Source organism: Alkaliphilus sp. B6464, assembly GCF_018141165.1.
Lineage (GTDB): Bacteria > Bacillota > Clostridia > Peptostreptococcales > Natronincolaceae > Alkaliphilus_B.
Map to the genome: position 1 here is coordinate 1,268,770 of NZ_CP058557.1, position 57,671 is coordinate 1,326,440.

At 30.6% G+C, this 57,671-nt stretch carries 52 protein-coding genes, 2 pseudogenes and 1 riboswitch (2 of these 55 only partly in view); of the genes and pseudogenes, 30 read left to right on the forward strand and 24 right to left on the reverse strand.

Annotated features, from left to right (window positions below; all coding sequences use genetic code 11):
• The 5 genes from tet to HYG84_RS06160 all read left to right on the forward strand — a co-directional run.
• A protein-coding gene (gene tet / locus HYG84_RS06140; protein WP_212381304.1) for a tetracycline resistance ribosomal protection protein crosses the window boundary here: on the forward strand, positions 1-576 show its 3' end. Its footprint begins 1,380 nt before the window's first position; only the last 576 of its 1,956 coding nucleotides appear in the window; the start codon falls outside the window, past its left edge; the stop codon is at positions 574-576.
• A 34-nt stretch (positions 577-610) separates the two neighbouring features.
• Positions 611-2,272: a ribosomal protection-like ABC-F family protein gene (gene abc-f, locus HYG84_RS06145; RefSeq protein ID WP_212381306.1), complete on the forward strand. Its 1,662-nt coding sequence runs from the start codon at positions 611-613 to the stop codon at positions 2,270-2,272.
• A 192-nt stretch (positions 2,273-2,464) separates the two neighbouring features.
• Positions 2,465-3,253, forward strand: coding sequence for an ABC transporter ATP-binding protein (locus HYG84_RS06150; RefSeq protein ID WP_330655593.1), 789 nt, complete (start codon positions 2,465-2,467; stop codon positions 3,251-3,253).
• A gap of 2 nt (positions 3,254-3,255) precedes the next feature.
• A complete protein-coding gene (locus HYG84_RS06155; RefSeq protein ID WP_212381308.1) occupies positions 3,256-4,902 on the forward strand; it encodes a hypothetical protein in 1,647 nt (548 codons plus the stop codon).
• 87 nt (positions 4,903-4,989) lie between these two features.
• On the forward strand, positions 4,990-7,275 hold the full coding sequence (locus HYG84_RS06160; RefSeq protein WP_212381310.1) for an ATP-dependent Clp protease ATP-binding subunit: 2,286 nt from the start codon (positions 4,990-4,992) through the stop codon (positions 7,273-7,275).
• Between the two features lie 139 nt (positions 7,276-7,414).
• Here HYG84_RS06160 and HYG84_RS06165 read toward each other — a convergent pair whose 3' ends face one another.
• A complete protein-coding gene (locus HYG84_RS06165; protein ID WP_212381312.1) occupies positions 7,415-7,951 on the reverse strand; it encodes an HXXEE domain-containing protein in 537 nt (178 codons plus the stop codon).
• 458 nt (positions 7,952-8,409) lie between these two features.
• On the opposite strand from HYG84_RS06165, the gene HYG84_RS06170 reads away from it, so the two are divergent.
• Positions 8,410-9,150: an MBL fold metallo-hydrolase gene (locus tag HYG84_RS06170; protein WP_212381314.1), complete on the forward strand. Its 741-nt coding sequence runs from the start codon at positions 8,410-8,412 to the stop codon at positions 9,148-9,150.
• A 695-nt stretch (positions 9,151-9,845) separates the two neighbouring features.
• Here the strand turns inward: HYG84_RS06170 and HYG84_RS20505 are convergent.
• The 3 genes from HYG84_RS20505 to HYG84_RS06180 form a co-directional block, all read right to left on the reverse strand.
• Entirely contained in the window at positions 9,846-9,968 is a 123-nt protein-coding gene (locus HYG84_RS20505; RefSeq protein ID WP_256442581.1) for a hypothetical protein, read from the reverse strand.
• Between the two features lie 559 nt (positions 9,969-10,527).
• Positions 10,528-11,043, reverse strand: a complete 516-nt coding sequence (locus HYG84_RS06175; protein ID WP_212381316.1) for a hypothetical protein — start codon at positions 11,041-11,043, stop codon at positions 10,528-10,530.
• A gap of 199 nt (positions 11,044-11,242) precedes the next feature.
• Positions 11,243-11,821 (reverse strand): N-acetylmuramoyl-L-alanine amidase, encoded by a 579-nt coding sequence (locus tag HYG84_RS06180; protein WP_212381318.1) that lies wholly within the window; start codon positions 11,819-11,821, stop codon positions 11,243-11,245.
• Between the two features lie 749 nt (positions 11,822-12,570).
• Here HYG84_RS06180 and HYG84_RS06185 point away from each other — a divergent pair.
• The gene (locus HYG84_RS06185; RefSeq protein ID WP_212381320.1) at positions 12,571-13,791 is read left to right on the forward strand and encodes an FprA family A-type flavoprotein; all 1,221 of its coding nucleotides are present in this window, start codon (positions 12,571-12,573) and stop codon (positions 13,789-13,791) included.
• Positions 13,792-14,322: 531 nt separating this feature from the next.
• Positions 14,323-15,264, forward strand: a complete 942-nt coding sequence (locus tag HYG84_RS06190) for a hypothetical protein (RefSeq protein WP_212381322.1) — start codon at positions 14,323-14,325, stop codon at positions 15,262-15,264.
• A gap of 52 nt (positions 15,265-15,316) precedes the next feature.
• Here the strand turns inward: HYG84_RS06190 and HYG84_RS06195 are convergent, their stop codons facing one another.
• Entirely contained in the window at positions 15,317-15,868 is a 552-nt protein-coding gene (locus HYG84_RS06195) for a peptidoglycan recognition protein family protein (protein ID WP_212381323.1), read from the reverse strand.
• 201 nt (positions 15,869-16,069) lie between these two features.
• Here HYG84_RS06195 and HYG84_RS06200 point away from each other — a divergent pair, with 201 nt between their 5' ends.
• Both HYG84_RS06200 and HYG84_RS20740 read left to right on the forward strand, forming a co-directional pair.
• Complete coding sequence (locus HYG84_RS06200; RefSeq protein WP_212381325.1) at positions 16,070-16,252, forward strand: hypothetical protein; 183 nt, start codon at positions 16,070-16,072, stop codon at positions 16,250-16,252.
• A 376-nt stretch (positions 16,253-16,628) separates the two neighbouring features.
• A pseudogene (locus HYG84_RS20740) lies at positions 16,629-17,681 on the forward strand (ABC transporter transmembrane domain-containing protein).
• A gap of 730 nt (positions 17,682-18,411) precedes the next feature.
• Here the strand turns inward: HYG84_RS20740 and HYG84_RS06210 are convergent.
• Positions 18,412-18,708, reverse strand: coding sequence for a hypothetical protein (locus tag HYG84_RS06210; protein ID WP_212381327.1), 297 nt, complete (start codon positions 18,706-18,708; stop codon positions 18,412-18,414).
• A gap of 346 nt (positions 18,709-19,054) precedes the next feature.
• On the opposite strand from HYG84_RS06210, the gene HYG84_RS06215 reads away from it, so the two are divergent.
• The 3 genes from HYG84_RS06215 to HYG84_RS06225 all read left to right on the forward strand — a co-directional run bounded on the left by HYG84_RS06215 (position 19,055) and on the right by HYG84_RS06225 (position 20,948).
• Entirely contained in the window at positions 19,055-19,651 is a 597-nt protein-coding gene (locus tag HYG84_RS06215) for a hypothetical protein (RefSeq protein WP_212381329.1), read from the forward strand.
• Positions 19,652-19,680: 29 nt separating this feature from the next.
• Positions 19,681-20,073, forward strand: coding sequence for a sensor histidine kinase (locus HYG84_RS06220; RefSeq protein ID WP_212381331.1), 393 nt, complete (start codon positions 19,681-19,683; stop codon positions 20,071-20,073).
• A gap of 311 nt (positions 20,074-20,384) precedes the next feature.
• The gene (locus HYG84_RS06225; protein WP_212381333.1) at positions 20,385-20,948 is read left to right on the forward strand and encodes a GNAT family N-acetyltransferase; all 564 of its coding nucleotides are present in this window, start codon (positions 20,385-20,387) and stop codon (positions 20,946-20,948) included.
• Positions 20,949-21,488: 540 nt separating this feature from the next.
• On the opposite strand, the gene HYG84_RS06230 is transcribed toward HYG84_RS06225, so the two are convergent.
• Positions 21,489-21,728: a BhlA/UviB family holin-like peptide gene (locus HYG84_RS06230; protein ID WP_212381335.1), complete on the reverse strand. Its 240-nt coding sequence runs from the start codon at positions 21,726-21,728 to the stop codon at positions 21,489-21,491.
• 615 nt (positions 21,729-22,343) lie between these two features.
• Between HYG84_RS06230 and HYG84_RS06235 the strand changes: the two genes are divergently transcribed.
• Both HYG84_RS06235 and HYG84_RS06240 read left to right on the forward strand, forming a co-directional pair.
• Positions 22,344-22,871, forward strand: a complete 528-nt coding sequence (locus tag HYG84_RS06235) for an RNA polymerase sigma factor (protein WP_212381337.1) — start codon at positions 22,344-22,346, stop codon at positions 22,869-22,871.
• A 30-nt stretch (positions 22,872-22,901) separates the two neighbouring features.
• On the forward strand, positions 22,902-23,153 hold the full coding sequence (locus tag HYG84_RS06240; RefSeq protein ID WP_212381339.1) for a helix-turn-helix domain-containing protein: 252 nt from the start codon (positions 22,902-22,904) through the stop codon (positions 23,151-23,153).
• Between the two features lie 447 nt (positions 23,154-23,600).
• Here the strand turns inward: HYG84_RS06240 and HYG84_RS06245 are convergent, their stop codons facing one another.
• The gene (locus HYG84_RS06245) at positions 23,601-23,732 is read right to left on the reverse strand and encodes a BhlA/UviB family holin-like peptide (RefSeq protein ID WP_212381341.1); all 132 of its coding nucleotides are present in this window, start codon (positions 23,730-23,732) and stop codon (positions 23,601-23,603) included.
• Between the two features lie 550 nt (positions 23,733-24,282).
• Here HYG84_RS06245 and HYG84_RS06250 point away from each other — a divergent pair.
• The gene (locus HYG84_RS06250; RefSeq protein WP_212381343.1) at positions 24,283-24,657 is read left to right on the forward strand and encodes a hypothetical protein; all 375 of its coding nucleotides are present in this window, start codon (positions 24,283-24,285) and stop codon (positions 24,655-24,657) included.
• Between the two features lie 90 nt (positions 24,658-24,747).
• On the opposite strand, the gene HYG84_RS06255 is transcribed toward HYG84_RS06250, so the two are convergent.
• From HYG84_RS06255 to HYG84_RS06270, 4 genes and pseudogenes are all read right to left on the reverse strand, one after another.
• Positions 24,748-25,149 (reverse strand): hypothetical protein, encoded by a 402-nt coding sequence (locus tag HYG84_RS06255; RefSeq protein WP_212381345.1) that lies wholly within the window; start codon positions 25,147-25,149, stop codon positions 24,748-24,750.
• Positions 25,150-25,359: 210 nt separating this feature from the next.
• Positions 25,360-25,542: pseudogene (locus HYG84_RS20820) on the reverse strand (transposase); the annotation flags it as partial.
• A 66-nt stretch (positions 25,543-25,608) separates the two neighbouring features.
• Complete coding sequence (locus HYG84_RS06265) at positions 25,609-26,358, reverse strand: transposase (protein ID WP_212381347.1); 750 nt, start codon at positions 26,356-26,358, stop codon at positions 25,609-25,611.
• 17 nt (positions 26,359-26,375) lie between these two features.
• Positions 26,376-26,528, reverse strand: a complete 153-nt coding sequence (locus HYG84_RS06270; RefSeq protein ID WP_212381349.1) for a hypothetical protein — start codon at positions 26,526-26,528, stop codon at positions 26,376-26,378.
• Positions 26,529-26,945: 417 nt separating this feature from the next.
• Between HYG84_RS06270 and HYG84_RS06275 the strand changes: the two genes are divergently transcribed.
• The 4 genes from HYG84_RS06275 to HYG84_RS06290 all read left to right on the forward strand — a co-directional run bounded on the left by HYG84_RS06275 (position 26,946) and on the right by HYG84_RS06290 (position 31,196).
• Complete coding sequence (locus tag HYG84_RS06275; RefSeq protein WP_212381351.1) at positions 26,946-28,274, forward strand: efflux RND transporter periplasmic adaptor subunit; 1,329 nt, start codon at positions 26,946-26,948, stop codon at positions 28,272-28,274.
• On the forward strand, positions 28,267-28,959 hold the full coding sequence (locus tag HYG84_RS06280) for an ABC transporter ATP-binding protein (protein WP_212381353.1): 693 nt from the start codon (positions 28,267-28,269) through the stop codon (positions 28,957-28,959). The genes HYG84_RS06275 and HYG84_RS06280 overlap by 8 nt, the downstream gene beginning before the upstream one ends.
• Entirely contained in the window at positions 28,959-30,170 is a 1,212-nt protein-coding gene (locus tag HYG84_RS06285; protein ID WP_212381354.1) for an ABC transporter permease, read from the forward strand. Before HYG84_RS06280 ends, HYG84_RS06285 begins: the two co-directional genes overlap by 1 nt.
• Positions 30,171-30,698: 528 nt before the next feature.
• On the forward strand, positions 30,699-31,196 hold the full coding sequence (locus HYG84_RS06290) for a hypothetical protein (protein ID WP_212381355.1): 498 nt from the start codon (positions 30,699-30,701) through the stop codon (positions 31,194-31,196).
• Between the two features lie 61 nt (positions 31,197-31,257).
• Here HYG84_RS06290 and HYG84_RS06295 read toward each other — a convergent pair whose 3' ends face one another.
• Positions 31,258-31,395: a hypothetical protein gene (locus HYG84_RS06295; protein ID WP_212381356.1), complete on the reverse strand. Its 138-nt coding sequence runs from the start codon at positions 31,393-31,395 to the stop codon at positions 31,258-31,260.
• A 755-nt stretch (positions 31,396-32,150) separates the two neighbouring features.
• Between HYG84_RS06295 and HYG84_RS06300 the strand changes: the two genes are divergently transcribed.
• The 9 genes from HYG84_RS06300 to HYG84_RS06340 all read left to right on the forward strand — a co-directional run bounded on the left by HYG84_RS06300 (position 32,151) and on the right by HYG84_RS06340 (position 45,292).
• The gene (locus HYG84_RS06300) at positions 32,151-33,077 is read left to right on the forward strand and encodes a DUF2935 domain-containing protein (protein WP_212381357.1); all 927 of its coding nucleotides are present in this window, start codon (positions 32,151-32,153) and stop codon (positions 33,075-33,077) included.
• Positions 33,078-33,607: 530 nt separating this feature from the next.
• A complete protein-coding gene (locus HYG84_RS06305) occupies positions 33,608-34,411 on the forward strand; it encodes an enoyl-CoA hydratase-related protein (protein WP_212381358.1) in 804 nt (267 codons plus the stop codon).
• 82 nt (positions 34,412-34,493) lie between these two features.
• Positions 34,494-35,813 carry a GntP family permease gene (locus HYG84_RS06310; RefSeq protein WP_212381359.1) on the forward strand — a complete coding sequence of 440 codons (1,320 nt, stop codon included), beginning with the start codon at positions 34,494-34,496 and terminating at the stop codon, positions 35,811-35,813.
• Between the two features lie 72 nt (positions 35,814-35,885).
• Positions 35,886-37,445, forward strand: a complete 1,560-nt coding sequence (locus HYG84_RS06315) for an acyl CoA:acetate/3-ketoacid CoA transferase (RefSeq protein ID WP_212381360.1) — start codon at positions 35,886-35,888, stop codon at positions 37,443-37,445.
• Between the two features lie 85 nt (positions 37,446-37,530).
• The gene (acrC, locus tag HYG84_RS06320) at positions 37,531-38,667 is read left to right on the forward strand and encodes an acryloyl-CoA reductase (RefSeq protein ID WP_212381363.1); all 1,137 of its coding nucleotides are present in this window, start codon (positions 37,531-37,533) and stop codon (positions 38,665-38,667) included.
• A 10-nt stretch (positions 38,668-38,677) separates the two neighbouring features.
• Positions 38,678-39,472, forward strand: coding sequence for an electron transfer flavoprotein subunit beta/FixA family protein (locus HYG84_RS06325; protein WP_212381364.1), 795 nt, complete (start codon positions 38,678-38,680; stop codon positions 39,470-39,472).
• 15 nt (positions 39,473-39,487) lie between these two features.
• The gene (locus HYG84_RS06330) at positions 39,488-40,528 is read left to right on the forward strand and encodes an electron transfer flavoprotein subunit alpha/FixB family protein (protein ID WP_212381366.1); all 1,041 of its coding nucleotides are present in this window, start codon (positions 39,488-39,490) and stop codon (positions 40,526-40,528) included.
• A 194-nt stretch (positions 40,529-40,722) separates the two neighbouring features.
• A complete protein-coding gene (locus tag HYG84_RS06335; protein ID WP_212381368.1) occupies positions 40,723-42,132 on the forward strand; it encodes a sigma-54 interaction domain-containing protein in 1,410 nt (469 codons plus the stop codon).
• Between the two features lie 93 nt (positions 42,133-42,225).
• Positions 42,226-42,376, forward strand: a riboswitch (yybP-ykoY riboswitch).
• 132 nt (positions 42,377-42,508) lie between these two features.
• Positions 42,509-45,292, forward strand: coding sequence for a cation-translocating P-type ATPase (locus tag HYG84_RS06340; RefSeq protein WP_212381370.1), 2,784 nt, complete (start codon positions 42,509-42,511; stop codon positions 45,290-45,292).
• A gap of 132 nt (positions 45,293-45,424) precedes the next feature.
• Here the strand turns inward: HYG84_RS06340 and HYG84_RS06345 are convergent, their stop codons facing one another.
• From HYG84_RS06345 to HYG84_RS06395, 11 genes are all read right to left on the reverse strand, one after another.
• Complete coding sequence (locus HYG84_RS06345; protein WP_249168723.1) at positions 45,425-46,561, reverse strand: DHHW family protein; 1,137 nt, start codon at positions 46,559-46,561, stop codon at positions 45,425-45,427.
• An 11-nt stretch (positions 46,562-46,572) separates the two neighbouring features.
• Positions 46,573-47,829 (reverse strand): MBOAT family O-acyltransferase, encoded by a 1,257-nt coding sequence (locus HYG84_RS06350; RefSeq protein WP_330655595.1) that lies wholly within the window; start codon positions 47,827-47,829, stop codon positions 46,573-46,575.
• Positions 47,830-48,231: 402 nt separating this feature from the next.
• Entirely contained in the window at positions 48,232-48,735 is a 504-nt protein-coding gene (locus HYG84_RS06355) for a DUF4358 domain-containing protein (RefSeq protein ID WP_249168724.1), read from the reverse strand.
• A 49-nt stretch (positions 48,736-48,784) separates the two neighbouring features.
• Entirely contained in the window at positions 48,785-49,720 is a 936-nt protein-coding gene (locus HYG84_RS06360) for a GDSL-type esterase/lipase family protein (RefSeq protein WP_212381374.1), read from the reverse strand.
• 313 nt (positions 49,721-50,033) lie between these two features.
• Positions 50,034-51,575 carry an FAD-dependent oxidoreductase gene (locus tag HYG84_RS06365; RefSeq protein ID WP_212381375.1) on the reverse strand — a complete coding sequence of 514 codons (1,542 nt, stop codon included), beginning with the start codon at positions 51,573-51,575 and terminating at the stop codon, positions 50,034-50,036.
• A gap of 72 nt (positions 51,576-51,647) precedes the next feature.
• The gene (locus tag HYG84_RS06370) at positions 51,648-52,631 is read right to left on the reverse strand and encodes a tocopherol cyclase family protein (protein ID WP_212381377.1); all 984 of its coding nucleotides are present in this window, start codon (positions 52,629-52,631) and stop codon (positions 51,648-51,650) included.
• A gap of 462 nt (positions 52,632-53,093) precedes the next feature.
• Positions 53,094-53,561: a hypothetical protein gene (locus tag HYG84_RS06375; RefSeq protein WP_212381379.1), complete on the reverse strand. Its 468-nt coding sequence runs from the start codon at positions 53,559-53,561 to the stop codon at positions 53,094-53,096.
• 129 nt (positions 53,562-53,690) lie between these two features.
• Complete coding sequence (locus tag HYG84_RS06380) at positions 53,691-54,113, reverse strand: hypothetical protein (RefSeq protein ID WP_212381380.1); 423 nt, start codon at positions 54,111-54,113, stop codon at positions 53,691-53,693.
• A gap of 286 nt (positions 54,114-54,399) precedes the next feature.
• Entirely contained in the window at positions 54,400-55,974 is a 1,575-nt protein-coding gene (locus tag HYG84_RS06385; RefSeq protein ID WP_212381381.1) for a hypothetical protein, read from the reverse strand.
• 8 nt (positions 55,975-55,982) lie between these two features.
• Positions 55,983-56,336, reverse strand: a complete 354-nt coding sequence (locus HYG84_RS06390) for a hypothetical protein (RefSeq protein ID WP_212381382.1) — start codon at positions 56,334-56,336, stop codon at positions 55,983-55,985.
• Positions 56,337-56,882, reverse strand: coding sequence for an RNA polymerase sigma factor (locus tag HYG84_RS06395; protein ID WP_212381383.1), 546 nt, complete (start codon positions 56,880-56,882; stop codon positions 56,337-56,339).
• Positions 56,883-57,243: 361 nt separating this feature from the next.
• On the opposite strand from HYG84_RS06395, the gene HYG84_RS06400 reads away from it, so the two are divergent.
• Positions 57,244-57,671, forward strand: the beginning of a protein-coding gene (locus HYG84_RS06400) for a glutamine--tRNA ligase/YqeY domain fusion protein (protein ID WP_212381384.1). Its footprint extends 1,225 nt past the window's final position; the window shows 428 of its 1,653 coding nt (coding positions 1-428); the start codon lies at positions 57,244-57,246; the stop codon falls past the right edge of the window.

Sequence of the window (57,671 nt, forward strand, 5' to 3'; positions counted from 1 at the left end):
AGGGGCGAAGGATTGAAATATGTTTCTCAGGTTTCATCTGGGTATTTGTCAAAATCCTTCCAAAATGCAGTTGAAGAAGCTGTATTTCAGACATGCCGCCAAGGTATTTATGGTTGGGAAATTACAGATATACTTATAACATTTAAGGATGCTATTTATGACAGTGTTATGAGTACACCTTCGGATTTTAGAAATTTAACACCTATGGTATTAATGGAGGCTATTTATAAAGCTAAAGCCAAACTTCTTGAACCTATTTATGAATTCCACATTAAAGTACCAAAGGAGGCAGGCAGTCGAGTCGTTGTTGACTTACAAAATATGAGGGCTACATTTTCTGAGACAGGAAGCTCGGATAATCAGTTCTACATAAAAGGGTATGTTCCTATAGAAACCTCAAAAAACTACAGTATTAAATTAGCCTCCTTTACCGAAGGAAAGGGGATATTCTATACAAAGTTTTATGGATATATAGATTTACCGGAAGATGTTATAAAAAGCAAATCAAAATATGGCTTAGATCCTCTTAATAAACGAAAATATTTACTTCAAAAGTCATCGGCAATTAAAAACTAATCTAAGTTATATGGTCATAAAAGGAGAGATATAAATGCTTTTAAACGTAAACAGTATTACAAAATATATAAAGGATAAAAAAATATTAGAGAATGTATCATTTAAGATATATGAAAAACAAAAGATAGGCCTTATTGGATCTAACGGAGCAGGTAAGAGTACATTGCTTAAAGTTATTATGAGGGAGATTATATCAGATGATGGAAGTGTGGATGTAAGGGGCAATATAGGTTATTTGCCCCAGGATTTTTCCATGGATGAGGATAAAACTGTAGAGGAATTTTTAAATGAATACGAATTTCATCATAATTTAATTCCTACTTTAAACAGACTTAACATTAATGACAAGTATAAACAGAGAATAGAAACTTTAAGTGGTGGAGAAAAGACAAGATTATATATTACTAGAATTATTCTTTCAAATCCTCAGTTGCTTATTCTCGATGAACCTACTAACCATTTAGACTATGAAGGTATTAAATGGCTTGTGGACTTTATATCTAAATTTCAAGGTGGAGTTTTAATTGTAAGCCATGATAGGTACTTTTTAGAAAAAACCGTAAATAAAATATTAGAATTAGAAAAAGGAAGTCTAAGGGAATATAATGGTGGATATTCCTTCTACAAAGATACTAAGGAAAAGGAATTTGAAAGAGAGATAATTGCCTATGAAGCCTATAAAAAAGAAAAAAAGAAGCTAGAATTAGCAGCAAGAAAAGTAATGGAAAGGTCTAATAAATATAACAACATGTCTCAAAATGACTTCTATAGAGGTAAGGCTGCAAAAATAGCTAAAAGATCGAAGGCTATTATTTCTAGGCTAGAGCAGATGGAGGAGGTTTCCAAACCTAATCAGCCATTAAAAATAAATTTAGCCTTTGATGAAGAAGGGAAAAGACTAGGGGATATTTTAGTTAGGGGAGAAAAATTAAAAAAGGTATATGAGAATACAATATTTGAAAATATTAGTTTTCAAATTCAAAGAAATAAGAGAATTGGAATTATAGGTAAAAATGGTGTGGGAAAGAGCACTCTTTTAAAAGTCATAGTTGGAATTGAAAGCGTTGAGGGAAATCTTACTATTTCACCATCGGTACAAATAGGTTATTTTTCCCAAGAATTAAAAAATTTAGATGAGAATTTAACCTTATTAGATGAAGTAAAAAAGATTGATGCAGATCAAAGTAAGGTAAGAAATTTAATGGCATGTATGCTTTTTAAAGGGGAGGATGTATTTAAAAAGATTAGCAATTTAAGTTTTGGAGAAAGGGTAAGAATTATTTTTTTAAAACTTATTTTAGGTGGATACCAGCTTTTAGTTTTAGATGAACCTACTAACTTTCTAGATATTATTTCTAGAGAAAAAATAGAGGAGGCACTATTAGATTACGAAGGTGCTATTTTATTCGTTTCTCATGATCATTATTTTGTTAGAAGAATGGCGCAGGAAATATGGGAAATGGATAATAATGGCATAACTAGATATTTAGGTGACTATGAATATTATTTAGATAAGAAAAGTCAAAGGGGAGATAAAAACAATACAATAGCAAAGGAGGAAATATTAAATCTAGAAATGGAGATTTCCACTATTTCCTTTAAGCTTATTTCCTGTAGTGATAACGAAAAAAAGGAACTTGAGAAGAAGTATTTAGAAGTCTTACAACAGTTGAAATATCTAAAAAGCAACTATTAAACAAACATAGCAAAGGTCCTACTTAGGATAGGGCCTTTCTCATATTAATAGCATTAAACTATGAGTAGTATTCTTTGGGATAAAACTAATTATATGGTATAATATTCCATAGGGAGAGAAAGTTAATTTTATTATCTAAGATATTAGCTTTCTATCTATATTAAGCATATGTTAAACATTGGAGGGATAGATGTGGAAATCAATAGAGAACCAATGGTTTATATTGAAGATCTAAAAATGAAATATGGGGATAAGGAAGTGTTGAAAGGTATTAATCTTGAAATACATAGGGGACAGATTATAGGTTATATAGGACCTAATGGGGCAGGGAAAAGTACTACAGTAAAAATATTGTTAGGTATAATAAATGGATATGAAGGCACAGTAAAAATATTTGGCGAGGATATTTCTAGCGGTAATGTGGATTATAAAAGGAGAATAGGCTATGTGCCTGAAACTGCAGATATATATGATAGTCTAACAGCATACGAATATCTTACCTTTATAGGTGAAATCTATGGGATGGAATTAGAACAAATCGATGAAAAGGCAAAAAAACTTATGGCATTATTTAATATTGAGGAAGTATACCATTCTAGAATTTCTTCCTATTCAAAAGGAATGAAACAAAAACTTCTTATTATTTCTAGTCTTTTACATAATCCAGATATTTTATTTTTTGATGAGCCCTTAGGTGGGTTAGATGCTAATAGTGTTATGATTTTTAAAGAAATCCTATCGGAGCTGGTACATAGAGGAAAAACTATATTCTACTCATCCCACATTATGGATGTAGTCGAGAAAATAAGCGATAGAATTATATTGTTAAATGACGGACATATAATTGCCGATGGAAGCTTTGAAGAATTAAAGGAAAAGAGTAGGGAAGGTTCCCTTGAAAATATTTTTAACCAATTAACAGGATTTAATCAACACAAAGAAATTGCAGAGGAATTTGTTGCAGTATTGCAAGGGGTGTAGATATGAAGAATTTTATGTCTTTACGATTTATAGATAGGTTTAGCTTTATTTATAGTATGATGGGTATCGATTATGAGGTAATGAGGAAAATATTACAGGTAAGGCTAACTATGGATGGCCGAAGAGTTCCTACAATTATGACTAATGACTCAAAGGAGGAAAAAGAAAATTCATTTAAAAAGTCACTACTTATGTATGGTTTAATTGGGCTTGGTGCTATGGCAGTTATAATCCCAGATTTTCCATTATTTTTTAAGATGAATATTATTTATGCTATCATTTTATTTATGGTAATGACAACTATGATTTCAGACTTTTCATCTGTACTTTTGGACATTAGAGAAAAAAATATATTGCTCTCTAAACCAATTGATGCAGGAACTATGAATGCAGCAAAGGCAACCCATATTTTAATTTACTTGCTAAGCATAACCATAGCAATTGCAGGACCTGCCTTAATAGCAGGCTCCTTTAAATACGGCATTCTATTTGGCATGGTATTTTTTCTACAATTAATATTAGTTTCAGGATTTGTTATTTGGGTTACTTCTCTACTATATTTTGTTATTCTGTTTATCTTTGACGGTGAAAAGCTAAAGGATATTATTAACTATTTTCAAATTATGTTATCTATTATTATGGCTTTTGCTTATCAATTTGTGGGGAGAATTTTTGCAGTTTTAGATTTGAATATTGTCTTTACACCTAAGTGGTGGAGCTATTTAATTCCTTCGGTTTGGTTTTCAGCCCCTTACGGTATTTTAATAGATAAAAGCTACGATGCTCACTATATTCATTTTACAATTATGGGTATTTTGGTACCAATTTTAGGTATAATAGCATATTTTAAAGTTGTTGCTCCTTACTTTGAAAAAAGTCTTTTAAAGCTAAACAATAATAGTGGTAAACAAAATAAAGTAGCTGAAGCTAAGGGCAGGAGGCACAAGAAGATAGCAAATATATTTTGTTTTAAGCCTACAGAAAATATATTTTTCCGGTTTACACAAAATATGGTTTCTAATGAAAGAAATTTAAAGCTTAGGTTATACCCTAGTCTAGTAATTGCTGCAATAGTCCCTTTATCTTTTATTGTAGTAAACTTTGATAAAAGTAGATCCTTTGCAGAATCACTGGCAGAAATATCAGCAGGTAGAGGATATTTTTCAATTTATATTACTGTAGGTTTACTGGCAATGTCAATTTCTAGCATAGCCACCAGTGAAAAATATAAAGGTGCATGGATATATAAAACCTTACCAATTAAAAATCCTGGTTCAATTTATAAAGGTGCATTAAAGGGTTTTTTCATAAAATTTATATTGCCTATATATTTATTTGTAAGTATTATATTTTTAATTCCATATGGGCTTAACATACTTTTAGATATTGGAATAATGTTTTTAACACTAATTTTAGTAATTATAGTACTATTTCACTGGGGTGAAAAACGACTTCCTTTTTCTGAAAATTTTCAACATAATAAAGGTGATAGTATAGGATTGGCTATAACCTCCATGATTTTCATTGCTATTACTGCTGCGCTACATTGGAATTTAAGAGAAGTACCTATTGCATTGGCTATATATATTGCACTTTTGTTAATATCTTTATTAATAATGTGGATAAAAAGCTTTAAAATTACTTGGTAATGTTAATATTTATATAATATTTATTAATCACAAGTATATGATATAATAGTAAAAAGAAATTATACGAAAACATGGAGAGGAATTACTATGAAAAAATGTTCTATATGTAATAAAAATATGGCAGTAGTTTTTGCAAGTAAGATGGAAAATGGGAAATCTGAAATGAAGGGTATATGCATAGAATGTGCTAAAAAAATGGGCTTGCCTATAATAGATCAGTTAATGGAACAAACAGGTATGACTGAGGAAGAAATATCTGGTTTATCTCAGCAGATGAACAATGTATTTGAAGAGATGGACTTGGAGAACATGGATGGAGATAACTTTCTAGGCAATTTATTTAAAGGTTCTTTTAATCCCTTTAAAAAGGATAGTGAAGATGAAGTAGATATAGAAGAAGATGAAGAGTTTGGTGAAGATGATCCTATAGAAGAAAAACCTAAGGATAAGAAAAAGAAAAAAAACAAGAAGAAAAAATATTTAGATACTTATGGAACTAATTTAACAGATAGAGCAAAAAACAAAGAAGTAGACAAAGTAATTGGTAGGCATAAGGAGATTGATAGGGTAATACAAATTTTAAATAGAAGATCTAAAAATAACCCAATATTAATTGGAGAGCCTGGTGTGGGTAAAACAGCTATTGCAGAAGGCTTAGCAGTTCGTATTATAGAAGAACAGGTACCTGCAAAACTATTTAATGCAGAGGTTTATTTATTAGATTTGACAGCTATTGTTGCAGGAACCCAATTTAGAGGACAGTTTGAAGGAAGAATGAAGGCTATTATACAAGAGGCTCAGGAATGTGGAAACATAATTTTAGTAATAGATGAGGTTCACAACATTATGGGAGCAGGAGAGGTTCATGGTGGCGTTATGAATGCTGCAAATATTTTAAAGCCTGCACTTGCCCGTGGTGAAATACAGGTTATTGGTGCAACTACATTAGATGAATATAGAAAACATATTGAGAAGGATTCTGCCCTAGAGAGAAGATTTCAGCCAGTGTTAGTTGAAGAACCTACGGTAGATGATACTATTGAAATTTTAAAGGGAATTAAAGGCTATTATGAAGATTATCATAGGGTTAAAATATCTGATGAAGTAATAGAGTCTGCTGCAAAGCTATCTGAAAGATATATTACAGATAGATATTTGCCCGATAAGGCAATTGATGTTATTGACGAGGCGGGATCTAAGGTGAACCTTAGAAATCAGGGGCTTGTAGAAATTGAGTCTTTAAAGGAACAGCTAAAGGCTATAGAAGAAAAAAAGGCAGAAGCTGCTAAAAACAATGACTATGAAAAGGCTGCTCAGTATAAAGTAGATGAGTGTAAGATTTTAGATAGAGTAGCAGAACTAGAAGGAGAAGTAAACAACAGCTCCATTACAGTGGAGGATGTAGCTTTTGTAATTGAATCTTGGACTAATATTCCTGTAGGCAAGATTACTGAAGAAGAAGCTAGCAGGCTGTTAAACCTTGAAGAGCATCTTCATGAAAGGGTAATAGGTCAACATGATGCCATTAGAAGTTTATCAAGAACTATAAGACGTAACCGTTCTGGTTTTAGAAAGAAGAAAAAGCCAGCTTCATTTATATTTGTGGGTCCTACTGGAGTAGGAAAGACAGAGCTTGTAAGAGCCTTAGCTACAGAGCTATTTGGTAGTGAGGATGCTATGATTCGTGTAGATATGTCTGAATATATGGAAAAGCATACGGTTTCTAAATTAATAGGTGCTCCTCCAGGATATGTAGGGTATGATCAAGGCGGGCAATTAACAGAGAAGGTTAGAAGAAAACCTTATTCAGTTATACTTTTAGATGAAATCGAAAAAGCTCATCCAGATGTATTTAATATGCTGCTTCAAATTTTAGAAGATGGTAGGCTAACAGATAGTCAAGGAAGAACTGTATTCTTTGAAAATACTGTAGTAATTATGACATCTAATGCGGGTACCCAATTAAAATCGAGTGGTATAGGTTTTGGTAAAAGGGGTTATGAGGCTTTAGAAAATCGTGTTAAAGAAGCCTTAAGAGAAACCTTCAGACCAGAGTTTTTAAATAGAGTAGATGAAACTATTGTATTTACACAGTTATCTAGGGAAGAACTACGTAAAATAGTAGATCTTATGTTAAGGGATGTAATTGAAGATGTTAAGGAAAAAGATATGACAATTACAATTTCCGAAGAAGTTAAGAACTTTGTACTAGAAAAGGGTTATGATGAAAAATATGGTGCTAGACCTTTAAGAAGAACAATACAGAGATATATTGAAGATGAAATTGCAGAAGAATATATTAAAAAGCAATTTACAGCAGGGGATCATATTAAAGTAGATTTAAAAGATGATAAGGTTGTATTGAGTAAATAGATAAAATAGACATCAGAGACAGATTGCAGAATTATTTTGCAATCTGTTTTTTAAAAATATAGACATAGCTTTTTCGTTTTAATAAAATTGTGTTTTATATAAAATTAGTAATTACTCACTATCTAAATTTAGATTATGCTCATTTGCTTTGTTGTTCATATTGTGTTAACCATTTGCTGAATATATCCATAGCTTTATGAATGATACATAAATTAACCACCATAATTATAAAGCCTAAAATAGAATAGAAAACAACAGTACTCAACTGGAACAATTGTACTATATGTCTAATGATATAAATACAGATAGGCAAACAAATAATGCTTGTAATAATAGCAGGTACATATTTTCTTACTATCAATGTTTGAAAGCAATGTATTACTAAATGTAAAGTAAATGCAATAAACAAACCTACCCATAGGTTATACCAATTCGTCAAGTAAGAAATGACTGTAACTATGCTAATCAAAATAAATTCTTCCGCTACACCAAATGCGAAAGATGATGTTGTAATATTATCAAAATGAGGTAATAACCTTTTTGATAACATAGGAAATCTTTCACATAGATAGCGTCTATTTTTACTTATCCACGGTTGCATGAAAATTATTTCTTCAAAATCGTGAAAAATAAAAAGTATAGGGAAAAACCATACCATTACTTTTATATCATTCATTGTTATACCCCCCTAAAATTCTATTATATAAGCCATGTTTACATTTTATTACAAATATGTATTACATTATAGTTTGTATATATGTTAATTATAGCATTAGTTTTAATATAATTTTATAATTAAACAAGTATCCGTTCATTCTAAAAGATTTTTTATCTTCTAGAGATTAGTTGCTTTTGTATTATTAACATATTTAGTAATCTCAACGCCTAAGAAAATAACAGAATTGCTATCTAATAATTTCATTGCTGTAATAAACTTCTTTTCTTTATAATATATTTTTATTTTTCGTAAGACTCTTTTTGTTGGTTAACTTGTTTCGTCTTACACTATATAAAAGAGATTTAAGTTAAAATAGTCAACCAGTTTTTAAAATTTTGCTATACGCATTATAAATTCCAAATTTTACAAAATATTTATTATATGGTAAAGTAAATATATAAAAAAGGAGTGATACTATGCAAAATATAAACTGTAATATAGTCCATTTGGGGCACAGTAGCTTTTTAGTAGAGACTAAAAATAACATATTAATATTCGATTATTTTAATGATATTCCTGTTCTTCCGGAAAGAAGTATAAAAAATGGAGTACTATCTCTAGAAGATTTTAAAACTGACAAAGATATCTTTGTATTTGTAACCCATAGTCATAGTGATCACTATAATCCTGTAATATTTCAGTGGGAAAATGCAAATCCAAATATAAAATACGTTTTAGGTAGTGATGTGAAGGAAGAGGTAGAAGAAGATCGCTTTTATTATATGAATCCTTATGAAACTCTTCAAATAAAGGACGTAAATATAAAAACATATGGTTCTACAGATAAAGGAGTATCCTTTTTAGTCGATGTAGATAGTCTTGATATATTCCATGCAGGAGACCTAAACTGGTGGCATTGGAAGGAATTTACTGAACAAGAGCTTAAAAGAGAGGAAGAAGATTTTAAAAGGGAAGTAGATAATATCATAGGAAATAATATAGATGTAGCCTTTATACCAGTTGACCCAAGACTTGAAGAGTTCTACCATTTAGCTGGAGTATATTTTGCAGAAAAAGTAAAACCAAAGTTTTTAGTTCCTATGCACTTTAGAGATAATTTTTATGTATGTAAAGATTTTGTAGAGCAGTTAAAGGATAGTTCTGTTAAGGTTGTAGAGCTTACACATGTGGGGCAGAGGATTGGGTTTAGCAAATAGAAAATATGTATGGAATTATTTATTTAAGAATTGATAGTATTTAAGACAATAAATCCTCGTTGTGTATGGTGTCGTGGCCTTTTTTAAACAAGTATTATGACTTATGCCATTTTTTGTATCTAGAATCTGTTGGCGATTTTATCATATTTTAAAATTTGCACAACTTAAGTAATTGAATTAGATGAAAATGAATAAAAAAGAAGGCTCTTGATTATTAAGAACCTCTTTATAAAACTTATAAAGTTAATAGTTATTATAAAACATTTCACATATACATTTTGTAATTATTCCTCTTTAAAAAGAAACTTTAATCATTTTCATGTTTTTTATATTTTTTATATGTACTCACTCCTATTGCGAAAATAATTAATATGAATATCGAACAAACGTATATAGTATTAGCCCAAAATTTATAGTTAGGATTTATAAAAACCTCACTATAACTTTTCATTTCATCAAATTTTGACTTATATTTAATAGTGGTAAGAATTAAAATAATTATACTATTAACACTAAAAATTAACAGTGTATATGCACGTTTTAGTAGTTTTTCTTTCAATTTTATTACCTCTTTCCATATAATTATTTTATATCCTTCTAATATATTATACTATATCTTTCGGATTTGTAAAATAATTACTAAAATGGATTTTATTATATAAAACTGAATTAGGGTGATAATTAAATTATAGCCCCTAATTCGGATTAGCGGAAACTATATCATTATACGGTGTAAATTGAATTCTAATTTTTTGATCATTAGTACCTTCTTGAAAAACATATAATTTAAAATCTGTATTACCATTATTAATAGCCATAATTAAACTCTCCTTCTTTAATTTTTATTTCTGCAAGATTCTTTCTGTTGGCCAACTCATTTCGTCTTACACTATATAAAAGATGCTTAAGTTAAAATAATCAACCACTTTTTAAAATTTTGCTATATGCATAATAGATTACAAATTTTATAAAATATTTATTATATTGTAAAGTAGATACATAAAAAAGAAGAGATATAATAGGTGAAGATATAGACATAGCATTTATCCCAGCTGACCCCAGACTTGAAGAATTTTATCATCTAGCTGGAGTATATTTTGCGGAAAAGATAAATCCTAAACTTCTAGTTCCTATGCATTTTAGAGACAATTTTTACATATGCAAGAATTTTGCAAAGCAGCTAACTAACAGCTCTGTAAAAGTTGTAGAGCTTACGCATGTGGGGCAAAAACTTCAATTTAATGTGTGAAGCTTAGTTGTTTCACTAATATATTAAATTATAGTGTTTATGCGAGATGAAGAGTTTTGGAATGAGTTAGTTAAAAATAATGAAAATTACCGCCTAGTAAGAAGACGGTAATTTTTTTAAAACAGCAATTATTCTGGTTGTAAACTGTTTAATTTCCAATCTCCATTTTCATAGGAAAATATCATAGTAATAACAGGTATGGACTCAGTATTTTTTGCATATATTTCATATCCAGTTGTAAAAGTTGTTTTATCAGTTGAAAGTATATAGTATCTTTGTCTTAGAACTGGTGTTTCTAGGAAGTTAGATAAATCATATATAGTTTCACTATTGTTATCTGTAAAGATTATTCTATCTGGTAGAACTTTAGCATTATTTGATACTTCCGTTTCCAAAGTAGTTAGGTCTTTTTCTATTAAGGCTGTATAAATATTTCTTGCTTTTATGTCTAGTATATTACGTAGTTCATATTCTGTTTTATAATGTTCTTTTATAGTTTGATTCTCTATTTCTAATTCTGCTATTCTGTTTTTAAGTATTTGGTTATCTTCAGTATTTACGGTAGTTTTACTACTAAGCACAAGGTAACTAATTAGAAGTCCGATTAATATAAACAAAATAAATAATGGTTTATTTTTAAGCATAGAGCCCTCCTATCAAATCATAATTAATAATGTATGAGTAAATTATATCATATAATTAATGATATAACGATAAAGTATAAGCTTAATATTGAGTGAGGAGTAATAATATATTAGAAAATGCTACTGAACTATGCCAGTGGCATTTTCTAATAATTCATTATACTAACTAATAATATTTTATCGTAGTGTTGATAGATATTTATTGCATCGGTGGTAAAGTATTAATGAAAGATATTATACCATCGGCGATAGCATATCCGGCATTACGACGAAATGTAGATGATTTTAATTTTTCTAAATCAGCAATTGTATCCATAAATAGAATTTCTGGAAGTATAGCCCACGCTTTTGTAGCTACCGGATCAATTACGTATATATTTTCGCCACGTTGACTTGGAGCTGATTTCACGCCTCTGTCACGTACTCCTAAACTTGATACTAGCTTATTGTTTACGGCTTGGGCTAGTTGTTTAACATAGCTACTTGAATTGTCATGCTTCCAAGTTTCAATTCCTGTTCCTCCTCCTGCATTGTTATGTATACTTACAAGAATATTTGCACCGTAAGCATCTGAGGCTGCGGCTCTTTGATTAGGGGTTAGCTTTATATCAGTTTCTCTGCTCATTCTTGTTTGAACCCCATAACTATTTAATCTATCTCTTGTATGTTTTGCTATGTCTAAAGCAAAATCTTTTTCATAAAAATTACCATTAACTGCTCCAGGATCACTACCTCCATGACCTGCATCAATAAAAACCTTATAAATTGAGTACGACATTTTTAATTTCCTCCTTGATATTTTTTATTTTAGTAAGACTCCCTTTGTTGGCCAACTTATTTCGTCGTACACTGTATAAAAGAGATTTAGCTCAAAATAATCAACCACTTTTTAAAATCTTGTTATATTCATAATAGATTACAAATTTTATAAAATATTTATTATATTGTAAAGTAGATACATAAAAAAGAATAGATATAATAGATGGAGATGTAGGCATAGCATTTATCCCAGTTGACCCAAGACTCGAGAAGTTTTACCATGTAGCTAGAGTATATTTTGCAGAAAAAGTTAAATCAAAGTTTTTAGTTCCTATATACTTTAGAGATAATTTTTATATATGTAAAAACTTTGCAAACAACTAACTGATAGCTCTGTAAAAATTGTAGAGCTTACGCATGTAGGGCAACAGGTTAGTTTATAAAAGTAGTGCTTTAGAACATTATGGGAAGAGATATGGATTAAGAAAACAGTTTATTTGGAGTCCTTCAATGATAGAGAGATAGGCTAATTGACATAAATATTGACATATGGTATCATGTGAATGCTAATTAATATCATTTAAATTTAAACGTTTTAAATTTGTAAGTAAATATTTAATATAGAACAGACTAAACCAATACCCGTTTTTAAATCAAGTATTTAGGGTATTAATTTATAAATAATTCTAAGTGCATAGAGGTTTTTATATTAAAATTATTATAAAAAAAGGATTAAATAAAAAGTTAAGATTGCTAGGAGGGATATATTTGAACCAAACAAAGATCGTAGATAATGTATACCAATTGTCAGTAAATATAGAAGATATTTTATTTGAAGGATTATGGGAAATGCCTAATGGGGTATCAATTAACTCTTATATTATAAAAGGAGAAAAGACCGCGCTTATAGATGGCGTATGTGGTTGGGATGGTGTTCCCGAAACCTTATTAGCTTTGTTAGATAAGTTAGAAATAGATCCGAAATCTATAGAATACCTAATAATAAATCATATGGAACCAGATCATTCAGGCTGGATAGAAGCTTTTAAAAAAATAAATTCAAACTTTAAGATTGTGTGTAGTCAAAAAGGAGCAGAGTTGCTAGAAGTATTCTATAACCATAGCGACAATGTAATAACTGTTAAAGATAAAGATACTTTAGATTTAGGAAATGGATATATTTTGGAGTTTGTAGAAATGCCTAATGTACATTGGCCAGACACCATAGGTACATTTGATACAAAAACAGGTATCCTATTTTCCTGCGATGCATTTGGATCATTCGGTACTGTTAATGAATCTAATTATGATGATTTGTTAAATCAAGAAGAGATAGATTTTTATGAAAAAGAAGCTGTAAGGTACTATTCAAATATTATAGGAGCTTTCTCATTACCTGTTAAAAAGGCTATTGGAAAGTGCGAAAACCTACCTATTAAAATGATAGCACCGGGACATGGAATTGTTTGGAGAAAAAATCCAAATAAAATAATAGAAGATTATAGTAGATATGTATCCTATCAGAAAGGATTAGCAAGGAAAGAGATAACACTTATATGGGGTTCTATGTATGGAATGACTCAAAAAGCAGTAGATTATGCTATAAAAGAGTTAGAAAAGGAAAATATAAGTGTAAATGTTCATAAAGTGCCGGAAGATTCTTGGGGTACTATATTAGCTTCCGTGTGGACATCTACAGGAGTAATATTAGCTATGCCAACCTATGAATATAAAATGTTTCCACCAATGGCAGCAGTATTAGAGGAGCTTGGAAAGAAAAAGGCAGTAGGTAGAAAAGCTTTTAGATTTGGCTCATATGGTTGGTCTGGTGGAGCACAAAAGGAATTGGACGAAATTATGGATAAATATAAGATGAATTGGGAGTTTATAGAGCCTGTTGAATTTAAAGGATCACCAAGAGAAGAAGATTTAAATCTAATAGGACTGCGTATAAATGAATTAATTAATATAGTAAATAATTTATTCTAAATTTTTAATAATAAGATTTTAGACAGAAGATAGTAAAAACTCTATCTTCTTTTTTTATTATATAACAAAAATACTTTTCTTGCTTTTGAGTTTTGCCAGACATTTTTAAAGAGTATATATTAATATTTTGAGAAACTACTATCATAAAGAATACAATTATTTTATATTATAGGTTGGTCAAAAAATAACATACTGTTAATTTTATTAAGTTAAAAGCTTCTATTGTATTACATATAGAAGCCTTTAACCATTTTTATATATTAATTTTGAGATTTGATAGAATTATACAAATAAAAGTGAGAGCAAAAAAGTATATTTGGAATATATTTATGATATATGATTAATATGGTATAATACCCATAATATAGTATGAATATAATAACTAATATTTATTAGTTATTATAAGAGATATAAAAAAAATAAATAATACAATGTGATAGTATATACATTTTATTATGATAATCTAAAATTGAATTTTAGTAATAAGAAAGTATTTACAAGAAAAAATTAATTTTTATAGGAGAGATTATGTTGAGAAATATAAAGATGATTATTATTTTGTTAATAATTATTATTTTGAATGGGTGTACATCAAATATGTTAAATATAGATGACAATAATGAGACAAATAATCTAACAGATGTAAAAAGTGGTGATGAAACAGATAGCCCTATTAAAATTCATGTAGGAAACTATTATAAAACATGGTCACATGCTGGATTATATTCCACTTTTTTGGATAGTTATGATTCAAAACTATATATTATGAAAGAAGATAAAATTATTTCTACAATTGAGGACTTTAATTATTCATCACCAATATTATCGCCTGATGGTAAACACTTTATATCAATAGATGTAGAAGAATTAGATCAAAATAAAAAATATACGTTTTATTTATTTAATACTGAAACAATGGAAAAGGAACTTTATACAGAACTAGATATTGAATTAGAATTTAACAATGAACATCTATTGGGTACTATAATATGGAATGATCAGGGAATATATGCTGGCAGCACACTTTTCAATGAAAACTATAAATCACTAAGTAATGATTTGATTATGATTAATGCTTCTGGTGAAATACAAGTAGTATGGGAAGATGCTCCTTCTTCCCTAATTGAAGATATAATTGATTATTGGGTATTATATTACGAAGAAGATGATTATGTTGCTTATAATCTTCAGACTAAAGAATCTATAATATATGAAGGTTTTCGAACACCAGTTAATGGACTTAATGATTATAGCAATTTAAAGTTTTTGGAAGTTCCAACAAAGCTAATAGGTAGTAAAACTTCTATTTATGAAGAAAAGTATACATTTATATATGATCACGAAGAGGGTAAAAAGATTAAAGTCTATGATGAAGTATTTATAGGATTTTCGACTTCTGGTTTTGCATATAAAAAATATACAGGCAATGAAAATGAACATTATATATATATTAAGCCTTGGGATTTTAAATAATTGTTTAGTCTAAAAAAATATGATGAAATAAATCATCATACTTTTTTAAGCTCTATTGCTGAGGCTGAGGATAAACTCTATCCATTACTAGACCCCTAATACTAGATAGCTTACTATAAATTCCTGAACCAGGACAAGTAGTTGCAGTTACATCTTTATGCCCTAAAATATTCGACGGTGAAATATTATTCTTGTAACATAACCATGCTAAAATATCTATCAGTTTATTTTGTTGTGTAGAAGTAAAACTACGTATATCATAATTACCATGAAGCATTACCGCAATGCTACGATAATTATAGCCTGGCGCATGGATTCCTTCTTTTGTATCGGTTCTCCCCTCAAGTATAGTTCCATTTATTCCAATACAATAATGGTATCCTATATCGCCCCACTCTTGGCCTATGTGAATTTGTTGATATCTTCTCATTGCTGCTTTTTCATCTGGATAAGCTTTTATGATAGCATCATTTGCATCTCCTGCATGATGAACTATTATATATGCTGGGTTTTTGAGATTACTCGTTTTACTTAAATCTACAGCTGTAGCACCCCATCCAGATCTTGATACCATTGAAGGCTTTGGTTGTACTATCATACTCATTATAAATTCCTCCCTATATAAATTATTTTTTGTTTTATAAGACTCTTTCTGTTGGCCAACTTGTTTCGTCTTACACTATATAAAAGAGATTTAAATCAAAATAATCAACCATAGCGGAGATAATATAAAAAACAAAAGACTATTGTATATGGATTATTAGAGCATTTAGGAATTGCAAGAGCACTTTCTCATAATTCAGATATGATTATTGCGGATAAACCGACTAGGAATTTAGATATTGATACAGAACAAAGTGTTTACGAAAAATATGGAAGCAACATTGTTTATCTGGCACCTATATATGACTTTAATAAGCAAATTGGTGCAATTAAAATTACGTACATTGTTAATAATTTTTATAAGAAATACTCAGTACTAAAGTAAATTTATTTTTTTAAAATAATTCTAATGAATATATATAATGTCATTTATATTAAAGTTTAATCGGATAATAGCACCTGAATTAGTTAAATATATTGGAATTTATAATTAATTATAATAGATGACAAGTAGATATATAATAAAAAATATATAGACATATTTATCTATATGTTTTCAATTTCTAATCATAGTTATTAGATTTTAGAAAAAATTCACCATATAAAGATAATCTCTATATTTTAAATAATATTTCTAAAATAAAAAACATGACTTATATACTAAATAATTCATAGATTAGGAGGCCAAAAGAGTATTTGAAAAATATATATGTATAAAACAGAAGGATATTTCTGATTGTGGCGCTGCATGTATAGCTACTATTTCAAAACAGTATGTTTTAAAAGCACCAGTAACAAAGATAAGAGAAGTTGCAGGAACATATAAGTAAGGAACTAATGCGTATGGGATTATTAAAGCAGCTGAAGCTGTTGGCTTTTCAGCAAAGGGTGTAAAAGGAAATCACGAGCCGTTTTTTAGCGAATTTTCTCTTCCAGCCATAGTTCATATAATTACTAACTCATCAATTTTACATTATGTTGTAATACATTCAATTAATAAAAACAAGGTTATTATTGCAGATCCAGCTGAAGGGATAATAGAATATACTACTGATGAGTTTTTCAAAATTTGGACAGGGATTCTTATTTTAATGGTATCAAGTAGTCAGCTTGAGAGACAAAATGATACGACAAACATGTATACAAGACTTTTTTCTATTTTAAAACCTCAAAAGAGTCTATTGTTATATATTTTCTTAGCCTCTACAATACATACAATTCTAGGTATATTAGGTGCTTTCTATTTTAAGTTTTTAATATATGATATTTTACAGTATAACCTTAAGAAAATGCTATACGTATTATCTATAGCAGTAATTACTATAAACTTACTTAAAGTAATTTTACAAGCATTTAGAACTCACCTACTCTTATATCTCAGTCAAAAAATAGATATACCTTTAATATTAGGGTATTATGAACATGTAATAGATTTATCAATGAGCTTTTTTAGCAATAGGAGGGTTGGAGAAATTATATCTAGATTTATGGATGCGTCAAAAATTAGAGAAGCTATCTAAAGTGCAACGCTAACTATAATGGTAGATACATTTATGGCGATAGCTGGATGAATAATTTTGTATTATCAGAGTCCCTATATTTCTGAAATTACCGTTATAATACTTATTTTTTATTGTATACTTGTACTTATATTTAATAAGCCTATCCGAGAAGCTAACGAAAAAAATATGAAGAGTAATGCAGAGCTTACGTCATATTTGGTTGAGAGTTTAAATGGAATAGAAACTATTAAATCATTTAATGCAGAGAGAACAGCAAAATTTGAAACTGAAAAAAATTTATCAAATTTCTAAAGAACATATTTGATACGGGAAAGATACTTAATATCCAATATTCATTACTTACTTATCTAAGTCACTTTATTGAAGCAGTAGATAATCAATAAAAAAAATAATCATTACCATAAATAAATAGAATTTTTTAGTTATACTTTTTTCAGAACATAAGTTTTAGAAGAAATAAATTTATAGTAAAAGTTACTATTTATAAAAATACATACAAAATGGTTTGCTAAAATAAAAAACTACTTTATATATTAAATAGAAAATTATATTTAGTATCCCCAAAGAAAAATAAAAGTGAGAAGGATCAAAGTATGAATCAATGGTTAATGTTTTAAAATAAGCTAATTTTGATAAAAAATATTTATTTGAGGATGATAATTTTGAAAAATGTATATATTCTATTACTTATTATAGTAGCAATTATCTTTATATCTTTTGTAAGACTTTATATGAATAATAAACAATTAGCAAAAAAAGACTTAGAAGGTTAATTATTTATTTGATTTCGGTTTTTATAACATATAAAATAACATATTCAATTTTTGGAGACTACTTTCTTATCCCATTAATACCGGCATTGCTATATATTCCTTTTCTTTATTTTGATTATATAAATAAAAATAAAGATTAAGCAAAAATCATTTCCTTATAACTAATACAGGAAATGATTTTCGCTTATTTAGTATTTACATTTAGATAAAAATTAAGTATTAATCGTCTTTTAAATCTTAACTTATAGCTATAGACCTAAAAAATCTCCAATACTTGAGGTAGGTATATATGTTGTACCTGTACTTGCCCAAGATTTTAGACTAAGTAAATTTCTTTCAGATATTCTATTGTTTAAATAATCATTAATAGTAGAGTAAACTAGTTCTTCTTGGAACTCTATAATAACATTTCCATTATTATTCATCTGATCAGCAATACGTCCAAGATCAGCGGCTATTCTCTGTTTATTAGTAGGGAAAACTGTCAAAATTCCATACATGACACCGGCAACATAAGAGTACATTCCTGTTACCGGATGCAGCAATCCTATACTACTTATACCTGTTCCAACAAGTAAATTTTACCATGAACTTAAGCTTGAATTTGCAAAGTTATCTCTCATTTTAATTACACCTGATTTTGGAAGTGATACAAAGGAACTAGTAAGTACCTTAGTTTCTAAGAAACTCATAATAACATCTCCTTTTATAATATATTTTTATTTTTTTAAGGCTCTTTCTGTTGGCCAATTTGTTTCGTCTTCACTATATAAAAGAGATTTAAATCAAAATAATCAACCATATCGGAGATAATATAAAAAACAAAAGACTATTGTATATGAATTATTAGAGCATGTAGGAATTGCAAGAGCACTTTTTCATAATCCAGATATGATTATTGCGGATAAACCGACTGAGAATTTAGATATTGATACAGAACAAAGTGTTTATGAAAAATATGGAAGCAACATTGTTTACCTGGCACCTATATATGATTTTAATAAGCAAATTGGTGCAATTAAAATTACGTACAGTGCTGAAAGGGAAAATATTTTTTATAAAGATATAAAATTACTATTTTACAAAATAAGTAGAGTATCTATATGCATAGCTTCTTTAATTGGGATTCTATATTTCTCAAAGATAGCAGAGGATATTTCAAGGCTAAAATATTCTGTTGAAGCCATAGAACAGGGAGATTATGATTCTATTATGAAACTAGATTCTCAAGATGAACTGGGAGATCTGAGAGAAAGAATATTTTTTGTGGCAAAAACAATAAAGCAAAACATAGAAGATATAACTACTGAAAAGGAAAAATTAGAGTTAGCCATTAAAAAACTTCAAAAATTAGAAAAGCAACAAAAAGAATTCATAGGAAACATTACTCATGAATTTAAAACGCCTCTAACAGTGTTAAAAGCACAAATAGATTTAATAAGCCTTTATAGAGATGATGAAGAGATGGCTTGTAGGTCAAAAAAATAGCAGAAAAGGAATTAAAAAGATTAGATGGTATGGTTGAAAATATTCTTTCTCTATCTAGAGTTGAAAAATACGACTTCGAGTTTAAGAGAGAGAAGATTAATACAAAAAAACTTCTTAAGGATATAGGCCTGAGAATGGAAGGAAAAGCTTCTAAATTTGGCATTAAAATAATAGAAAACCTTCAAGATGCTTATATTTTTATAGACGTTGAAAGCTTTATGCATATATTTATAAATCTTATAGACAATGCAATAAAATACAACGTGAGAAACGGACAAATATATATAAGAAGCTATACTAAAGAGGATAAAAATCATATTCAAATTGAGGATACAGGCATTGGTATACCGAAGGAGCATAGAGAAAAAATATTTGAGCCATTTTATACGGTAGATAAAAACAGAAGGTCCTCTCATACGTAAATTTTATAAGATAGTAAAGGTAGTATAAAACAATCTGTGCTTAAGCCAAGAAATGTTCTTCTCTGGCAATAATTAAAAATTATAATAAACCAGAGAACAGCATTTTTTTAATCAACGTGCTTGTTTTTTCGCATTCTTCTTTCCAAATATAGTTACTGATAATATTCTTATTCTTCGTAATTGGATGAAACAATACTACCTTTTGATTTTCTTCGCTTGATGAATATTAAATTATCACACAATTCGACAAATGAGTTATGCTAATATATAGTTGTAGGCCTGTTTATATATAAATATTAGGGGGAATATATATGAGTTTGCATTTATCTAATCATGTTTTAAAAGAAATCTATTTAAAAAATGGTCAAAAATTGGTATTAGGAAAGCCTTCAGCAGAAGATGCAAAAAAAATGATAGAATATTTTAATATAGTAGGTGGAGAAAGTGACAATTTATTATTTGGAGCAGGAGAATTCAAACTCACTATAGATCAAGAAATAAATCATATAAATTCAATAAATAGTGATGAAAACTCACTTATTATATTGGGTGTAATAGATGAAAATATAGTTAGTGTAGCGCAGATTATTAGTTCAAAAAGAAAGAGAATAGCTCATAATAGCGAGATGTCTATTTCTGTGAAAAAGGATTACTGGGGAACTGGTATCGGTACTGCCATGATGAATGAAATAGTAAGGTTTGCAAAAAGTAATAATACAATAAGAAATATTACTTTAGGGGTAAATGCAGGTAATACAAGAGCTATAAAATTATATGAGAAGTTTGGATTTGAAATAATCGGAGTTCATAAAAATAACTTCAATGTAAATGGCATATATGATGATGAAATATTAATGGATTTAAATATTTATTAGGTATCTATTTATTATTGGCAAGTATTTGGATAAATTTAGAAAATAATTTTGTTGAATTTTTTCCAGTTTAATATTCTAGAATAATGACTTTCTGTGTCCTAGTCTATAGCTCTTGCCAGTCATATTAAAAAGTTCACATCTGTTTCTTCTCTTGTTATTGGAAGATAACCAAGTTAATTTATTATGGCAAGGCTTGAAGATAGTATTCTATTAATTTTTCCTTTACTTTTTCTTGATATTTAGTGTTGACAATCCAAAATTATATTTAGTATCTTCAAAGAAAAATAAAGATTAAGCAAACAAAAATCATTTCCTTATAACTGATACAGGAAATGATTTTTGCTTATTTAGTATTTACATTTAGATAAAAATTAAGTATTAATCGTCTTTTTATAATATATTTTTATTTTTTAAGACTCTTTCTGTTGGCCAACTTGTTTTGTCTTACACTATATAAAAGGAGATTTAGGCTAAAATAATCAACCATTATTTAAAAATTAATTTATAAATAAATTTTACTATATTTAAATGTTATCTGTTTTAGGATTCATTTTGCTGTGTTAATATATATGATTTAACCTCTTCAACGTCTTTTTTTACATCTTCAATAACACTTAACTTATTTGTTAGATTAGATATTATCTGTTGATAATTACATTCTCTTTCTTCCTGCTTTATATCTCTTTTCTCTTGAGCTTTTAAGATATAAAAAATAAGAGCTACAGATAATGCTGCCCAAACTCCTTGAGTAGAAGCTAGTTTTAATACCTCATTTTCCATTATTACACCTCCTTACTTTTTAAAATGAGTTCTTTAAATTGGACTGAAGAGAGTACTATATTAATTTAAAATAATTTTATGGGTACAGATGTAAACCATATGTAAAAAAAATTTAAATGTAGATAGAGGAATATGGCGCTTTTAATAAAGTAATTAAAGCGTTGCTAGAGATATGTACAAGAAAAAATGATATTGAAACTCGAATAGATCTAATATTGATATGTTTTTTGTCGATGCTTAATAATATAAAGAAGATAAATTGCAATCAAATTGTAATATTTTTACAACAATTTATGACATATTATATATTTCAATTGTTGTACAATTATAATAATAAAAAAATTAAGATGCAATTAACAATATATATTTTTATAAGATGCTTTAGTTGGTTACGGAAAAGAGACAAAACGAGATTGTAAGAAAAGAAAATATATAATTTTTTTTACTCTTTTACAGAACATAAGTTCTGAATAAAGAGAATATATGGTAGAAAAGTAACTAATTATATAAATATATACAAAATGGTTTACAGAAAATTTAAAAAACTCTTTTATATATTAAAGAAGGTTACAATTAGTTTTACTAAAGAAAAAATAAAGTAGGAGGGATCAAAGTATGAATCAATTAGCAGAAAACTTTTTAAAGAGACAAAAGCTTGATGATGAGTTAAAAAGTAACATGTTACCAGGTAGTTTGCAAGATGAGTTCAATAACTATGCTTTTAAAGTCTATCTATATGGATATGTAAAGAAAACCATAGTTTTCTCTGCAATGCAAATCAAGAAAAAAACTAATCAAATAAGCCAAAGAGAAGAATTGAGCTTAAATATTATTGATCCTAATTTCAATGAAGAAAGAATAAACCTCATTGAGTATAGTCAAAATGATTTTTTAGATGATATAAGTGAGTTTGTTGTAAAAGATAGTAGCTGTAGTTATGATGAGATTTCTCATGATAAGAAAATATTAAAGGCTATTAATACTCTTACAGATAGACAAAAACAAATTTTATATATGTGTGTCATTACAGGGGAAAGTGACACTTTAGTTGCTAAAAAACTTGGTATTACAAAGCAGGGAGTTAATAAAATAAAGAAGGCTGCTTTAAACAAATTAAGAAGAAAGTTATATTCAGATATATAAAAAAATAGTTAAATCAGGAGGGAAGGAGATATGGAAGATAGAGAATTACGGAAAGTTTTTCACAATGCACAAAATGGGGATAAGGATTCTATACAAAAAATACTAGAAATGTTTCAGCCTTTAGTTCATAAAAATAGCTTTATAGATGGAAAATTTGATGAAGACTGTTTTCAAGAGCTAAATATTAAACTTATAAACTGTATAAAGTCTTTTGAGTTTTCACCTATACCTGTAGAGGATGTATATAAAGCCTTTGAAGAATTACTATCGTATAAAGAATAATGGGTTTACATTAAAGCATAATAAAAATAATATGATATTTATTTTATTAGGTTAAAAGCTTCTGTGCAATATATAGAAGCTTCTAATTATTTTTTATTACAATATATAAAATAAATGATTGACTTATTTTTAAAGTTAATCTGTAAAAAAGATATATGAATTGTAATGAAATTGTAATATTATTACAACGATTTACGACATGTTATCTATTTTAAATATGTTAGAATTATAATAAGAAAATAGGTTAATCTCTCCTTTTATAATATATTTTATTTTGCAAGACTTTCGCATCGACCAACTTATTTCGTCTTACATTATATAAAGGAGATTTGGGAAGAAATAATAAATTATTTTTAAAAAGTAATCTATAAAAATTTTTATCTTGATTAAAATATGCTATATCTTAGTATTTATTTTGCTGTGTTAATATATAGGACTTAACTTCTTCTACATCTTTTTTACATATTTAATAACATTTAACTTATCTGTTAAAGTAGATATTATTTCTTGATATTTATGCGCTCTTTCTTCCTGTTTTATATCTATTTTCCCTTGATGTGGGGCTAGTTTTATAGACACATTTGGATATTCATCGGTGTCAATTTTATTTGTCTCCGTAATGTATTATTTTTTATCTAATATATCTAATAAATATATAGAAAATAAAAATCAGGACTACTCGTGAGACATATAGTCCTGATTTTCATTTTTTAAACTATAGTGTAAGTTTCTTGTAAGCTGTTAATTTTATTAAGTTAAAAACCTTTGTGCTATATAGAAGTTTTTAACTATTTTTATATATTGATCTGGAAATTTGGTAGAATCACAAAATAAAAAGTATTAAAGTATATATAACAAATTTTACAATATATGAATTATATGGTAAAATACCTATAAAAAGTTTTTTTGAAAAAAGGCTAGAATTTTGTGCATAATATTTTTAAAATAAAAAAGATCGTATAAGTATTTTCTATTATCGCATTTAGGAGATTATTGTCATAAGATATTATATGATATAGCTATGTTTATATAAAAAACTAATTACATAAAATGTTAGACCAAAGTTTTCAGTACATAATAACTTTCTATATTTAGATTTTCTTAATATACTGTTTCTGGAGGGGTATATATGATTAGATCAAAGTCAATAAAATATATGATAATAGCAATACTGAGCTTACTGATAATATATTATCATAATAAATTAATTTTAATGGATAATAAAGCTTATGAGCTGCTAGGTAGCGATATAAGATTAAATTATAATATTTTTCACCCATTAGCAGTTTTAATTATAACTATAAGTTATAATATGTACAATAATATAAGTACAAGACACAATAAAATTACTTATTTAATATATATATGCTTAACATTAATTATAATTATTAGTGCTTGGACTAAAGGTTTGAGTTATGTTGGATTAACACTACTTATTTTAGGAATCTGTGCTTCAACTTTGAATAATAAGATTGAAGAGTATATTGATTTAAATAAGAAATAAATAAAAAATGAGAACTCTAAAAATAGATTCTCATTTTTTATTATTATAAAGCATACCTCTCATTAGATGGTAGTGTTAATAAAGAAGGCCTTATGCTACTCTTGAATATCTGGTCCTAGTATAGTAAGTGTAATGATTACCGCTTCCAGATGACCATTCAATATATTCCGTATAAATTCTCATCTTTCCGCCTTTTGCAATTATCTCATTAATTACAGCATCTCTTTCATTTTTTAGTTTTTCAGCTACCATTAAATCATATAGGCTAGCTGCTACAACTCCCCAACCTAGTCCTCCTAGTATAGGAGCAAATTTTGCCGCTAGAGCTTTTTTTGCAAATTTAGATACTAATGAACTGGTGAGGGTTATTCCTGCTCCTGCTACTACAGATTCTATATCAGAATAACTCACACCTGTTTCAGAATTAAGATAATTCAATAGTTGCGTTTGTGTAAAATCTTGATAAGTGGAAGATACCACTCTTGTTGCCATATTATCATCCCTTTTCTTATTTTATTTTTTAAGACTCTATCTGTTGGCCAACTTGTTTCGTCTTACACTATATAAAAAGAGATTTAGCTCAAAATAATCAACCAGTTTTTGAAATTAACATTCAGCTTTATAAATTTGCAAAGACCTCCTATTTTAATATTTTAGTTCTTATATGCCGTTAGGCAGCTTTGTTTATTGATTTACTTCTATTTAAAGCAATAGTTCCTGCAACAAGCGATATGCAGTTAAATAATGCATGAACTTTAGCTTTTTAATACCTCTGGATCTTATGTTGTCCAAATTTAGATATTCTTTAAGTCTACTATTACATCTTTCAACTGAAGTTCTTTTATTGTATTGGTTTTGCCATTCATTAGAAGATCTTAATGGATAAGCATATAGTCTTGCATTTTCTTTATAGTTAACTTTTAATGTATATCCATAATTAGAAGAAGAACACTAATTCATCGCGAAGGGACAGTTACATTCGCCTACGGCATGAGGACATCGAAATTTTAGATAATTTCCATCTTTGCCCCAATATACTAGTTTATATCCTGCGGAGCAAATTGGGTCAAAGTTATCATCTAACCCTTCAGGTGGTGCATAACTTCTCCTAGGATTATAGAATATTATTGGAATACCATCAAATTTACTTATTATATCACTATAAATGTACTCAAAATCGTAACCTGAATCCATAGAATAGTAAGTTGGCTTAAAGGTATCTTTGTAATTATTAAAAAATTGTTCAATTAAAGATATTGCTACAGTACCATCATAAATACTAGCTGGAGTAACTAATATATCTAGTGGTAGTTCGCTCTTAGAGTCGCATAATATATGCAGTTTCCAACCAAACCACCTTATGTTATTACCATTAGTATCTCTTTTCATGCCCCAGTTAGGATTAGTTCCATCATCTACTATAGATTTTTTAGGTTTTGCAGCTTCATAAGAATCTAACTTAGTTGAGTCAATAGATATATGATCTCCATCAACAATATTTAGTTCTTTAGCTTGCAATACTAACTGATAAAATAAATTTTCAAGTTCTTCAGTTTCAGTTAATCTATTTATGAATCTACTGAATGTAGATTCAGATGGAACCTGCCCTAATATATTAAATCCACAGCAATATCTAAGAATTGGATTTTGTTTCAGCTTTAAAACTAGATCTTTTATAGTTTGAATCTTTTCTACCTGCATAGTTATTAAAGAATAGATTAATGCTGTTGGCTCATAGCCCTTCGGGCCTTGTGTTCACCTGTTTTTCTTAGTATTGCAGCTAATTCAGAAACATCAATTTGAGATAAAATCATCTCTAATTTAGTTTCTTGCTGAAATTTTATAATTTCCTCAAAGGAAATTATGCTCATTTGTCGAATACACATTAAGTGGTTTCGCTCCCTTCGGGTGGTTTTGTTCGCACTTAATCTATTCGATATGTTGGGGTGAAACCCCTTTTTGCATTTATTGAATTTTAGTAAAATCAATAGTTAAGAAATATGAAATTTACTCATTTATTAATCTAAGATAAGAATATATTCTATATATAAGATAAAATAAAGTTTATTCTATTCTTTATAGGACGATAGAAATACCACGAGCTTAGCTGGTGGATTATTATTTATTGCCGTTTCTGTGTATTTTATGATGATTTTTTTAATCACTTAATAAACTAATATGTAAGGAAATCATTTGTTTCTTAAAGAATTCTTAAGAATGTTGTTTATACTTTTTTTAGAATTATGGTGTATAATAAAAGTTGCAATTAATGTATAAGGGGGATAAATATGAAATTTTCAAAGAAAAAGAAGATTATTGCAGGAGTTGTAGTTCTTGCTCTTACTTTAGGGGTGGTTAGTGTAAATGCTAAGCGTAAATCGGCTGTTAATAGTGGGATGGCTGTAAGTGTTTCCGATGTTGTTAAAAAAGAGATAAAGTCTACTTTAAGTCTTAAGGCGCCGCTTGAAGGAACAGAAAGCGTTGAGGTGGTGTCAAGGCTTCACTATGAAATACTTTCCATTGATGTTAAGGAAGGCGATAAGGTGGAAAAGGACCAGGTGCTTGCAGTGCTTGATGTAGGCCATCTTGAAGAAGAAATTGCGAAGCTTAAGGACAATGTTGAGCTCTTGCAGATTCAGAACACTGAAGGAAAAAGCGGCAAAGAAACCTCTGCAGCTTTAGCAGAGCAAAGGCTTAAGGAAGAGCTGGAAAGCAGCCAAAGGAGCTACGAGTCTGCCTTGGAAATGTATAGTACAGCTAAAAGCAGATACGAAAGTACAAAAGTATTGTATGATTCAGGAGCGACAAGCGAGTGGGAGCTTACGGACAAGGAAAATGCTCTTAACGAGGCAAAAAGAAAGGTTGATACTTTTAATGTGGTGGACGGAAAGGTTCAGGCCACTGATGCACAGTTGGCAGAGATAAGAAATGCAAAAATTTCTTCAAATAATGCTTCGGGAGCAAAAAGCATAGAAATCGCAAAGAAGGAACTTGAAAGAAAGAGAAAGGAGCTTGAGGACTGCAAGGTTAAAAGCTCTATAGAAGGAACCATAACAAGGGTCAATGCAAAGGTGGGCCGTTTTGCAGACGAGATAGATGATAAAAAGCCTATGTTTGAAATTGAAAATATCGATACGCTTAAAATGGTAGCAAATGTAAGTGAATATGACATAGGGAAGATAGAAATAGGGCAAAAGGTTAAAATAAGCGCAGATATTTTAAATGGCGATGAAATTGATGGCATTGTGTCACGCATAAGTCCCACAGGAGAGCAGAAGCAGGGGTCAAACGAGAGAATAATTCCTGTCCAAATTGATGTGACTGGGGATACAAAGGGGCTTATTGCGGGAATTAACGCTTCGGCCAAGGTTGAAACAGCCATTGCTCAAGATGCACTTGTTATTCCCTTAGAGGCACTTATAGATAATGGTGACAATACATATAGTGTTTTTGTTCTTAAAGAAGACAAAACGATTAAGAAATTAAATGTTTTGCTAGGAGTAGAGGATGTGCTGGAGGTTCAGATCATATGCGACGAGCTTAAAGAAGGAGATAAGGTTGTGCTTAACCCCAATGCCTTTATGACAGACGGAATGAGTGTGATTGTGAATGAGTAGTATTATAAAAATTGAAAATCTTAGCAAAACATACGACACGGGCGCTGTTCAGGTTCATGCACTGCGAGATGTGAGCCTTTCCATAGAGGAGGGGGATTTTGTTGCCATAATGGGTAAGTCGGGCTCGGGAAAATCAACACTTATGAATATTCTTGGCTGTCTTGATAGGCCCACAAGTGGAGTTTACGAGCTAGACGGAATTAATATTTCTAAAATGGAGAGCAGGGAACTTTCTTCTATAAGAAACAAAAAAATAGGTTTTGTTTTTCAATCCTTTAACCTGATTCCTCGAACATCTTCACTTAAAAACGTTGAGCTACCTATGGTATATGCAAAGATGGGGAAGAAGGAAAGGCAGAAAAGAGCAATAGAACTGCTGGAAAAGGTAGGCTTAGGAGAAAGACTTGATCACATGCCCAACGAAATTTCAGGAGGTCAGAAGCAAAGAATAGCCATAGCAAGGGCTCTTGCTAATAAGCCAGCAATCATTTTAGCTGACGAACCCACGGGAAATCTTGATACCTCTTCTTCTGAGGAAATTATGGACCTTTTTACTGAGCTTAACAATGAAGGCGTAACTGTGATTGTTGTTACCCACGAGGATAATATAGCCGAATACACCAAAAGAATTATACGCTTTCGTGACGGGCAGATTATTGAGGACAGAAGGAGGGAGGCGGAATAATGCTTATTTTTGAAAATATAAGTCTAGCCTTTTCTTCCATCAGAGTAAATAAAATGCGCTCCTTCCTTACAATGCTTGGAATGATTATAGGAATAAGTTCTGTTATTTCAATAGTTTCTCTCGGAGATACTATGAGAAGCGTTATTGCTGATGAATTTGAAAATGTCGGTACAACTCTGGCCTACAGCTACATAATGTCTGAAAGCGACTATTATACTTCGAACGAGACCTACAGCTATGAGGATATAGAGAATATAAAAGAGATTTTTGGAGATAAGGTGGAATATATAAGCGCAGGAGCTAGGGCTTCCGGAAAAATTAAAAACGGAAGGGTTATGAAGGATGCAAGCCTTGAGGGATTGGCAGAAAATCCTGAGGCGTACAAGAAGCTTAATATTATACACGGAAAGATGTTTTCTGATAACGATATTAAAAATTCAAGACCCTACATAATTATCGAAGACAAAACAGCCGAAGAGATCTTCGGAACAAAAAATGCTGTAGGTAAGATTTTAAGAATTCAGGTTAACGAAAATCTTCTGGAGTTTACAGTTACGGGAATTTATAAAAACAATGATTCGGCCCTTAAAAAACTTTTGGGTGGCAGTGAGACAAGAGCATTAACCTATGTTCCCGAAACAGCTATAACAGAAAAAGATGATTTGATTTGGGCGATCGAGATAAGTTCTTCAAGAGATATAAGCGTTGAGGAATTTAAAGCAAAGTTCATAAATTATGTGAGCAGAGCAAAGGGGATAAAGGCTGAAAATATAAGATATTATACTGCCGAGGCGGAAATGAAATCCATTGATGGTATGATGGGTACACTTTCCCTTATTGTAGGTGCCATTGCAGCTATCTCTCTTGTGGTTGGCGGCATAGGCATTATGAATATTATGCTTGTTTCAGTTACTGAGAGAACGAGGGAAATTGGTATTAGAAAATCACTTGGAGCAAGAATGGAGGATATTCTTCTTCAGTTTCTCGTGGAGTCTGCTATAATTTCTGCAGCAGGGGGAATTATAGGCACGATACTTGGAGCAAGCGTTGTGGCAATAGGCGGCATGGCCTTTGGTATAAGTGCCATTGTTAAGCCACAGGTGGTTATAACAGCAGTTGTTTTTTCTGCCATGGTAGGTATTTTCTTCGGACTCTACCCTGCAAGAAAGGCAGCAAAGGCTGACCCTATTGAGGCGCTTAGATACGAGTAAGGCAGATGCAACGGGGCTATTGCAAAATATAAATTTTGCAATAGCCCTTTTAAAGTTCTTGAAAAATTACTATAGTTAAAATAGTATTATTAAAAAAATAGTATAATGTTAATTTTATTAATTAGGAGCTTTTGTAGTGTATATAGAAGTTTCTAATTATTTTTATGTCTTCTTAATACCCTGTGCATATATAAATACTTAATTATATAGAGGTAGATTTAGTAATTAAAATACAATGTTTACGTTAATAAGTAATATATAAATATATAGATAAATAACACCAATAATTAAAAAATAATAAATGTATTTCATTAATCATATGAATTCTAATAAATGTGAAACTAAGTCTCTTGTTAATGCTAGATCCTATTATAAATAATTTAATTTTTAAACTTGTTTATCTATAGATTGAAATGAAACTGTAATATTCCTATAACAATTTACGACAAAGTATCTATTTTAGGTATGATATACTCGTAGGCAACATAAGTAAAATAGTTTAAATGTAGAAAGGATTTGATTATAAACATGAAGAAGTTTAAATATATATTTATCGCATTAATACTGTTATTTTTAGCAACATTTATTTACCAACATTATATATATTATAAAATCCCATATAACCCATTAGTTGAGCTAGACTCTGATACTCTAAATGGTTTCCATTTTAGCGAAAATCACCCTCACCCTAATGATACAATAAAGAAGTCTACTCATAATTTAAATACCACCACTCGTATATTTGAATATTTTAGTGATTTGAATTTAGTGCCTTTAAAAGAGAAATCAAATTGGGATGAAATTTATAACCATGGGGATATTTACTATTCTGGTATGTTTGAATTTGAGACCTCACCAACAGGATATGGGACAGAGGTACATATTAACGAAATATGGCTAGATAATTTAACCATTCTACGGATTAGTTCCCCCAGGCCTAAATTTAAAGACGGATATTATAAGATTATAGATGATAAATTTGATTATGAGTATATTAATGACTTAATTACTAATTCTCAAAATTAATGTAAAAAAACCTCATTGATTTGTTAAACTCAATGAGGTTTTTTTACATTAATTTAAATTATTACATCGGTATCCAATAGCCTCTAACTTTTACTGCTTTAACCATTCCTCTACCTTGAACAATTCTAAATCCCTCATCAATGAATTCAAGAAATGGTAATTGTACTTCTATTAATTCGTAGTTTGGATTGTCATCCATTATGTTCCAAAGTTGTTCTAAATAATCCTCTCCATTTCTACAAACACTAATTATCGTATCACGCTCACTTGGTGATGAAGTTATTGCTGAAATTGCAGCGGCTGCTAAAGTTACAGCTTATAATATATTTTTATTTTGCAAGACTTTCTCATTGGCCAACTTATTTCGTCTTACACTATATAAAAGGAATTTAGGAAGAAATAATCAACTATTTTTAAAAATTAATTTATCCTAAATAAAAAATGAGAATTCTAAAAATAGATTTTCATTTTTTAGAGATATTAAAGACAGATCACGATAATTTAATCATGATCTGTTTATTTAATTACATCTAATAATTTTTATACAAAGGTAACATACTAAGCATTTAATCCAATATTAAAATCTATGGTCCCTTCTACGCAGAAGCTCTCTAATCAATAGTATGAATATGAGGTCACGAAGGAATGGTCTTCGAGCAAACCTATCTTCACCAAATTCAGGAAATTGCTGAGACATAGGTCGCCAATTTTCCCAGTCTCCCTCCAATATCTTTTGGTGCTATATAATATAAACTTTTTTTATGGATGTTACTTTATAAGGACTACGATACAAAGCTTTTACTTTTCTGTAGAGGATCAATATCATATAAAGTTTCAAAAACATGGACTTAAGAGAATGTAGATTTTGCACTCAATATATAAAAATGTAATAAATTTTAAAAAAATTAATACCATGATAACATAAGGAAATTATCCTTAAAAAGGGGGAGTACTATGTTATCAAGCAATGCATTTATAAGGCAATCTTTAGAAACTCATCTTTTTTTTGCTAGAATTATGAAGGAACACTCATTTTTCTTACAAGTAAGTTTTACTCCAAGGGATGTGAATTATTCTCAACAGGCAGATCACTTGAGAATGGAGTTTGATAAACTCTTATGGGAGGTCGTCTGTCTGTCAAATGGGGTCGTAGGCCCTAGTGTTATTCAATCAGGAGAAGTGGTAACACCATATACCTTAAAGGCAGAAAACCTATCTTCATACTATACAGGTGTAAATATACCAACCTATATTACACAGGCAGAAATGGAACTAATGGGTGGAGAATGTAAGATTTTTAACCCAATGTTTGAACAGACAATATACATGCTTAATCACAGAGCAATATGTTTAATAACAGCTATAATAGATTTTAAAACCAATGTTTTATCCAATGTTTTATCCTGCAACATGTTTACAACCAACTATCCTTTATTAATTGATCATATTTTAAGGGAAGCAAAATTGTATTTAACAATAATTACTAGGCTTCAAAACAGAGAAAAAGTTGATGTAGAAAAAGAAATCTATGAGCAGGAGCTATTTTGGAATAGAATTATGGCAGAGCATTCAAAATTCATACGTGGATTATTAGATCCAACTGAAGATGATTTAATTAATACAGCCAATAATTTTGCCAATGAATTTGATGAATTGACAAAGGCAGTGGAGAAAATTATTGAAGAGTGCTTACCAATTGATGAAATAACAGACGAAAGTTTAGAAGCTACAAAGAGATTTAGTGATTTTAATGCTCAAGGTACTAAAGGATTACTGGAGTGCAAGATTAGGTCTATAATAATGCCTTTACTGGGGGACCATGTACTTCGTGAATCCAATCATTTCATACGTTTATTAAAGAAATTTCAGAAGCTAGATTAGCTTATAACTATATTAATGATGGTTGGTTCAATGAATCCTTAAATTTTTAGTATACAATAGTTGTAGTAAGAAATAAAAAATGTGATTTTTTATTTCACTAGATATGTCTCTTTTTTGAGTCATTTGTCTAAAAAAAGATAATATTATCTTTTTTTGTCGAAATATGCTTGAAAAGCTCGATATTTACTAATACATAAGCATACTCTTTTACTTGCATTATCAATTTAGTTAATTTTTTATCTCAAAAATGATAATTTTTACTTTGTTAATTTGCTATTGACAATTTTTTATATACACTTTTTTAAAAAAATCTATATTTTATTTTGTCAGTGAAATATAATATATACTAAACTTGTATATGTAGAAAAGCAGCAATTAGGGCTATGGTAGCATTTCATAAACATAATACAGATAAAAAATAGGAAGATAAATTATCTTTCTATTTTTTATTTGATAAAAAACAATATGTTATTTTTTTGGCAAGGATATTGCAATATATTTAAGTATAAAAAATAGAGGAGGATGATCTTATGAAAAGAGTAGCATTAAAGGATTTAAATACTGAAAACATTAAAGTGGATATTGAAGGATTTGTTGCAATTATTACTATGAACAGACCAAAGGCTCTCAATGCACTAAACAATCAGACTTTAGACGAGTTAAATACTATCATTGATAGCATAAGTGCAGATGAGGAGATTTTAGGAGTTATTATAACAGGTGAAGGAAAAGGTTTTGTTGCAGGGGCAGATATTGTTCAAATGCAACCGTACAAAGCAGAAGAAGGCAGGAACTATGCAGAATATGCTCAAGGTACATTTAATAAAATTGAAGCCTTAGGAAAGCCTGTAATCGCAGCGGTAAATGGTTATGCATTAGGTGGAGGATGCGAACTATCGATGAGTTGTGATTTAAGGATTGCTTCTGAAAGGGCTGTTTTTGGACAACCAGAGGTAAATTTAGGTGTTATTCCTTGCTTTGGAGGAACACAAAGATTACCTAGGCTTATAGGTAGCGGACGAGCAAAGGAGCTTATTTTTACAGGAAGAATGGTAAAGGCTGACGAGGCAGCTGCTATAGGGCTTGTTAACAAGGTAGTTCCTGCTGAAGAACTTTTAAGTGAAGCCAAAAACATGATGACCACTATAATTTCAAAGGCCCCAATGGCTATTAAATATTCTAAGATATCTATTAATAAAGGTGCTGATTTAGATTTAAGTAATGCTCTTGAGCTTGAAAAGGATTTAGCAGCGCTCACATTTGCTTCAGAAGATAAGGACGAGGGTATGACAGCGTTTTTAGAAAAGAGGACTCCTAAATTTATTAATAAATAATTTTTTTAATATTCTTTTATGATACTTAATTAGTTAATAAATTATTAACATAAACAATAAAAAGTGAAAGGAAGGTTAGCGCATGTCAGGGGCAGAAATGGTAAGTTTAATTGGCATTATAATTGCACTTGGTTTATTAATGATTTTAGTAATGAAGGGAGTAAATATTTTTATCATAGCTATAGCTTGTTCTGTTGTTGTGGCCTTAACAGGAGGGATTAATTTATATGATGCTTTGAAGTCAAATTATATGGAGGGCTTTGTTGGTTTTTTAAAAAATAATTTTTTAATTTTTTTAACAGGTACTCTAATGGGAAAAATGTATGAAGTCACAAATGGTGCTAAAGCAATAGCGAAAATGATTGTTAGGACTTTCGGTGCAAAAATGGCCTTAATATCAATCCCTTTGGCCTGCGGTATCATCTCTTATGGTGGAGTTAGTGCCTTTGTTGCAAGCTTTGCTGTTTTTCCTATTGCTATCGAAGTTTTTAAGGAAGCTGATTTGCCTAGAAGATTTATTCCAGCCGCATTAACATTTGGATGCTCTACTTTTGCTATGGTTGCACCAGGTGCTCCACAGATTCATAATGCTATACCTGCACAAGTATTAGGAACAGACTTAATGGCGGGTGCAGTAATGGGCTTTATTTCCTGTGCTGTTATCCTTTTATTGGGAGCATTCCTTTTATATAGAATGGTAAATAAGGCGAAAGCCAATGGCGAGCACTTTGTAGCTAAATCTATGGATAATTTTCAGGAAGATACAGAGCTTCCTAATGGAGTTATGGCCTTGATCCCATTAATTATCACAATTATATTGATTAATTTTAAAGTTGATGGCAAGCCAATACTTCCCCTTGAAGCAGGCGTATTTGTCGGCTCTATACTAGTATTTATTATTCTAAATAAATATCAAGATAACAAGAGAGTCCTTGATAATGTAGGAGAAGTCTGTAAAACATCTATATTTTCTATAAGTAATACTTGTGCTGTTGTTGGTTTTGGTGCAGTAGTTCAGGCTTCACTAGCTTTCCCAGTTGCTGTAAATGCAATGGTTAATATTCCAGGCCCAGAATTTGTTGGTATCGCTGTAGGTACAACAGTTATAGCAGGTATAACTGGTTCTGCATCAGGCGGATTAGGAATTGCAGCTCCTCTATTAGGACCTGTTTATTTAGCAAGAGGTGTTGCAGCTGGCGCAATACACAGAACAATGTCTATTTCATCAGCGGCGTTAGATTCATTACCACACAACGGATATATCGTTACAGTTACAAATGGCTTATGTAATGAAACACATAAGGATGCATATGGACCTATATTTTGGCTTACAGTAGTTACTCCTGCAGTTGGTACTATAGTTGCAGTAGCTTTATTTTCCATGTTCCCTATGCTTCCATAACAAAGTAATTAGGTGAAATAAATATATTATGTATAAAAAAATGATTTTATTTAATTAAAAGGAGGTTTTGATATGAGCAAGGTAATTACACGTGAGCAGGCAGCCGAAATGGTAAATGATAATATGACAATAGGTATTGGTGGTTTTGTTGGTTTTGGGGTTCCAGAAGATTTGTTAGTAGCTCTCCAAAATAGATATATCCAAACAAAGTCCCCTAGAGATCTTACAGTTGTACACTGTGCAGCTGTTGGTGATGCAGCTGAAAGAGGGGCAAATCGTCTTGGAGAAGAGGGTTTAGTTAAAAAGCTTATTTGTGGTCATATTGGCTTAGAGCCAAGGTTAAACAAATTAACTGTGGAAAATAAACTAGCATCCTACATGCTTCCACAAGGGGTTATTAGTCATATATTAAGAGCAATCGCAGGAGGAAAGCCTGGTGTTCTAACCCATGTTGGCTTAAAAACATTTGCTGACCCTAGACTTGAAGGTTGTAAAGCAAATCAGGCAGCTATAGATTCTGGAGAAGAAGTTGTTTCTTTAGTAAAGATAGAAGACAAAGAGTACCTTCTATATAAATCATTTCCTATGGATATTTGCTTTATCAAAGGTTCTATAGCTGATGAAAGTGGAAATATTTCCTTATGCAAAGAGGCTGTTTTCTCTGATCAGTTAGAAATGGCCGCCGCAGTTCATAATTCAGGAGGTATTGTAATTGCTCAAGTTGACCAGATCGTAGCAAAAGGAACCTTAAAAGCACATGACGTTCAGGTCCATGGTTTTATGGTTGATTATATTGTAGAAGGTAGTAAGGAAAATAGCTTTCAATCCTTTATATGTGACTACTACAGACCAGAATTATCAGGTGAAATAAAAGTGCCTTTAGGAGCTATTGAACCTATGAGGTTAGATCAGAGAAAAATCTGTGGAAGAAGAGGTGCTTTAGAATTAGAACCTAATACTCTGATTAATTTAGGTATTGGTATACCAGAAGCAGTTGGAGCGGTGGCAGGTGAAGAGGGACTAGCAGATAAGATTACACTTTCTATTGAGTCAGGAGCTCTAGGTGGCGTGCCTACAGGTGGACTTGGTATTGGTGGTACAGTGAATCCAGAATCTATTTATAAACAGCCAGACATATTTGATATTTATGATGGTGGAGGAATAGATATGTCATTCCTAGGTGCCGCTGAAATTGACCCTATGGGTAACGTTAATGTTTCTAAATTTGCAGGAAGGGTTGTAGGACCAGGTGGATTTATAAATATCTCCCAAAATGCAAAAAAGGTTTACTTCACAGGTACTTTTAAAGCAGGAAAAATGGAAATGGAAATTAAAGATGGAAAACTTAATATTTTAAAGGATGGTAAAGCTATAAAATTCAAAAAAGAATTAGAGCAAGTGACTTTTTCAGCTGAGTATGCAAATGAAACTGGACAACAGGTTTATTACATTACAGAAAGAGCTGTTTTCAAGCTAACAGAAAAAGGAATTATGTTAATTGAAATTGCTCCAGGAGTTGATTTAGAGAAAGACATCCTTGAAAATATGGAGTTTAAACCATTGATAGCAGAAGATTTGAAATTAATGGATGAAAGAATATTCAAAGATGAGAAGATGGGGCTAATATTTTAAAATCTCATTAAACAAGTGTATAAAATTAGGACTTTTATAATTATTGAAGTTCCAATTTATAAATAGATAACAAGGAGGATTTAATATGGATTTTAAGTTTACAGATAGTCAATTGATGCTACAAAAAGTTGCAAGAGAATTCGCTGAAAAAGAAGTCGGACCAATTGCAGCAGAAATTGATAAAACAGGAAGATTTCCAAGAGAGACATTCGACAAAATGGTGAAGATAGGATTTACAGGAATTGGTACACCTGTAGAATACGGTGGTTCTGGCGGAAATGATATTGATAAGGTCATAGTTGTTTCTGAAATTGCTAAAAAATGTGCAGCGACAGCAGCTATTTTGTCAATACACTCAATTCTTTCTCACGTTGTTTACAAATTTGGTACAGAAGAACAGAAACAAAAATATTTACCACAGGTAACTAGTGGTGGATGCCTTGCTGCTTTCGCCTTGACAGAACCTAATGCAGGATCTGATGCAGGTGCTGCAAAAACAACAGCCATTCTAGACGGAGATGAATATGTTCTTAATGGAACTAAATGTTTTATTTCAAATGGTGGACAGGCCCAACATTTACTTATTTTTGCGCTAACAGACCCTTCTAAGGGACTTAAGGGATTATCCTGTATTCTGGTTGAAAAGGGGACTCCAGGATTTACAATAGGTAAGATTGAAGACAAGATGGGCATTAACGGTTCAGAAACTGTAGAACTTATATTTGATAACTGCCGTGTTCCAAAGGAAAACCTTATTGGTAAAGAAGGCAAAGGATTTATGATAGCCATGAATGCACTTGACAGTGCAAGAATTGGAGTAGGTGCTCAGGCTCTTGGTATAGCAGAAGGTGCTTTAGAGGAAAGTGTAAAGTATATGAAGGAAAGGGTTCAATTTGGAAAACCACTTACAGCTCTTCAAGGTCTTACTTGGTATATATCTGATATGGCAACTAAGACTGAAGCTGCCAAATGGTTAGTATACTACGCAGCGCACCTAAAGGCAACTGGACAGAATCATACTAAGGAAGCGGCCATGGCCAAATTAAATGCAGCAGAAACAGCAAGACACGTTACAAACCTAGCATTACAGATTCATGGAGGCTATGGCTACATGAAGGACTATTCACTGGAAAGAATGTATCGTGATGCAAAGATTACTGAAATCTATGAAGGTACTTCTGAAATCCATAAACTAGTAATTTCAAGAGCAGTATTACGTTAGGAGGAGAAAAATGAATATTATTGTATGTTTAAAACAAGTTCCAGATACAAATGAAGTTAGAATTAATCAAGAAACAGGAACACTTATAAGAGATGGTGTACCTAGTATTATTAATCCAGATGATAAAAATGCTCTCGAGGCAGCTCTTGCAATCAAAGATGAAAAAGGTGCGAAGGTTACTGTACTAAGTATGGGGCCTCCACAGGCAAAGGATGCATTAAAAGAAGCACTTGCTATGGGTGCTGATGAAGCCATCCTTGTTAGTGATAGAGCTTTTGGTGGTTCTGACACATGGGCTACTGCTACTATTCTTGCAGCAGCTATTGAAAAGATTGGCAGTTATGACATTATACTTTGTGGAAGACAGGCTATTGATGGTGATACAGCACAGGTTGGTCCAGAGATTGCTGAATTTTTAGGAGTTCCACAAATCACATATGCTAAGGAAATCAAGGTGGAAGAGGATAAATTAACAGTAACAAGGTATACAGAAACAGGAGACTATATAATAGAATCTAAATTACCTGTACTTTTGACAGCTATTAAAGAGTTAAATGTTCCAAGATACCCAAGTGTACGGGGAATTTTTAAGGCTTATGCAACTGATGTAGACGAAATCAAAGTTTGGGGTAGTAATGATTTAGAAGTTGATCATACACAGATTGGGCTTAAAGGTTCTCCTACTAATGTATATAAATCCTTTGTACCAACAAAATCTAAAACAGCGGAAATTATTGATGGAATCAACGGAAAAGAAAAGGCAACTATTTTAATTAGCAAACTTGTTGATCTGAAGCTTATATAGGAGGTAGGTGTAAACATGGAAAGAGCAAAAGTAAATCAGAATATTAATTTAAATGATTATAATGATATTTGGGTAATAGGTGAACAGAGAGAAGGGAAGATTCATCCTGTAACTATTGAATTAATTGGTGAGGCTAAAAAACTTGCAACTGAAATTAATAAAAAGGTAGTAGTTGTTGTTGCAGGTTATGAAATTGATGAGGAAGTAAATAAACTCCTTTATTATGGTGTAGATAAGGTCATATATATATCTAGCCCATTATTAAAGAATTTCTCAACAGATGGATATTCAATTTCAATTTCTAATCTTATTCTTGAGAGAAAACCAGAAATCGTTTTAGTTGGCGCTACATCAATAGGAAGGGACCTAGGGCCTAGAATTGCAGCAAAAGTTGGTACAGGATTAGTTGCTGACTGTACAATGCTTGACATTGATCCAGAAGATAAAAAACTTCTTCAAACAAGACCTGCATTTGGTGGTAACCTTATGGCTACTATTATATGTCCAATAAATAGACCTCAAATGGCTACAGTAAGACCTGGGGTTATGAAAAAAGCAGCACATATAGATAGTCCAACAGGAGCTGTTGAAGTAGTAACTCCTGCTATTACAGAGGCTGATATTGTGGCTAAGGTTGTTAAAATAATGAAGAGTAGTAAAAAAACAGTTGATCTTACAGATGCAAAAATTATTGTATCAGGGGGACGTGGTGTAAAAGGACCTGAAGGTTTTGAACTAATTAAAGCTCTTGCAGAAAAATTAGGTGGAGAAGTTGGAGCATCTAGAGCTTGTGTTGATTCCGGTTGGATTGACGGTATGCATCAAATAGGTCAGACAGGTACAACAGTAAGACCAGAAATTTACTTTGCTTGTGGTATATCTGGTGCTATCCAGCATTTGGCGGGTATGAGTGATTCAAAATACATTGTAGCAATAAATACTGATCCAACAGCTCCGATTTTCAATGTTTGTGATCTTGGTATTGTAGGAGATTTAAAAGAAGTTATTCCAGCTATGATTGAAGAAATTGAAAAGAACAAGGCTTTTGATCTATAAGATTTATTATGAAATGAATGGCAAATAATATGAATAGTATGATAAATAAAGCTTTTATAAGTTAGAGCTTATTGCCAAGAGCTTAATTTAAAAGTATAATAGAATTAGATAGTAGCTTAGCAATAAGCAAATAGGCAGACAGCTACGTCTGCCTATTTAATTTTAGTTCACAAACAGGTAGGTGTGTAACGATTATGGATAATAATTTAGATAGGTACAAATATATATTCGATGAAATACTTACAATGACCGACGATGGGTTTATTGTTGTTGACAGAGAAGGTGTAGTTACAGACATTAATGACCAGTATTGTGATTTTTTAGGTACAAGTAAAGAAAATGTGATAGGTAAAAATATAAAGGAAACTATATCAAACTCGAAAATGATTGATATTATGCAAAATGCTTGCAGAGAAGAAGGAGCTATACACAAGTTTGTAGATGGTGAAACTAAGGAAGTTGACAATAGATTCCTTTTAGTTAGTAGATCTTGCGTTTTCAATGAAAAACAAGAAGTAATTGCTAGTGTAGCTCAGGTGAAGTTTAGATTACAGACCCTTGATTGCGCTCAAAAGTTGATGAAAGAATATTCTGAGCTTGAATTTTATAAGGAAGAATACAATAAAAATAGTACAAATCAATATACATTTGATGGAATGATAGGAAGTAGCAAAAAATTTTTAGGTATTAAAAAAATGGGAATGAGGGCGGCTAAAAACTCTTTTCCAGTTTTGCTAACTGGAGAGACAGGTACAGGAAAGGAAGTCTTTGCTAGGGCGATCCATAATGGCAGTGATAGAAGAAACAAGCCTATGGTTAGCATTAATTGTGGCGCGATTCCTTCTGAACTTTTAGAGTCCGAGTTGTTTGGATATGAAGAAGGCTCTTTTACTGGAGCTAAAAAAGGTGGTAAAGTTGGGAAGTTCCTTCAGGCAGATGGCGGAACCATTTTTCTAGATGAGATTGGAGATATGCCTTCTGATATGCAGGTTAAGCTTTTAAGGGTATTACAGGAAAAAGAGGTCGATAAGATAGGAGGAACTGAACCAGTTTCTGTAGATATAAGGGTTATAGCAGCTACAAGACAAAACCTAGTTAAAATGGTGAGGGAAGGAAAATTTAGAGAAGATTTATACTATAGACTCAATGTTATTAATATTGAGATGGTTCCTTTAAGAGAGAGAAGAGAGGATATACTAATATTTGCAAACTATTTTTTGAACAAAATTAATATTGAATACAAGACTACTACCACTCTAAGTAAGGAAGTTAAACGATGTTTCCAAGGTTATTCATGGCCAGGAAATATAAGGGAATTAGATAATGTTATTAGAAGTTCGTATGCATCATGTGATGAATTTATAATACAATTAACAGATTTGCCTGCCAAAATGGTTTCTAGTCATAATGTGAATAGCTTTTCCGGTTCTGGTGAAAAGATGTTAAAGAATATGGTAGATAGTTATGAGTGCTCTATAATAAAAGAGGTTTTAAAAAAATGTAATTGGAATTGTCAATTAACAGCTAATGAGCTTGGTATTCATAGAAGCCTTTTATATAAAAAGATGGATAAGTTTGGGATTAAAGTAAAGAAAATGCTTTAGATTTAACCGATTTCTTATACTTAATAGCATTGACATATATTTTTTTCTAAACTATAATGTTATTTAATGTTTGTTGAAGATTTTAAATTAAATGTAAGTGTTAAAGGGGAGTAGCTGCCCGTAAGGGAGATAAAGTCAACATCCTGGTTTAATAACCTGGCTTTATCATGACATCTGTCAATGTGAGACTTTTAACACGAGGAAACTATTGTAGGTTTCTTTGTGTTAGGAGTCTTTTTTTATTGCTTAGAAAAGCATAAAATTGTTAGCCATTGAGAATTTTTTTATTACCCTTAACTAAAAGGAGGTGTTACCTATCTAAAGCTGTATACAGAAATATCAACATGTTAACGATACTGACGGGGAGGAATGAGGCATGGAGTTTTTTAGAAAGACAGCCGATGAAGTCTTAAAGGAACTTGAAGTAAATAGTGACACTGGTTTAACAGACAGGCAAGTATTAGATAAGGAAAAAAAGTATGGAAAAAACCAGTTTTCTAAAGGAGAAAAAGTATCCATCGGTAGAAAAATAATAGAGGGACTTAAAGAGCCAATGGTGCTTATTCTACTTGTAGCGGCTTTTATAACTATAGGAATGAACATATATAAGTATTTTAACGGACTACATGCAGAGTTTACAGAAAGTATAGGTATAGTGGTGGCTATTTCCATTTCTGTAGGTATTCAAATATTGATGGAGGGAAAATCTGAAAAGGCCTTTGATGCCCTTAACAATATTAATGAAGATATAAAAGTGAAGGTTCTTAGAAATGGTAATATGGACTATATCAACAAGAATGATGTTGTAGTGGGGGATATAGTTAAAATCGAAACTGGTGATAAGGTCCCTGCTGATGGTAGGTTAATAGAAAGCTCAGATTTAAAGATTGACGAGTCTATGCTAACAGGAGAAAGCATTGCAGTAGCTAAAAGTGCTAACATAGAGGTTGCAAACCATAGGGCATCCTTACCAGAACAGGTGAACATGGTTTTTGCAGGTACCTTTGTAACCTTTGGACAAGGTGTGATGATAGTAACCTCCGTAGGGGACAATACAGAAATGGGTCATATCGCAACAGAGTTAAAGAGTGCTATGGAAACCACAACCCCTTTACAGGAAAAACTAGACAAATTAGCAAAATCCATATCTGCAATAGGGATGGCTGCGTCAGGACTAATATTCTTGTTTGAGATATATAAAATATATACAAACAATACACTATCCTTTGATACAGTTCAGAATGCATTTATGACTAGTATTGCACTAATAGTGGCTGCAGTACCAGAGGGGTTACCAACAGTTATTGCTATGACATTGGCACTAAACATAATTAAAATGGCAAGGAGTAATGCCCTCGTTAGAAAGCTTGTAGCCTGCGAGACCGTAGGATGTATTAACGTCATTTGTTCCGATAAAACAGGAACCCTCACAAAGAATCAGATGGAAGTTATAGATGTTTGGAGCAATGGCGATTTAGTTAACCCATCGGAATTAAAAAACAAGTTTATGATAGAAAACTTTACACTAAATAGTACAGCAGATATTAAGATAGAAGAGGGAAATATAAAGTTTATTGGTAACTCAACAGAATGTGCTCTTTTAAAGGCATTTAATGAGACTATATGCTCAATAAGCCCTAAAGCCTGTCCCCATTATATGAATAGTAATTTTGTCTGTAGAGGAGAGTGCAAGAAATACCATCCTACTAAGGAAGAATTCATTAGTTATGGTGATGTTAGACATTATTCCAATATAGCACATCAATATCCATTTACATCTGATACTAAGTCAATGACTACTGTAGTATCAGAAGGAGAATTTAATAGAGTATATACTAAAGGAAGTCCAGAAAAGATTATTTCATTATGTAATAGAATAATAGTGGGCAATAAGGTCGAGCCCTTTACAGATGAACTAAAGGAAAGGGTAAATAATGAGATAATAAAGCTACAGAAAGAAGCTAAAAGGGTATTGGCATTTTCTCATAGAGAAATGACTGAATTCTACGAAGGCTGGGGCGAAAACCAACAAGAAATAGAAAGCAATATGATTTTTGATGGTTTTGTTTCTATAGCCGATCCACTAAGAGAAGATGTTTATGATGCAATAGAAAAATGTAAAAAATCTGGTATTAATTTAAAAATATTAACTGGAGATAATATTGTTACTGCAACATCTATAGCAAAGCAACTAAATATAGTTAAAGAGGATAGTATTATTATAGAAGCTCAAGAAATTGATAATATGTCTAACGAAGAATTATTAGAAATAATGGATAAAATAATAGTAATTGCCAGAAGTAAGCCGCTTACAAAAATGAGAATAGTAAACCTGCTTAAGGAAAATGGAAATGTAGTTGCAGTTACTGGTGACGGTATTAACGATGCACCAGCCCTAAAAAATGCAGACGTGGGAATTGCAATGGGTATTACTGGTACAGAGGTTTCAAAGGAAGCCAGTGATATTATACTTTTAGATGATTCCTTCTCTACTATTGTAAAGTCTGTGGAATGGGGAAGGGGTATTTATGAAAACTTCCAGAGGTTTATACAGTTTCAGCTAACAGTTAACCTTGTTGCTGTACTAACTGTTATTATTTGTGAAATACTTGGTCGGGATTTACCCTTTACTACAATACAGTTACTATGGGTAAACTTAATAATGGATGGACCTCCAGCTTTATCATTAGGCTTAGAATCCTTAAGAAAGCATTTAATGGAGCAAGAGCCTGTTAAAAGAGATGCAAGTATAATAACTAAAAGCATGCTCTATAGAATTATAACCAATGGACTATATATAGTTATAATGCTTATGATTCTTATTAACAAAAATGTTCTAGGTGGAACAGTAGAGCAGCAGTCCAGCATAACTTTTACAACCTTTGTTTTATTCCAACTATTTAATGCCTTTAACTCTAGAGAACTAGGAGACGAAAGTATATTTAGCAACTTATCAAACAATAAGTCAATGGTGGCAATTGTAGGTGCAACCTTTGTACTTCAAGTATTTATAACTCAATTTGGTGGAGATGTTTTCAAAACAGCACCATTATCTATTGAAATGTGGGCTAAGGTAATAGGATATTCCTTCTCTGTTGTAGTATTTTCAGAGGTTATAAAATTTGTTAAGAGAAGGGTTAAACTAAGGAGAGTAAATTAATAGTAGGTTAAAAACAGTTGGTGATTAATAAAAAACTTGTAATATTTACAAAAGAGATATCTCCCTTAACTTTAAAGAGTGTTAAGGGAGATGATTTATTATCTAAGAAAGTATAAAACTATAGTTAAATATTTACATAATATTTTCAATAGATCTATCATCAAAGAATGTGTTTCCATTATAAAGAAATAATAGATTATCTATACTATTGGATTCAATAAACTCTTTTAGGTTACCGTCATAGTATCTTAAATCCACCATATAGATTTCTCTATAATGTCCTGTTAGAAAAGGAACTATAGAGTTAGCATAGGAATCCTTAATAATAAGTAGTTTTTCTTTATCATTACTATTAGTAGTTATTTTAATAAGAGGGTGGTTTCCTCCTAAAAATATAGTATATTTATCCTTTTTGCTTATATTATCCATACTGTAAAGTGATGTAGTTGGCTTATCGGTTCCATAGAAATCAATATTATACTCTTCTTCAGACTTTGGTATATATAAATTAATTGCATCCGGCGCTATGTTTTTAAATCCACTCTTAGAATATAATGATCCAAAAAAGCTATCTGTAATTTGCTCTACATTAAAATCAGATTCTTCCTTTGGAATAAAATCCATTGTATTGCCCATTTCTTTGTAGCTGTAGTAGGCCCCTTTAGTTGTCCAATGGTGGTCTGTCTTATAAAATATATAGTCATCTTTTTTACTATATAAAGCATTGTACACATCAATAAACTTAATATCAGTACTAAGAGATTGTTCAACTTTGTTAATAAATGCAAGCTGATCGCTGACAGGGGCATAGGGAGGCAGCTTATCCTTTAATATTTCAACAGCATTAGGTACTAACATAAAATATTTATTTACTTCAGGTATTGAGGAAGAGAAGCTATTTATAATGTCTATATTATTTTTAAAATCATCTTCCTTTGGTTTATTGAAGTTTTGTAGTAAATAGCCATCTCTTCCTAGATACACACCATTACTGTCCTTTTTCCCTAGGATCCTTTCGCTATAGGATTTAATTCCTATCCAAAAGTCTCTAAAGGCAAACTGGTCCGCAATATATTTTTCGTAATTAGTAGTAAAATTGCCATGTAGAAGTTGACCTATATTAAAGGAGGGAGCCTGCTCAAGAACCCTATTTTCCATTTCAGAAAATGTCCTATCGCTGGTTATTATATTAAAAACTAATAAAATTACTATATATGCTGGCAGCATAGTAGCCATAATACGTTTATATGCCTTATCTTTTTGTTTCAAATATATCCCTCCTAAAATCTAAAATAAAGAAATGGATTATAGCTTTCATTTACTAAATAAGCAGTACATAAAAACAAGAACAGTAAATATATTAAAGGCATAGCTATTACAGATATGCTCTTTAGTTTGTCCTTTATTTTAGAAGATAAATTGTTCAAAAATGGTGTAGAGCATAGAATGAGAAGTATAAAGAGCATAGCATTTGTATAAAGATAGTATAGACCATGTCTATCAAATAACATATGTTTTCCTAATCCAAACATTGTTTTTATAAAATAAGCACCTTCATACATATTTTCAAACTCAAACAATACCCATCCGATTATTACCACTAGTAAAGTATAGATATGGCCTATAAACTTTGGACGATTTTTAAGCCATTTTAATAAAAATATTTTCTCTAAAGTTACAAAAACACCGAAATACAAGCCCCATAAAACAAAATTCCAGCTGGCTCCATGCCATAGGCCTGTTAAGAACCATACTACAAATAGGTTTCTATACTGCTTTAGACTACCCATTCTGTTACCACCTAGAGGAATATACACATATTCTCTAAACCATTCACCTAGGGAAATATGCCATCTTCTCCAAAATTCCGTCACACTTTTAGATATATAGGGATAATCAAAATTTTTCATTAGATTAAATCCAAACATCTTTCCAAGGCCCAAAGCCATATCCGAATATCCGCTAAAGTCGAAGTATATTTGAAATGTAAAGGCAATTATTCCAAGCCATGCAGATAATATGGAAAGTTCTGCTAGTGGCGTCTCTTTAATATTAGTCCAAAGAAGTCCAATATTATTTGCTAACAGCACTTTCTTAGTTAAGCCTATAATAAATAACTCTGCTCCTTCACCAAATAAATCTATACTTTCTCTTCTATTATTCATCTGATAGGCAATGTCTCCATATTTAACTATAGGACCCGCCACCAATTGTGGGAACATAGTTACATAGGTTCCAAAGGATATTATATTTTTTTGTACTGGAGCCTTATTTGTATATACATCTATTGTATAGGACAAAGTTTGAAAAGTATAAAAAGATATACCTACGGGTAGAGGTAGGCTCTTTATTGCAATATTTAAATTAAAAAGTCCATTTATATTGTCTACAACAAAGCCGTAGTATTTAAAAAAACCTAGTATTCCTAGGTTTACAATTACAGAAGTAATTAAAACAGCTTTAGGGATATACCTATGATTCCTATGTTTGTCTATTAGCAAGCCATTCAAATAATCAAAGAATGTAGAAAATAACATTATAAGAATATATATTGGTTCACCCCAGGCATAAAAAACAAGGCTCGCTATAAACAGAACCAAGTTTCTAAGTGGCCTAGGAGATATGTAGTATAGAAGTATAGTTAGAGGCAGAAAATGAAAAATGAAAATAAGACTACTAAATACCAATTGTTGTACACCACCTTATAAGAATTTTAAAATTATATCCTAACTATTACATCAAAAAAAGCAGCATAGCTGCTTTAGATAAAGATCTATGTCATGGCTTTTTTACTATGTAAGAAAGTATAACTTTTTTACTTGTTGAGAGATTTTTAAAGAAGTAGAAAGTTGGTAATATTTTAAGCACTTGAAATTTAAAAGCTTAAGCTTTTAAATTGAGTGCGCCATGAGTCGATGCGGTAGCATCAGACGAATTTTTTATTTAAAAGAATTATCAAATATACCTTCTACTTTTGCAGCATCCTTCGATACTACAAGTAGTACATAATTACCTTTGCTTTTTAATACATGCTTTTCTATTAAAAAATATTCCTCTGGTAGATAACTTTCAAAAATTGAACCTTGATCACTTATTCTAGTAGATATTTTTTCTTTAATAGACTCTATATTGTTTTCATCTTTAACTTTAATAATGGCAATCTCATCCGCTTTAATGTTTGTAGAAGCAGTATATAGGACAAAGTCCTCTACCTCATCTTCATTAATATCATATAGTTTTTCAAGCTTATTAATATCACCCTTTTTCATTTCAGATATGTCTATAGCTTCTTCTATTTCATTAGTAATTTCCTCTATAGTGGGAGCCTTAGCTATCGCTTTTTCTGAGGAACAGCCGAGCAGAAAAGTAAGAGATAGGATTGCTAATAAAATGGTTTTAAATGTATTTTTAATTATATTATTGTTATTCATAGTTATTTTCATCTGTTTTTATTCTCCTTTTTAAAATAATGTGGATTAAGCCGCTGCTCTATTAAATATTGTTATGTAAATAATTTAACCAAAGTTTATAAAATGGATATTTAAAGTGGATGCCATCGCTTTCATGAAGATCCTTATCTATATTTTCCAATACAGAAGCTACATTAAGATAATTTAGACTTTCATTTTTAGCCATTTCTATAATAGCACTATTAAATTCTTGTATTCTAGCAGTAGTAACAAAGGGTAGCTTTTTTTGCACCTTTGGATCTACGGGTAGTATGGATTGAACATAGATACTTGCTTCTGGATATTTATCCTTAATATTATTTATTAGCTCAGTGTAATTTTTAATAAATTTCTCACTGCTCATATTGGATTCAACTTCATTAGTTCCTAACAATATAAAAACATTCTCTGGTTTTAAGGTTTTTATGTTACTAAGTTCTTTATTTGCTTTTAAAAGGGTAAACCCTAGCTTAGCAATAACTGTTTCTTCATCTAAAAGCTCATAGTGGGATAGACCTTCTGTTATAGAATCCCCTATAAATAAGGAGCTCCCAAAAACTTCTTTATAGTTTATATCCTCACTAGTATCTAATATATCTTTTTTTGGTATATTACTATTTTCATTAGGCTTATTATTTGTTTCCTTATCTGATTTTGAAGTGTTTCCTTCTGTATTAGGTGCTATAATAATGCTATCATCTATGTAATTAGGAGTTTTTTTGCTAGTATCCTCCTCTATATCTTCAATCTTATTTAGATTGTCATTATTCTTTGATTCATTGATTATTGTTTTGTCCTTATTTGATATACCAAAAGCTGTTATGCTCTTTAGTACACCTAGATTGTCCATATTTTTTATTATATAATTCTTTATTAAAAAGAAGGTTGATAGAAGTATTAGAGTCAGAGCTAATGAAACAGTAATACGTCTTCTAATATATTTTTGTCTTCTTTTACTTCGACTTTGCTTTATCTTCATAGATATTCAACCTCCTATAATCATTTCTATTATTATATATGTATAGATAGTACAAGTTATTTACACTATTGCACAAATAATTATAGTATATATATTCGATTAAGATGTAAAGAAAAAGTAACAAACAGGAAATTTAGATAATGTATTATTTGGTAATTATGGGAGTATAAACAAAAGATCAATTTATAGGAAAGGAAAATCCCCTCAACACTATAATTGTTAAGGGGATCTTTTGATCATTTGAAATTTCTTAAATAAGGATGTTTAAAGTTCAAGTGTAATAGGAGTGAATGAGATAGCATTATGCGACTTTTTAGTCAACCTCTATTTTTTCTAAAGGTCCAAAAGCAGGGCCTTCTATTACATCACCAATAGGGGAAAATCTAGAACCATGGCATGGGCAGTCCCAAGTTCTTTCTGCATCATTCCATTTGACTTCACATCCCATATGGGTACAGGTAGTATTCACAAAGTATAGTTTTCCTTCTTCATCTCTGTATGCGCCTACTTTTTGTCCGTCTATATCTATAACCTTTCCCTGTCCTTTTTCAATATCAGGATTAATAGAGCCAGGAGAGAGTTTGCCCCAAATAAGATTTACTGCAACATCTAAATTTTCTTTAATAAATGTCCATATTGACCCAGCATTTATAAATCTAGACGGATCATAAACTTCAGCCCAAGGACTTTCACCATTTACAATAAGATCCTTTAAAATCATTGCAGATACAGTACTGCTAGTCATCCCCCATTTTTTAAATCCTGTTGCTATATAAATATTAGGATGAGCAGAGTTAATGCTACCTATAAAGGGGATATCATCCATTGTCATACAGTCTTGGGCAGACCATCTATATAAAACTTCTTCAACTTCAAAGTTTTCATTTGCAAAGTCAATTAGGTTTTCATAATGTGTATTTATATCATTTCCATGACCTGTTTTATGGTTCTCACCTACTACCAATACAAGTTCTTGATCATCACCAAATGGATGGGAACGTAAAGACCGGGCTGGCCGCTCTGCATTTATATACATGCCATCCGGAAACTTAGATTTTGCTTTAATAGCCACAATATAGGCTCTTTCTTGATAAATTCTAGCAACGTACAGACCTCTTATATTAGAGAAGGGATAGTGTGAGGCTATTATTATTTTTGAGGCAGTAATTTTTTTACCATTTTCCGCAACTACAGAACACTTTTCACCTTCTTCGATACCAACTGCCTTAGTATTTTCAAAAATATAGCTGCCATCTCCAGCAATATCTTCTGCTAGGCTTAATAAATATTTGCGTGGATGAAATTTTGCTTGTCCTTCAAATTGTACTGCGGCTTTTATTGGAAAAGGTAGTGGTAGGTCTTCTACATAGGAAGCTTTAATTCCTAATTCTTGGGCAGCTTTAACTTCATTTTTAATTTGTTCCACATATCCATCGGACTGTGTATATACATATGCATTTTGCCAACTAAAATCGCAATCAATATTTTTTTCTTCTACAATTTGAGCAATAAACTTTATAGCTTGTTCGTTGGACTCAGCATATTGTTTAGCTTTTTCTATACCTATTTGCTTAATCATTTTATCGTAAATTAAATCGTGTTGAGAAGTAATTTTAGCTGTTGTATGTCCTGTAGTTCCATTAGCAATATGGTCGGCATCAATAATAGCAACGGTTAAACCTTCCTTTTTCAGTAAATAACCAGAGGTAATCCCTGTTATACCTCCACCTACAATGGCTACATCTACGGTAATGTCTTCTTGTAAAGCGGGATAATCAGTAGTGCCCGTGGAAGCAATCCAATAGGATTCAGGTTCTTTAGTAAAGCCTTTATCTGGAGAATAATATTGTTCCATAGTTTACATCCTTTCTTATGTAGATTTTACATTCTATCTATCTCTATGTTGCACCTAATTTTATAAAATATTCTAGTTAAAATAGAATTGCTCCACATCTCCAACTACCTCAAGGCCAGTATTTAGTCCTTCTCCTGAAAATACGACTTTTTTGCTTTTGCTATCATATAACTTAACTTCTACAGCAGATGTAATGCTTTCGCTAATATCTCTATCCATCATGCCGTTTTTAGGAGCTTTTAAAATTCCACCCTTAGAAAATGTCGCTTTCATTTCTAATATGTATTTAGAGCTAGAAATGGAAACATCTAATATATTATTTTTATATTCTAATTTTTTAATTTTCGCACCTGTATATGTAGCGAACATAAGTATTTCATTATCTATTCTTAAAAAGGAAAGAAAACCAGTAAAATGACTCCTAAACCAAGGAATTTTAGCAATGGAAAACATTACTGAAATGTTATCTTGCGTAAAATGGTTGGACTGTAGCCAAATCCATGCTTCTGGAAATGATTTTCCCCAATCCTTTTCTATATAACCATATCCACTTGTAAAATCAATTCCAGTATTATTTTCAAAAATCTTACCTTCAATTTCATGATGAATGTTAACAATACCGTGGTAACATTCCATAAAGGGTATAAATGAAAAGGGTCCCATAATTCCAGGATTAAAAAACTTTTTAGGAAAAGGTACTATATTATTAAATGATAGCTCACCTTTAATTAAAGAATTTTCATTCTTTAAATCCAGCATTATGCCGTTACGATAAAAATGATTATTTTCAATTTGAACATGAAAATCTTTATTATTAAATTTAAAACTATTAATGTCATATTTAAAATAGTGGACCTTACAGCTATTTGCTTCTATTACTTGGATAAAGGCATGACTATCATCTTGACACTTGCCATAGGCAACACCAGGAATAATCGCCCATACATTTTTTTTAGGTGAATCTATTAACTTATAATACCAACCCTCAAAATAATTTTTTCTTTTATATTGCCCCTGAAACATTTCAGGATTCCAAAGTTTGCGGAATAAATACATTTTATTTTCTCCTATCACTAAAGATGATTACAAGTCACTCTAAATTGTATTTTTCCCATTGAGGGGAAGGATATTACAAGTGCTATACAAATTTATTTTATTAATAGCAATTTTAGAGACAAAATACTTGCACACAAATTAAGCTAATATAGCCTAGGATTTAAAGTTAAAGTCAGAGTAAAAGTCCCATTAAAAACCACAAGTAGAAAGGGTAGTGTAAAAAATACAAGACTTGGATATATATATTTAAGTATGTATAACTGAGTTATTTGCATATGATACAAAAAAGTAACTGTAAGGAGCAGATACAGTTACTTAATAAAGTCACTAGAGGAACGCTATGCTAAAGCTGTAGCATAGATTAAAGTTAAATAAATCGAACCATTGTATTCCTCCTATTTTTTGTTTTGATAATTGTCGATACCTCAAGTGAAAAAATCAATATTATTAGTAAGAATCGATTTACATAGAATCATAAAATTTATATAATTCATTTCTATTTATTTCTGAATCTAAAATCATATATGTTGTAGATGTTCTCGTATTTTGATTTTTAAGCTTAGTAGATATATAAATCAATTTATCATCTATAATTTCTATTAAAAAATTTAATGAATTTTCATCTTTATTAGATAAAAGGGCTATGCCAATATGCGAATTTGAATCTTCATACAAATTATTTTTTTTTACTTCTTTTACATTAAAAGAGGTAATGTAATTTATAAACCAATCAATATCATTTTCTTTAGAAGTTGATTTATTTCCCTCTTTACTATATCCCTCTATGAAAGTAATTGACATATAGGAAATATTGCTATTTGAAAGTTCTGACATGAGATCCGATTTTGGTCTTATTAAGCTCAAAAAAAGCAAACTGAGTGCTAGTATACCTATTATAATCCTTATATTATTTTTTAAAAATTCTTTCATAATATTGAACTCCTTTATTTTAATTTTATTGTTATTAAACAACGAATAGCATATTTAACAATATTTTACATTATAAGTATATGCAAAAAGAAAAGAAATTGCAAATTTAATTTGCAATTTCTTTTCTTTTTAAAGATAACCAAACTCTTTAGATGAAACCGTCCTTACTCCCAAATTATCATAGTTCAAGAAACCAACATATGCTCTTACATAATTTCTGCTAGGATCTGCTTTGATTCTTTCCTTAGCCATATGAAGTCCTTCAAGACCATTTTGAATACTTTGTAACACTACTGCTTTATCACTTGATGATAATGTTAAAATTGCTGTAGTAGCACCTACAATGGTTGTTAGAGTTCCAGCTATAGGATTGGCTGAAATTAATAGCAATCCAAGGATACTAGCGGTTGTTCCTAAAGCTGTCTCTAATTGAGTGTCTGTTAACCTACCTTCAATACGTCTTTTAATATTGTATTGAGCAGTTATTAGATCTTCAATTCTTTCTTCGGTAAGAGTTAGGAGCTCTACCGACTCTGATCTTCTGTGTGGCATAATAAACATCTCCTTTTATAATATATTTTTATTTTGCTAAGACTCTCTCTCTCGGCCAACTTGTTTCGTCTTACACTATATAAAAGAGATTTAAGTCAAAATAATCAACTAGTCTTTAAAATTAATTTTAAAATAAATTTTTCTGTCTAATTTCGTTATCTATTAAAATTGGAAGTATCATATTTAAAATAGTGAACTTTAGATATGATTAAAAGTTACTCTTAAATTATGTTTTTATACTGAGAGTAAGGATAATACAAAAAAAGCTCTTGGCATGCCAAGAGCTTTAAAACTTCTCCAAAAATATTTTATTATTTGTTATCTCATATAACTTTTTATAATACGCCTTAGACTTTTCTTTATTTGTATAAGGATAGTTTGAAAGTTCCTCATCAAAATCATATAACCTAGCTAACATAAGAAGAGAATGTGTATCATCTGGATTTTTCTCTACAGCTTTTTCGTAGCTTTCTATAGCATCTTTATAGTCCCTTTTCAGAAGTTTTTTATCACCTTCTGTTACTTCCCTTTGCCCCAAGGAGAAGTCTGTATCATTTCCTTTAACATAACCATTAGAGCTAGATAACATATTATCATTTTCGTCATAGGCATTAACTCCCCAAAACAGCTGGACGTTTGGATTAACATATGCAAGGAAGGATTCTGGAATTGGCCCCTCTTCATCAAAGCTTAAAAGGGCATCCATATATAATATATCTTCTTTTTTAACTAGAGCTTCTGTAGTATAGTATTTTTCACCTAAATCTCTATAACCTGTTGCCCCATTAAAGGATATCCCAAATGTAATGGAATAGTATGCTGCTCCGTCTAATGGTTCCCATAGAAATTTAATAGTATCCTCCTCTATTTCTTCCCCGTTAGCGGGAGCAATTACCTTCATTTTATTTACAAAGTCAATTGCAAAGTCGTAGTTTTCACCATTTACCACATTGAAACTAGTATTCTTAAAAGGACTATCTTTTAAAATCTTATCTTCTATCTGTTCTAAGTCTGTTACAACCCCAATAGTATATCTACCTTCAGGTACATTGGAAAATTCAAAATTTCCATATTCATCTGTTTTTGTCCAAAAAGCTTCATTTGTAAATCCGAATATGTTGCCATCTTCAATATCTTGGTATTGTAAAAAAATAGGCAGATCCTTAAAAGGCTGATTTTGTAGCGTTGCTTTACCTGTTACCTTACTATGTGCATCTTTAGATTTTTTTAATTCCTCGAGAAGGGTTTCGAATTCAGCTTTTTCCCATTCGTTATCATATCCTATTATCCAACTGGTAAGTTCCTCTGCTTCATTATAGTAACCCTTTACTTCAAATGCTTTTATAATACCTTTTATTGTGAAAAGATCAATGTGTTTTCGTTCTTCATTATTAACTTTGGTATAGAAACTTTTTATCATGTCTATTGCTTCTTTAATATCTCCATCATCAATTTTTATCCTTACATCATTGGAAAGCAGGTCGTATCTAATTCTTTTGGCTGGAAAGCTAGAAAATCTATTGCTCATTTCTTCATAATAGGCCCGAGTATCGGGAAAAAGATAGGCGCTAGAATACTGGGCACTTCCAAAACCTAAACCAGATATTATTATTTTATTATTAGTAGCTGAAATGTATCCTGCTTTCTCAAGGGCACTTTCCGCTGCAGCAGATGTTGGGAAATGTTTATCAATTTTATCGTAATAGCTTTTAGCCGTTAGCAAATCACCATTATAATTAAATCTATCTCCAATTTTAAGCATAATAGATGGTATTAAAGAATATATAATCATAGCTACGAAAAATGTTATAGATGAAATTAAAACAATGTGTTTTACTTTTAATCTAATTACTTTTTTCATAATTATTTTCACCGTCCTTTTCCTTGACTAACATATGGGTTATACTCCATAGTTTGTATATTAATAATTTCATACCTTGGTTCATGAATATCCTTTATTAATATAAGATTACCTATATACATGCCTACTAACATTACAGCTAAAGAAGTAAAGATAGCTAGGGATGGGAGAGGAATGATTATCTCCTTTTCTAAAAAGTTTTGTAGGAGAGACTGTTTTTTAGTATTAATAGGGATATCGTATAGTTTATTTTTATTGTTTTCTGTTAGACTTACATCTTGAAGGCTTTGATGAAATAAATTTTTTATATCTCTATCAGTTATAGTTTCTTTAGTAACTTTTAATAAATCTTCTTTTTTCAATTAACCCAGCTCCTTTCTTAAACGCTCTTGAAGCATATTTCTACCTCTTTGCAATCGGCTTTTTACACCTGACTCGCCTATATCTAAAATTGCCGCTATTTCTTTAATTTTCATTTCTTCATAATAGTAAAGATATAATGCTTCTCTATATTTTAAGGGCAGATCTATTAAAATCTCTCTTAGCTTTTCTATTTCTTCCTTTTTTATAATCTCATATGTAATCGAGTGAGGTTCACTATTTTCTTTTATACCATCATAGAAAGGAATCCAAGTTTTTCTTCTTTTTTTCTTTAAAGCCTGCTTAGCATTATTTATAGTGATTCTTGTAACCCAAGTAAGTAAGGTGCTTTTTCCACTAAATCTATGTATATTTCTATAAATATTAATATAGCTTTCTTGTAGTATGTCTTCAGCTAATTGATAATCTCCTATAATTATATAACCTAAACGAAGGAGCTTTTCTCCATAGCATTCTACCAATTGATGATAGGCTTCAACATCTCCTGCTTTAAGTCTTCTAACTAGGTCCTCTTCCAAATCTTCCACAGATTTTCCCCTCCTTTTATCTATTAGATGATTAATATACAAAAAGGTCGCAGAATATTTTTATATTTTATAAACATAATATCTTAAGATAATATAAAAACAAATTATTAATATGTAATAGATTAATAATTTATCTTAGTTTCAAGCGATTGAAATAGTTTTAATTGTTTCGAACACTATGTTTAGATAATTTAAAACTCAGTTTAGATAAAGTTCTAGAATTGTTAACTATAGGATAAGCTAGTATAATACATATAAATAATGATATTTTGCAGGTTACACATGGAAAAATAATTAGTTTTATGGTATATTTATTTAAATATACTAATGCAGATAGAAAGCATGCTGAAAGGAGATTAAAATGGAAAATAAGCCTATTACTTCAAACTTTATTAGGAATATTGTTATACAAGATTTAGAATCAGGCAAACATAAAGAAATTATTACACGTTTTCCACCAGAACCAAACGGTTATTTACATATAGGACATGCAAAATCTATAGTATTAAACTTTGAGTTGGCTGATGATTTTAATGGAAAAACCCACTTGCGTTTTGATGATACAAACCCAACTAAAGAAGATACGGAATATGTAGAGTCTATTAAGGAAGATGTACAATGGTTAGGATTCGATTGGGAGGAGCTATTCTTTGCATCCGACTATTTTGAGGAAATGTATAATCGTGCTGTACTATTAATTAAAAAGGGAGTAGCTTATGTTGATGATTTATCAGCAGAAGAAATTCGTGAGCATAGAGGAACTTTGACTCAGCCAGGAAAAGAAAGCCC

Excerpts from the sequence above, each read along its gene's own strand:
- abc-f (WP_212381306.1), top strand. The coding sequence starts at position 611 with ATGCTTTTAAACGTAAACAGTATTACAAAATATATAAAGGATAAAAAA.
- HYG84_RS06155 (WP_212381308.1), top strand. The coding sequence starts at position 3,256 with ATGAAGAATTTTATGTCTTTACGATTTATAGATAGGTTTAGCTTTATT.
- HYG84_RS06160 (WP_212381310.1), top strand. The coding sequence starts at position 4,990 with ATGAAAAAATGTTCTATATGTAATAAAAATATGGCAGTAGTTTTTGCA.
- HYG84_RS06165 (WP_212381312.1), bottom strand. The coding sequence starts at position 7,951 with ATGAATGATATAAAAGTAATGGTATGGTTTTTCCCTATACTTTTTATT.
- HYG84_RS06170 (WP_212381314.1), top strand. The coding sequence starts at position 8,410 with ATGCAAAATATAAACTGTAATATAGTCCATTTGGGGCACAGTAGCTTT.
- HYG84_RS20505 (WP_256442581.1), bottom strand. The coding sequence starts at position 9,968 with ATGGCTATTAATAATGGTAATACAGATTTTAAATTATATGTTTTTCAA.
- HYG84_RS06175 (WP_212381316.1), bottom strand. The coding sequence starts at position 11,043 with ATGCTTAAAAATAAACCATTATTTATTTTGTTTATATTAATCGGACTT.
- HYG84_RS06180 (WP_212381318.1), bottom strand. The coding sequence starts at position 11,821 with ATGTCGTACTCAATTTATAAGGTTTTTATTGATGCAGGTCATGGAGGT.
- HYG84_RS06195 (WP_212381323.1), bottom strand. The coding sequence starts at position 15,868 with ATGAGTATGATAGTACAACCAAAGCCTTCAATGGTATCAAGATCTGGA.
- HYG84_RS06200 (WP_212381325.1), top strand. The coding sequence starts at position 16,070 with ATGATTATTGCGGATAAACCGACTAGGAATTTAGATATTGATACAGAA.
- HYG84_RS06215 (WP_212381329.1), top strand. The coding sequence starts at position 19,055 with ATGATTATTGCGGATAAACCGACTGAGAATTTAGATATTGATACAGAA.
- HYG84_RS06220 (WP_212381331.1), top strand. The coding sequence starts at position 19,681 with ATGGTTGAAAATATTCTTTCTCTATCTAGAGTTGAAAAATACGACTTC.
- HYG84_RS06225 (WP_212381333.1), top strand. The coding sequence starts at position 20,385 with ATGAGTTTGCATTTATCTAATCATGTTTTAAAAGAAATCTATTTAAAA.
- HYG84_RS06230 (WP_212381335.1), bottom strand. The coding sequence starts at position 21,728 with ATGGAAAATGAGGTATTAAAACTAGCTTCTACTCAAGGAGTTTGGGCA.
- HYG84_RS06235 (WP_212381337.1), top strand. The coding sequence starts at position 22,344 with ATGAATCAATTAGCAGAAAACTTTTTAAAGAGACAAAAGCTTGATGAT.
- HYG84_RS06240 (WP_212381339.1), top strand. The coding sequence starts at position 22,902 with ATGGAAGATAGAGAATTACGGAAAGTTTTTCACAATGCACAAAATGGG.
- HYG84_RS06250 (WP_212381343.1), top strand. The coding sequence starts at position 24,283 with ATGATTAGATCAAAGTCAATAAAATATATGATAATAGCAATACTGAGC.
- HYG84_RS06255 (WP_212381345.1), bottom strand. The coding sequence starts at position 25,149 with ATGGCAACAAGAGTGGTATCTTCCACTTATCAAGATTTTACACAAACG.
- HYG84_RS06265 (WP_212381347.1), bottom strand. The coding sequence starts at position 26,358 with ATGCAGGTAGAAAAGATTCAAACTATAAAAGATCTAGTTTTAAAGCTG.
- HYG84_RS06270 (WP_212381349.1), bottom strand. The coding sequence starts at position 26,528 with ATGAGCATAATTTCCTTTGAGGAAATTATAAAATTTCAGCAAGAAACT.
- HYG84_RS06275 (WP_212381351.1), top strand. The coding sequence starts at position 26,946 with ATGAAATTTTCAAAGAAAAAGAAGATTATTGCAGGAGTTGTAGTTCTT.
- HYG84_RS06280 (WP_212381353.1), top strand. The coding sequence starts at position 28,267 with ATGAGTAGTATTATAAAAATTGAAAATCTTAGCAAAACATACGACACG.
- HYG84_RS06285 (WP_212381354.1), top strand. The coding sequence starts at position 28,959 with ATGCTTATTTTTGAAAATATAAGTCTAGCCTTTTCTTCCATCAGAGTA.
- HYG84_RS06290 (WP_212381355.1), top strand. The coding sequence starts at position 30,699 with ATGAAGAAGTTTAAATATATATTTATCGCATTAATACTGTTATTTTTA.
- HYG84_RS06295 (WP_212381356.1), bottom strand. The coding sequence starts at position 31,395 with ATGGATGACAATCCAAACTACGAATTAATAGAAGTACAATTACCATTT.
- HYG84_RS06300 (WP_212381357.1), top strand. The coding sequence starts at position 32,151 with ATGTTATCAAGCAATGCATTTATAAGGCAATCTTTAGAAACTCATCTT.
- HYG84_RS06305 (WP_212381358.1), top strand. The coding sequence starts at position 33,608 with ATGAAAAGAGTAGCATTAAAGGATTTAAATACTGAAAACATTAAAGTG.
- HYG84_RS06310 (WP_212381359.1), top strand. The coding sequence starts at position 34,494 with ATGTCAGGGGCAGAAATGGTAAGTTTAATTGGCATTATAATTGCACTT.
- HYG84_RS06315 (WP_212381360.1), top strand. The coding sequence starts at position 35,886 with ATGAGCAAGGTAATTACACGTGAGCAGGCAGCCGAAATGGTAAATGAT.
- acrC (WP_212381363.1), top strand. The coding sequence starts at position 37,531 with ATGGATTTTAAGTTTACAGATAGTCAATTGATGCTACAAAAAGTTGCA.
- HYG84_RS06325 (WP_212381364.1), top strand. The coding sequence starts at position 38,678 with ATGAATATTATTGTATGTTTAAAACAAGTTCCAGATACAAATGAAGTT.
- HYG84_RS06330 (WP_212381366.1), top strand. The coding sequence starts at position 39,488 with ATGGAAAGAGCAAAAGTAAATCAGAATATTAATTTAAATGATTATAAT.
- HYG84_RS06335 (WP_212381368.1), top strand. The coding sequence starts at position 40,723 with ATGGATAATAATTTAGATAGGTACAAATATATATTCGATGAAATACTT.
- HYG84_RS06340 (WP_212381370.1), top strand. The coding sequence starts at position 42,509 with ATGGAGTTTTTTAGAAAGACAGCCGATGAAGTCTTAAAGGAACTTGAA.
- HYG84_RS06350 (WP_330655595.1), bottom strand. The coding sequence starts at position 47,829 with ATGTTATTTTCTACATTCTTTGATTATTTGAATGGCTTGCTAATAGAC.
- HYG84_RS06355 (WP_249168724.1), bottom strand. The coding sequence starts at position 48,735 with ATGAAAATAACTATGAATAACAATAATATAATTAAAAATACATTTAAA.
- HYG84_RS06360 (WP_212381374.1), bottom strand. The coding sequence starts at position 49,720 with ATGAAGATAAAGCAAAGTCGAAGTAAAAGAAGACAAAAATATATTAGA.
- HYG84_RS06365 (WP_212381375.1), bottom strand. The coding sequence starts at position 51,575 with ATGGAACAATATTATTCTCCAGATAAAGGCTTTACTAAAGAACCTGAA.
- HYG84_RS06370 (WP_212381377.1), bottom strand. The coding sequence starts at position 52,631 with ATGTATTTATTCCGCAAACTTTGGAATCCTGAAATGTTTCAGGGGCAA.
- HYG84_RS06375 (WP_212381379.1), bottom strand. The coding sequence starts at position 53,561 with ATGAAAGAATTTTTAAAAAATAATATAAGGATTATAATAGGTATACTA.
- HYG84_RS06380 (WP_212381380.1), bottom strand. The coding sequence starts at position 54,113 with ATGCCACACAGAAGATCAGAGTCGGTAGAGCTCCTAACTCTTACCGAA.
- HYG84_RS06385 (WP_212381381.1), bottom strand. The coding sequence starts at position 55,974 with ATGAAAAAAGTAATTAGATTAAAAGTAAAACACATTGTTTTAATTTCA.